The sequence below is a fragment of the Candidatus Methylomirabilota bacterium genome, from assembly GCA_036002485.1.
Classification (GTDB): Bacteria; Methylomirabilota; Methylomirabilia; order Rokubacteriales; family CSP1-6; genus AR37.
The window spans coordinates 1-45,324 of record DASYTI010000122.1 but is presented as its reverse complement, the minus strand read 5'-3'; the positions used below and the strand labels follow the sequence as shown (position 1 = coordinate 45,324).

Sequence of the window (45,324 nt, the reverse complement as noted above, 5' to 3'; positions counted from 1 at the left end):
GCTCGACTACAAGAAATTCCGGAGCGACCAGCAGGCCGGGCGATCGAGCGGCAAGCTCCTCGGCGTCGGCTTCTCGACCTATATCGAGGCCTGCAGCATCGCGCCCTCCAAGGTGGTCGGCTCCCTCGGCGCCCAGGCCGGACTCTGGGAATCCGGAACGGTGCGCGTGCACCCGACGGGTAAGGTAACGGTGTTCACCGGCTCGCACTCGCATGGCCAGGGGCACGAGACGACATTCGCCCAGCTCGTGGGCGACCATCTCGGCATTCCGATGGACGACGTCGAGGTCGTCCACGGCGACACGGGTATCGTGCCCTTCGGCATGGGCACCTATGGCAGCCGCTCGGCCTCGGTGGGGGGCACGGCGCTGGTCATGTCCATGGACAAGATCAAAGAGAAGGGCAAGCTGATCGCCGCCCATCTTCTCGAGGCCAATGCCAAGGACATGGACTATGTCGGGGGCGAGTTCGTGGTGAAAGGCTCGCCCGGCAAGAAGATCCCCTTCGGCCAGGTCGCCCTCACCGCCTACGTGCCTCACAAGTATCCGGACGGGGTCGAGCCGGGCCTGGAGGCGACGAGCTTCTACGATCCGTCCAACTTCTGCTTCCCCTTCGGCGCGCATGCCTGCGTGGTCGAGGTGGATCAGGACACCGGCCACGTGAAGATCCTCCGCTATCTCGCGGTGGACGATGTCGGCAACGTCATCAATCCGATGATCGTCGATGGGATGGTTCACGGAGGCATCGCGCAGGGCGTGGCCCAGGCCCTCTGGGAAGGCGCCGTCTACGACGAGGAGTCCGGACAGCTCGTCACGGGCAGCTTGATGGACTATGCCCTGCCCAGGGCGGACATGCTGACCATGTACGAGACGGGCCGCACGGAGACGCCGACGCCAGTCAATCCGCTCGGGGTCAAGGGGGCAGGGGAGACGGGGACCATCGCGTCGACTCCCGCCGTCATGAATGCCGTCGTCGATGCGCTCTCGGGCCTTGGCGTGGACCATATCGAAGCCATGCCCCTCACGGCCGAGCGGGTCTGGAAGACCATCCAGGCCGCCAAATCGAAGAAGTAAGGGAGACACTCATGTATCCAGCCCAGTTCGAGTACCACAAGGCCGGCTCGGTCAAGGAAGCCCTCGACCTTCTCGCCAAGCACAAGGACGACGCCAAGGTCCTGGCGGGCGGCCACAGCCTCTTGCCCGCCATGAAGCTCCGCCTCGCCCAGCCCAAGCACGTGATCGACATCGGCAAGATCTCGTCGCTGTCCGGCGTCAAGGAGGAGGGCGGGAACCTGGTCATCGGGGCCCTGACCACGCACTACGCCATCGAGTCCTCCGCCGTGCTCAAGAGCAAGTGCCCGCTCATGCCTGAGGTCGCCGGCCATATCGGCGATCCCATGGTGCGGAACATGGGCACGCTCGGAGGCAGTCTGGCCCACGCCGATCCGGCCGCCGACTGGCCGGCCGCCGTCATCGCGCTGGGGGCCGAGATGGTGGCCGAGGGGCCCAAGGGCAAGCGCACGATCAAGATCGATGACTTCTTCAAGGGCCTCCTGACCACCGCGCTCGCAGATGACGAGATTCTCACGGAAATCCGCGTGCCCGCGGCCGCGGCCAACGTCAAGTCGGCCTACGCGAAGTTCCCCCATCCCGCCTCGCGGTTCGCCGTGGTCGGCGTGGCCGCCGTGCTGACCATGGATGGGGGCAAGATCAGCAAGGCCAGCATCGGTCTCACGGGCGCCGGCACGAAGGCGACGCGCGCCAAGGGCGTGGAAGCCGCGATCGCCGGCAAGTCCGCCGACGCGGCCTCGATACAAGCCGCGGCCGAGAAGGCCGCCGACGGCGTGGACGTGCAGGCGGATCTCCAGGGTTCGGTCGAGTACAAGCAGCATCTCTTGCGAGTATTCGCCAAGCGAGCCATGGAGGCGGCAGCCGCCAAGAAGTGAGACGTCCCGGCACTCCCCGGCCCCGCGGGCGCGAGTCCGCGGGGCCTCTTTTTTCGCCTCCACCATTTCAGCCCTCGCCTCACCGTGCTCCTCGCCTCCGGCTCGTCGGCCACGTTTCGGCTCGACCATGACCTCCGCCATCGTGCTCGCGGCCGGCCTCTCGCGCCGCATGGGAAAGTCCAAGCTGCTCCTCCCCTACGGGGACACGACCGTGCTCCGACACGCGACGGAGCGCGTGCTCACGGCAGGCATTCGCGACGTGGTCGTGGTGGTGGGGCCAGAGCACGAGGCGACGGCGCGCGCCCTGGAAGGACTGCCAGTGCGCCTGGTTGTCAATCCGACGCCCGAGGCGGGGCAGGGGTCTTCGGTCGGCGCGGGAGTTCGCGCCCTGGCTCCGGGAACGACGGCCGTTCTCATCGCGCTCGGCGATCAGCCCGCGGTGCCATCGGGGGTCATCCCGGCCCTGCTGGGAGCGATCAAGGCCCTGGGCAAGTCGATCGCCGTGCCACGGTACGCCGACGGTTTGGGCAATCCCGTGCTCTTTGCCGCCCCCGTTTTCCCCGAGCTTCTCGATCTTCCCGGCGACCGGGGCGCTCGCGCCGTCGTCGAAAGAGAGAGGTCCCGTCTGGCCGTCGTGGATTTCCCGACGCCCATGCCGCCCGACATCGACACGCCGGAGGACTACGAGAGGCTCAAGGGCCCCGGCAATCCAGGGTAAACTGAGAGAACCATGAGAGCCGAGATCAAGAAGATCGAGGAGATGATGGAGGCGGCGGAGTACGTCACGGACCCGGCCATCGCCATGTCCGTGCACCTCGCCATGACGCTCAAGAAGCCCCTGCTCATCGAGGGACATGCGGGCGTCGGCAAGACCGAGGTGGCCAAGGTGATGGCCAAGATGCTGGAGACCAACCTCATCCGCCTTCAGTGCTACGAGGGTCTCGACGCCGCCCAGGCGCTGTACGAGTGGAACTACCCGAAGCAGCTCCTGCACATCAAGCTGGAGGAGAGCACCAGCCATTCGCTGACCGAGAAGGAGGCGGCCATCTTCTCGCCGCCCTTTCTCATCAAGCGCCCCCTGCTCCAGGCCATCAGCGAGACGGGAACGCCTCCCGTCCTCCTCATCGACGAGATCGATCGGGCCGACGAGGAGTTCGAGGCCTTCCTGCTCGAGGTCCTCTCCGAGTTCCAGGTCACCATCCCCGAGATCGGCACCATCAAGGCGACGCAGCCCCCCTATGTCATCCTGACTTCGAACCGCATCCGGGAGCTGTCGGATGCCCTCAGGCGCCGCTGCCTTTACCTCTGGATCGACTTTCCCGGCTTCGAGAAGGAAGTGCGCATCGTCACCCGCAAGGTGCCGGGGGTGAACGAGCGTCTGGCCCGGGAGATCTCGCGCTTCATGGAGACGGTGCGGACCATCCGGCTGGCCAAGGTGCCCGGGGTGGCCGAAACGCTCGACTGGGCCCAGGCCCTGACCTCGCTCCACGCCGATCATCTCGACGAGGAGCTGGTGGCCGAGACCCTGGGCTGCGTGGTCAAGGACGCCGAGGACGTCAAGCGGCTCAAGCGCGAGCTCGCCACCGGCGGCATCGCCCGCTTCGTCGCGGCGCAGAGCTGAGAGCGCATGGCCGTGCCCCGAGACCTCATGCGCGCCATGCTCGGCTTCGGCGCCATGCTGCGCGCCTCTGGCCTGCCCGTGACCACGGGTGCTCTCATGGACGCCGTGCGCGCGCTCGAGGTGGTGGATCTGATGGACCGCGCCCAGGTCTACCTCGCCCTCCGGACCGTGCTGGTGAGCCGCATGGAGGAGCAGCCCGCCTTCGATCGCTGCTTCGAGGCCTTCTGGAAATTTCAGGCCGATGACGGGCAGGGGCTCGACGGGCTCGTGGCGGCGGTCCAGCCGCGTGGCAGCGAGGAGGAGCCGCCGACGGGCGGCCTGGAAGGGGCGCAGCAGAAGCAGGCGCAGATCGCCCTCGAGGACTGGGACGAGGGGGAGGCGCAGGAGGGCGAGCCGCTCGAGGTGCCCGGGCAGAGCGATCGCGAGGTGCTGATGGAGCACGACTTCTCGACCTTCCCCGCCGAGCAGCTCGAGGAGGTGGCGCGGCTCACCGTGCAGATCGCCAAGCGTCTGGCGCGCCGGGTGAGCCGCCGGCGCAAGCCCACCCGGCGGGGCGGCGTGGTGGATCTCCGGCGGAGCATGCGGGCCAACCTCACGCGCGGCGAGATCATCGAGCTCCGACGCCGGTCACGGCGCCGTCGCAAGGTGCGCCTCGTGCTGCTCTGCGACGTCTCGGGATCCATGGACCTCTACAGCCGGTTCCTGCTGCAGTTCCTCTACGCGCTCCAGAACGTCTTCGGACGCGTGGAGACGTTCACGTTCGCCACCCGGCTGACGCGCGTGTCGGACCTGCTGCGGGGGCCGTCCTACAAGAGCGCGCTCCGGCGCCTGACCGAGGTACGCGACTGGTCGGGCGGCACCCGGATCGGCGACTCCCTCCGGGAGTTCAACCAGACCTGGGGGCACCTGGTCGACCGGCGCACCATCGTGCTCCTCCTCTCGGATGGCTGGGACACCGGCGAACCCGAGGTCCTGGCTCAGGAGATGCTGTCCCTCAAGCGTCGGGCCGGTCGCCTGATCTGGCTCAACCCGCTCCTGGGCAATCCATCCTACGAGCCGCTGACCCGCGGGATGGCGGCCGCCCTGCCCCTCGTCGACCACTTCGCCGCCGCGCACAACCTGGCGAGCCTGCGCGAGCTTGCCGGCCACTTGACCATACGATGAGGCAAGCATGACCACAGAGCTCTTCGAGAATCTGGATCGGCTGCGCCATGCCGAGGGCAAGGTGGCGGTGGCGACCCTCGTCAATACCCGGGGGACGACGCCGCGCAAGGAAGGCGCCAAGATGCTGGTCGGCGAAGATGGGCGGGTGCTGGGCTCCGTCACCATCGGCGGCTGCGTCGACGCGCAAGTCATCGAGGAGTCCGCCTCCGTCCTCGCGACGCACAAGCCGCGACTCCTCGAGCTCAACCTGGGCGACGAAGACGCCTGGGAGATCGGGCTCACCTGTGGGGGCACCATCGAGGTCTTCGTGGAGCCCGTCGATCTCCACGAGGCGAGCGACGAGACCCTGCGGCACTACGAGCGGCTCCGCAAGCACGCGGAAGCAGGGGGCCGGGGCGCGCTTCTGACACGGCTCGACGCGCCCCAGCATGGGGCCAAGCTGCTTGTCCTCGACACCGGGGCGCGCGAGGGCGGGCTGGGGAGCGCCGCGCTCGACGAGCGGGCGGTGGCCGAGACCCAGGGACCCCTGCGGGCAGGAAAGTCCACCACTCTGACCATTGACGGGACGCGCATCTTTGCGGAGGTCTTCGCGCCGCCATCCATCATGCTCATCGTGGGCGCCGGTCACGTGTCGATGCCCCTCTGCTCTCTCGCTCGCATCGTCGGCTTCAAGACCGTGGTGATCGATGGCCGGCCGCGATTCGCGACCCGCGAGCGCTTTCCCGACGTGGACGAGCTCAAGATCGGCATTCCTTCCGAGCTGGTCCAGAGCGTGCCCCTCGGCCCGACCACCGCGCTGGTCCTGGTGGCTCACGACTACAAGTACGATCTGCCCGTGCTCAAGCATGCGCTCCAGACGCCCGTCGGCTATATCGGCCTCCTGGGCTCGAGCCGGCGGGGCAAGGCCATCCTCGACCTCTTGCGAGAGGATGGCGTGGCGGAGGATCTGCTTACCCGGGTGCGGGTACCCATTGGCCTCGACCTCGGCGCCCAGTCCGCGCCCGAGATCGCGCTGGCCGTGCTGGCCGAGGTGCTCGCCGTTCAGCGTGGCGCCACCTGCCTGCCCATCAGCGAAAAGGTGAGGAAGGGAATTAAGTGAAGGCTGTCGCCGTCGCTCGCGAGGATGCCGTTGTGGCTACCCTGGAAGGGCGCGTCATCTGTGGCGACGTGCGTGGCGCGGACGGGAAAGTCGCGGTCGAGAAGGGGCAGGTACTCGATGCCGAGCTTGCCCGGCGCCTCCTCGAGCTTCCGTGGCGCGTGCTCCATCTCCTCGAGCTCGAGCCGGGCGATATCCACGAGGAGCCGGCGGGCGCGCGGCTCTCGCAGGCGGCCGCCGGCGAGGGCGTCGAGGTGAGGGGATATAGCGGCGGGCAGTGGACGCTCGCGGCGGCGCAGCGCGGGCTGCTGAGAGTGCGCGAGCAGGCTCTCGCGGAGATCAATGCCCAGGAAGGCCTGGCCGTCTACACCCTGTACGATCTTCAGCCCGTCGAGGCGGGTGAGGCGGTGGCCCGCGCGAAGATCGTTCCTCTCGCCATGGCCGAGTCACTGGTCAAGCGGGCCGAGGCTCGGGCCTGGGCGACGGGCGGCGTGGTCACGGTCAAGGCCTTCCGGCCACTGAAGATCGGGGCGCTGACCCGGGCCAATCTGCCGGCGCCGCAGCGGGCGCGCTTCGAGGCCGCGCTGACTGAGAAGGTCAGTTGGTTCGGTTCGAGTCTCCTGCCCATACAGTACTGCCCCGACGATGGTGGCGCCGTGGCCCGGGCCCTCGAGACCCTGGCCGCGGCCGGCGCCCAGCTCCTCGTCGGAGCCGGCGCCGCCTCCCTCGATCCGCTCGACGCGATCTTCGAGGGCCTCAGGATAGCGGGCGGGGTCATGGTGCGCCATGGCACGCCGGCCCATCCGGGAAGCCTCCTGTGGCTCGCCCGATGGAAAGGGCGCCCGGTCCTCGGCATGCCCGCCTGCGGGATGTTCTCCCAGGCGACCTCCTTCGACCTCGTCCTGCCCCGCCTCCTGGCGGACGAAGAGGTCGGCAACGCCGAGCTCGCCGGCATGGGACATGGCGGTCTGCTTTCTCGCGAGAGCGCGTGGCGCTTTCCGCCCTACCGGCAGAGCGCGGCGCGCGGCGAGCTGCCCGAGTAGGTCATGGTCTACAGCGACGTCATTCGTGAGCGCTTCCGGAAGCCGCGCTTCCGAGGCAGCCTGCCCGCGCCTGAAGCGGCTTTCGAGGACGTCAACCCACTCTGTGGCGATCGGATCCGCATCGAGTGCCGGATCACCGACGGTCGACTGGCGGATGCGCGGCACCGCGGCGACAGCTGCGCGATCTGCGCGGCCTCCGCAGACCTTTTGATCGAGCTCGCGCTCGGAAAGTCGGTGGAGGATGCCGCGTCCCTTCAGGCTCCCGCCCTGCTCGAGCGGCTGGAGGCCGACATACGCCCCACCCGCATGAGATGCGTCACCCTGCCCCTGTCGGTGCTGCAGGGCGCCCTCGAGGGCCGGGAGGTGGCGAGATGACCCTCGGCGAGCAGACTCGGGCCGACTTCCCCATCCTGCGGCGTATCGTCCACGGCCAGCCGCTCGTCTACCTCGACTCGGCCGCGTCCAGCCAGAAGCCGAGGCAGGTTCTCGAGGCGATGCAGAACTACTACGAGCGGACGCACGCCAATGTCCATCGCTCCATTCACACCTTGGGCGAGGAGGCCACGGAGGTCTACGAGGCCGCGCGGGATGCCGTCCGGGTATTCGTGGCCGCCCGGTTCCGAGAGGAGATCATCTTCACGCGCGGGACCACCGACGGCATCAATGTCGTGGCGCGCGCGCTGGCCCTCACCCTCAAGCCCGGAGACGAGATCCTGGTCACGGAGATGGAGCACCATTCGAACCTCATCCCGTGGCAGATGATCTGCCGGGAGCGGGGCGCGGTCGTGAAGGCGGTGCCCGTGGTCGGCGAGGGCGTGCTCGACCTGGACGCGTTCGGGCGCCTGCTGTCGCCGCGCACGCGACTCGTGGCCATCGCTCACGTCTCGAATGTGCTCGGCACCATCAACCCCGTCACCGACATGACCCGGTGGGCTCACGAGGCGGGAGCGCTGGTTCTTCTCGACGGCGCGCAGGCGGCCCCTCACCTCTCTCTCGATGTCGTGGGGACGGGGTGCGACTTCTACGTCTTCTCGGCGCACAAGATGCTGGGCCCCACGGGAATCGGCGTCCTCTACGGCCGACGCGAGGTGCTCGAGAGACTGGAGCCAGGGCTGGGCGGCAGCGAGATGATCAAAGAGGTCTGGATCGACCACGCGCAGTGGAATGACCTTCCGTGGCGCTTCGAGCCCGGCACGCCGCCCATCGCCGAAGCCGTCGGTCTCCATGCGGCCGTGGACTACCTCGACAAGCTCGGCATGGCCCGGGTCGAGGCCCACGAGCGCGCGCTCTGCCGGCTCGCCATCGACGCTCTGGAGCGCATCCCCGGCGTCACCCTCTACGGGCCGCGCAATGCCGAACTCAGGGGCGCCGTGGTCGCCTTCAACGTGGAGGGCCTCCACCCCCACGACGGCGCCGCCCTGCTCGACGAGCGCGGGATCGGCGTGCGGGCGGGGCATCACTGCGCGCAGCCGCTCATGAGGCGGCTCGGCATCGTGGGCACCCTGCGGGCCAGCTTCTCGGTCTACAATACCGCCGCCGAGATCGAGCGCCTGAGCGAAGCCGTCCAGTCGCTTCGCGGCGCGCTCTGATCTTCGCCGGGAGGCTTCCATGACCGGGCCCGACAGGCGGTTACGGCGGTGCATGCTCGTCTCGCTCCTGCTCGCCACCCTGGCCCCCACGTGCGCCTGGGCCGCGAGACCGGTGTCGGTGATCGACATCGACGGCGCCATCACACCCATCACGGTCCGCCTGCTCGCCGCGGCCATCGAGCGGGCTCAGGCCGACGGCTCGCAGGCGCTCGTGGTCCAGCTCAATACGCCAGGGGGGCTGGAGCGTTCCATGCGGTCCATGGTCCAGAGCATTCTCAATGCCGAGATTCCCGTGATCGTGTACGTCGCCCCCACGGGCGCTCGCGCGGCATCGGCCGGAGTCTTCCTCACCATGGCCGCGCACGTGGCGGCCATGGCGCCGGCCACGAATATGGGCGCGGCGCATCCCGTGGCCGTGGGCGGGCAAATGGACAAGGACATGCTCAAGAAGGTCGAGAACGACGCGGCGGCCTTCGCGCGGACGCTCGCCACGGAGCGCGGGCGAAATGCCGAATGGATGGAGAAAGCCGTGCGGTCGTCCGTATCCGTCACGGAGCGCGAGGCGCTCAAGCTGAAGGTGATCGACCTGATCGCCAACAGCGTGCCTGACCTGCTCGAGAAGATCGACGGGCGAGTCCTCAAGACGAAGCGGGGATTGGTCACCCTCGAGACGAAGAACGCGCCCGTGAAAGTCATCGAGATCCGGTTCCGGGACCGCTTCCTGGCTCTGATCACGGATCCGAACATCGCCTATATCCTCATGATGGTCGGCATGCTCGGCATCTTCTTCGAGCTGTCGAACCCGGGCGTCGTGCTTCCCGGCGTGATCGGGGGCATCTCCCTGATCCTGGCCTTCTTCGCCTTCCAGAGCCTGCCCATCAACTGGGCCGGGCTCCTGCTCATCCTGTTTGGGGTGGCCCTGCTCATCGCCGAGATCAAGATCGCGAGCCACGGCGTGTTGACCATCGGCGGCGTCATCTCCATGGTCCTCGGCTCCTTCATGCTCTACGAAGCGCCCGAGGCGGGCTTCCGCGTGTCATGGGCGGTGATCCTGCCCACGGTGGGGGCGAGCGCGGGGCTCGCGATCTGGGCCGTCTCCGCCGGGGTGCGCGCGATGCGGCGTCCCCCGACCACGGGGGCCGCGGGGATGATCGGCCAGCGCGCCGTGGTACGAGCCGCGCTTGATCCCGAAGGGCAGGTGCAGCTCGATGGCGAGATCTGGCGCGCCGTGGCCGAGGACGCGCCCGTCCCGGCCGGCGAGACGGTGCGCGTAACCGGCGTAGACGGGCTGACGCTCCGGGTCAGCCGGGCCGCGAACCGCTCCTAGACGCAGGAGGCGCGACATGCTCGGATTCGACTGGACGCTGGGGTTCATCCCCGTTGCCATCATCGCGTTCTTCATCATTCTGAACGCCGTCCGGATCCTGCGCGAGTACGAGCGGGCCGTCATTTTTCGCTTCGGCAGGCAGGCTCGCGCCGTGGTCAACCCCGGCGGCGACGGGACGGGTCCCGGGCTGCTCCTCCTCATCCCGCTCGTGGACAAGATGGTCAAGGTCAGCCTCCGGACCATCACCATGGATGTGCCCCCGCAGGATGTCATCACCAAGGACAACGTGTCGGTCAAGGTCAACGCCGTCATCTTCTTCCGCGTACTGGACGCCAACAAGGCGGTCATCGGCGTGGAGGACTATCTCTACGCGACCTCGCAGATGGCGCAGACGACGCTGCGGAGCGTGCTGGGCCAGCAGGAGCTGGACGATCTCCTGTCCTCGCGAGAGAAGATCAACGAGCAGCTGACCCGGATCATCGATCAACACACGAACCCGTGGGGCGTCAAGGTTACCTCCGTGGAGGTCAAGAACGTCGACCTTCCGCAGGATCTTCAGCGGGCGATGTCCAAGCAGGCCGAGGCCGAGCGCGAGCGTCGGGCCAAGGTCATCAACGCCGAGGGCGAGGCCCAGGCCGCCGCCAAGCTGAGCGAGGCGGCCGAGGTCCTGGCCCGCTTCCCCATCGCCGTGCAGCTGCGCTATCTCCAAACCATGCGTGAAGTAGCTTCGGAGAGGAATACGACGACGTTCTTCCCCTTGCCGCTCGACCTCTTCGCGCCACTTCTCAAGGCCTTCGGAGACAGCCAAGCTCCCAAATCGTGACGGCGGGCAGGGCGGCTACGCCCAGGAGACTTGTCGCGAGAAGGTCCGGCGGGTAGAATGACGAGGCTGTTTCGGGGGGTTAGCTCAGTTGGGAGAGCGCGGCGTTCGCAACGCCGAGGTCGAGGGTTCGAATCCCTTACCCTCCACCATCAGGACGTGTCGGGGCGCCGGATGATGCCGGCGCCCCGTTTTTCATCGAGCGGTGGAGCGGGCGGCCCGACCTGCCTTCGCCGGACACATCTTGTGATACCAGATCGAGCCGAGCTTGACGTGGTTGCCGTTCTTGCGAATCCTAAGCTTGCACTTCGGGCAGGAGCCCATCCCGGTCTCCTTCGGTAAGGGATCTGAATAGCCGTCGATCGACCACGCGATTATACACGACCAAGGGCGACCCATAACCTCGGCCTGCGTCTTCTGCCGGATTGTTGCCCGCCAGACCGAGGCGGACATCGAATACGAGGACGATCTTGTCCTGGCCTTCAAGGATCTCTACCCCAAGGCACCCGTGCATCTGCTCATCATCCCGAAACGACACGTGGAGTCGATCGCGAGGCTCGAGCCCGGCGACGAGGCGGTGATGGGTCGCTGTGTCCACGTCGCCAAGCTCCTGGCCGAGCGAGCGGGATATGGCGAGCGAGGTTACCGCCTCACGTGCAATACGGGACCCGAGGGCGGGCAAATTGTTCACCACCTTCACTTCCATCTCACCGCGGGCCGTCGTGGTTGATCGCTCTGGCCCCTCGCGAGCCAAAAAGAAGAGGCCCCGGAGGTGGGATCTCCGGGGCCTCGGTGGATCGACGTCTAGTCTTCTATTACTTCAGGATCGCCAGCGCCGCCTTGGCCTTGTCCGAAGCCAGCGTCATGTTGCCAACCTTGCAAGCGGCTTCCGCTTCCTTCACGAGCGAAGCAGCCTTCGTCATGTCAGCCCGAGGAGCCTGGGCCGTAGCGGTGGCGCCAGTGCTAGTCCGAGGAGCCTGGAGATCCTGGTTGCCGCGGGGCGCCTGCACGTTCTGGTTGCCACGAGGAGCCTGGAGGTCCTGGTTACCGCGAGGAGCTTCAATGTCCTGGCGCGCACCAGCCAAAGAGCGGGGCGCCTGAACATCCTGGTTACCACGCGGAGCCTGGAGGTTCTGGTTGCCGCGAGGAGCCTGCTGGGCTTCGTTCTGCCGTGCGCCAGCCAGCGACCGCGGGGCCTGGATCTCGTCGGGCTTGACCGACGCCGTCTTCTTGCTCAGCATGTCCTTCGCCTGCGTGACTTCCGCGGGGCAACTGCTGGACTGAGCCGAGCTCAGAGCGGGCGAGAGCGACAGCGCCACCGCCACGCTGAGAACCGCTGCAAGCAACTTCTTCATTGTCTTCGTCCTTTCCATATAGGTTGTAGGCCCTACTGCCGCTCGCCCCATCGACTCCCCACTGAGCCTGGGGCATCCCTAAGAATCCAGTCGTTATTACTCGATTCTGCCATTCGCGGGGGGTAGAGTGCAGAAGCGGTGCCACATGGTCTCCAGCTCGGTAAATGCCAATGAATCACCTACTTGCATAGCTAACAGCAGGTACCCTTACACGGTGGGAGGCGGCGTTCTGCCCGAGGAGATCCCCGCTCCGCTCTTGGCAAAGTGCCCCCAAAAGACGCACTGAGGACTCCCCCCTGGCCCCCGGGTGACCGAGTTGAGCGGTCCGTCCGGGTCTGCTAGGCTCACGCCTGTATGAAGCGTCGATCAATGGAGTTATTCGCGGTCTGGACAGTCGCCGCGGTTCTCCTGGTCAGCTGTACCACATCCCGCACGTCCATATCCGCAAGCCCACCGCTGACGCCGCCATCACGGGAAGTGCTGCCCAATGGGCTTCGCCTCATCATCCAGGAACACCGCACCGCCGAAGTCGTGTCCGTCCAGCTCTGGGTGGGCGTCGGGGGCCGCGATGAGGCACCCTCTGAGCGAGGCTTCTCGCACTTTGCCGAGCATATGCTCTTCAAGGGAACGGAGAGATTGGGACCGGGATTCGTGGACAGCGAGGTGGAACGCGTGGGAGGGCGTACGAATGCCGCGACCTCGCTCGACTATACGTACTACTACATGCTGCTGCCCTCGCGCCGCGCAGAGCGCGCCATCGAGGTCATGGCCGATATGGCGTTCAACTCCACCTTCGATTCGACGGAGCTCGCTCGAGAGCGCGAAGTCGTGTTTGAAGAGGTGCGGCTCGGTGAAGACAACCCGCGATCATTTCTCGTGCGGCGACTCTACGAACTGGTTTTCACGGCGCATCCCTACGGGTTCCCGGTTCTCGGCGATCCTGCCGCGCTCCGGGCCGCATCGCGCGAGACACTGCGTGGCTACTACAAGCGCCACTATGTCCCGGCCAACATGACGCTGGTCGTGGTGGGCGCGGTGGATCCAGCCTCGGTTCGGGCCGCTGCCGTGCGGGCATTCGGAGACGCGGCCGGCGGATCGTTCCGCCGGGTGCCCCTCCCGCCTCAGCCGGCCCTTGGTGAGAATAGACGCCAGAGTCTCGAGCGGTCCGAGCGTCAGGCATCTCTGGGGTTGGGGTGGCGCGCACCGAAGCTGAGAGACCAGGACATGTACGCCGTGGATCTCCTGGCCCACATACTGGGCGGGTCGCTGACGTCGCGGCTCACGCAGTCGCTGCGCGAACGCACGCGGCTGGTGTCCACGATCAGCGCGGGCTACGGGACACTAGAGGGTGGCGGGGCGGTCACGGTCACCGCTCAGCTGGAGGCGAAGGATCTCGAAAAGGCGGAAGCGGCGATCCTCGCCGAGATCCGCCGGATCCAAGAGGACGGTGTGACGACGGCCGAGGTCGAACGGGCAGTGACGGCGGCCGAGGCTCAGCGCGTGTTCGGGCGGGAGACGGCCGAAGGATTGGCACTGGCCTACGGCCGCGCCGAGACAGTGTGGAGCCTGGAGGAGGATCGAGGGTATGTCGAGCGGCTGAATCGAGTCACGCGGAAGCAGATCCAGGAGGCAGCCCGGCGATACCTCGTACCCTCTTACGCCCGGCTTGCCCTCGTGCCGAAAAGGGCGGGATCGTGACACGCACCGCACTCGCGGCGATCATGGCCGCCGCTCTCGGAGCCTCCTCCGTCGCGACCCCCGCGGAAGCAACCTGGATTCGCCAGCGTCTCGACAGCGGGCTCGTCGTCCTCGTGCAGGAGAATCCGGCGACGCCGGCGGTGGCCGTCTCTGTGCTGGTCAGGGTCGGCAGCCGCTGGGAACGTGAAGACAATGCTGGCATCACGAACCTGCTGCAGCAGGTGCTCGTCAAGGGCACCACCAGCCGGACGGCGTTCGATGTCGCGGAGGCCGCCGAAGCCATGGGCGGCAGCCTCAGCGCGTCGGGAGACACCGACTACGCCGAGATCAGGGGAACGGCGTTGGCGCGGCACTGGAAGTCGCTCCTCGCCCTGATGGCGGACGTGGCGCTCCATCCCGCATTGCCCCCGGCGGAGATCGACAATGAGCGGCGGGTCATCGCCAGCGGGATCAAGAACCGACTCGACCAGCCGTTTCCCCTCACCTACGACACGCTGATGGACCGCCTTTTTCGGAGCCACCCATATGGCGCCCCGTCGCTCGGACGGGGGGCCGCCGTCGAGCGGCTCGACCGGCAGACTCTCGTGGAGCACTACGATCGCTACTATCGCGCTGGCCGCATCATCGTCGCGATCAGCGGGCAGGTGCCCGCCCGCCAAGCGGTGGATGAGGTTGCTCGGCTCTTCGCGAACGCGCCGCGGGAGCGAGAGACGGGAGATGCGCCTCTGGGCGCCCCGTCGGCCTCCCCCGACCGCTTGGTCATCAATCGGCCAGCCGCCCAGGCGCAGATCATGCTCGGCTTTCTGGCCCCGCCCATCGGCCACCCCGACTACGCCGCGGTCAAGGTTCTGCAGGTGGCGCTCGGCGGTGGCATGGCCGGTCGCCTCTTCAGCGAGCTCCGTGACAAGCAAGGTCTGGCCTACTCGACGGGCGCGCTCTATCCAGCCCGCGTCGAGCCGGGATTCTTCCTCGCCTTCATCGGCACCGCGCCGGCCAGCGCGGGAAAGGCCGAGGACGGCATGCGGGCACAGGTCGAGCGGATCCGCGGCGAGCGGGTGTCGGAAGGTGAGCTGGATCGGGCCAAAGCCTACCTCCTCGGACAGTTCGCCCTCGACCGACGAACCAATGCCCGCCTCGCCTGGTACGCGGCGTTCTATGAAGCGGCCGGAGTCGGCCACGACTTCGCGGACCGTTACGTTCGCGCGATCGAAGCCGTCTCGGCCGATGATGTGCTGCGCGTGGCCAAGACCTACCTGGCATCGCCCACGGTGGTGAGGCTCGAGCCTGTGCCGCGCTGATCGCGACCCACGCCCCGCCGCTCGGAAGGACCGGCCGGCCGATGTTTCCGCTCAAAGACGATGTCCCGACCAATTCGACGCCTTTCGTTACCGTCGGTTTGATCGCCGTCAATGTGCTCATTTTCCTCTACCAGGCATCGCTCCAGGGCATGGCCTCCGCGGAGGGCTCACGTGCCGCGCAAGCCTTTGTCCTCGAGTTCGGGCTGGTACCCTGCCGGCTCACGGGCCATTGCCTGCCCCCCGCGGGGGTTCCTCAGCCGGTCGTGTCCATGTTCACCTCGATGTTCCTCCACGGAGGCCTGTTCCACGTCGCCGGCAATATGCTCTACCTGTGGATCTTCGGTAACAATGTCGAGGACACCCTGGGGCATGCCCGGTTCGTCCTCTTCTACCTCGCATCGGGCGTAGGCGCTGCGCTCGTGCAGACGGCCGTCGGACCAGAGTCGACCGTGCCGATGATCGGGGCCAGCGGGGCAGTATCCGGCGTGCTGGGCGCCTATCTCCTCCTCTTTCCGCGGGCCAATGTCCTGACCCTCATCGTCTTCGGCTTCTTCATTCGCCTCATCCGGATCCCTGCCGTCGTCGTGCTCGGCTTGTGGTTCGCCGTACAGTTCCTGAATGGCCTGGTGACGTGGAGTGCGAGCAGCAGGTCAGGGGAGGCAGCGGGCGTGGCGTGGTTTGCCCATATCGGAGGCTTTGTGGTGGGCATGGCGCTTCTCTATGCGCTCCAGCCGCGACGCCCCGCGAGCGGCGGGGCCCGTCGATCCTGGTAAGTTCTGTCTCGGCGGGGATTTCCGCTATACTTTCCGTATGCTCGGTGATCCTTCTGAAGGGCCCCAGGCCGCCCCGGAGACTATCCCCGGGCAACCCACCCCCGCGGAGAGCACCGAATGAAGGCCGTCATCATGGCGGGGGGCTTTGGCACCCGTCTTCGACCGCTCACCGCGCACGTGCCCAAGCCGCTCGTGCCCGTGGGCAATGTGCCCATCATGGAGCACACGGTCCGCCTGCTCAAACGCCACGGATTCTCCGATCTGGTTGTCCTCCTGTATTTCATGCCCGAGACCATCACGTCTCATTTCGGCGATGGGAGCCGCTGGGGCGTGAACATGACGTACATCACGCCCGCCGCCGATCTCGGCACCGCCGGAGCTGTCCGCTTCGCGGCCGAGGGGACTCGCGAGCCCGTCCTGGTCATGTCAGCCGATGTCCTGACCGACTTCGACCTCGAGGCGGCCGTCGCCTTCCATAAAGCGAAGGGCGCCGAGGCGACCATGGTGCTGACGCGGGTGGAGATGCCGCTCGCCTACGGCATCGTCATCACGGACGAAGACGGCCGCATCTTGCGGTTTCTCGAGAAGCCAGCCTGGGGCGAAGTCTTCAGCGACACCATCAATACCGGCATCTACCTGCTCGAGCCCTCGGTCTTCGGAGCCATCCCGCCCAACCGGCCGTACGACTTCGGCAAGGAGCTGTTCCCGGCTCTCCTCGCTTCCGGCCGCTCTCTCTGGGGTCACGTGGCGCGAGGGTACTGGCGCGACGTAGGCGATCTGACCGAGTACCGGGCCGCGCATATCGACCTGCTTCAGGGCGCCGTCGGGGTGGACATTCCCGGGGAGCGGCACGAAGGCGCGGGACACACGGTCTGGCTCGGCGAGGGGGCGCGCGTGGACTATTCCGCCCGACTGACGGGCTCGGTCATCGTCGGACGAGGCGCGCAGATCGACCCTGGCGCGCGGGTGGGCAACTCGGTCATCGGCGCGGATTGCCAGGTCCATGCCGGGGCGGACATCCAGGGCAGCGTCCTGTGGGACGGAGTGGAGATCGGGGCCGGCGCGGTGATCAAGGAGGCGGTCATCGGGCGCAAGACGATCGTGCGCGCCAACGCCTTCCTGGCCGAAGGTGTGGTCATCGCGGACTCCTGCCGTATCGGGGAGGGCAGCGTGGTCAAGGCCAATGTCAAGGTCTGGCCCTACAAGGAAGTCGAGGACGGCGCCACCCTGGCCATGAGCCTGGTGTGGGGCGAGCGGTGGAGCCGGTCGCTCTTCGGGCGGTACGGGGTCTCGGGCCTGGCGAACATCGAGCTGTCCCCGGAATTCGCGGCCAAGCTCGGAGCCGCCTTCGGAGCGACGGTCGGACGCCACCGGGTCATGATCACGAGCCGCGACCACCACAAAGCCTCCCGGATGATCAACCGCGCGCTCATGTCCGGTCTCCTCTCGGTGGGCGTGGAGGTCCAGGATCTGGGGGTAGCCCCCATCCCCGTGGTGCGCTACCAGGTGGGGGCGCTGGGGCTGGCGGGCGGCACCCATGTCCGCAAGTCCCCGTACGATCCCCAGCTCGCCGACGTGAAGTTCTTTGACGCGCGCGGCCTCGAGATCGCGCCCGATCGAGAGAAAGCCATCGAGCGGCTCTTCTTCATGGAGGACTTCGAGCGGGCGCCCATGGACGAGATCGGCACGCTGTCCTTCCCTCACGCGGGGACCGACCGCTACCGGGACGGCCTGCTCGAATCCGTCGACCGCGAGGTCGTGCGCAAGGCGGGGCTCAAGATGGTGCTCGACTACGCCTTCGGCGCGGCCTCCTCGATCTTCCCCGCCGTGTTGGGTGCCCTCGGCGTCGAGGTCATCGCCCTCAATGCCTACCTCGACGAGACGCGCATCTCGAAGACCGCGGAGGAGTTTGGGCGGTCGCTCCAGCAGCTCTCCAACATCGTCCGGACGCTGGGGGCAGACCTGGGCGTTCTCCTCGACACGGGCGGCGAGAAGGTGTTCCTCGTGGACGAGAAGGGCGAGATCCTCCCCGGCGACCTCGCCCTCGCCCTCGTCTCCCTCCTCGTCATGCGCACGCGTCCTCCCGGTCGGATCGTCGTCCCCATCACCGCCTCGCGGGCCGTGGAACGGATGGCCGAGGAGCACGGCTTCGTGGTCACGCGCTCGCGCGGGACCTCGCGCGCCCTCACCGAAGCCGCCCTCGCTCCAGACGTGGCCCTGGTGGGTGAGGAGATGGGCGGCCTGATCTTTCCCAGCTTCCACCCCGCCTTCGATGGCATGTCCGCGGTGGTCCGGGTCCTCGAAATGATGGCCCGCCTGGACGTGCGCCTCCATCAGCTGACCCGCGCGGTACCGGAGAGCCACATGGTACGGATCGAGGTTCCGTGCCCGGACGAGCGCAAGGGGGCCGTGATGCGCCGGCTCATCGAGGCGACCAAGCACGGCAAGGTGGAGCTGATCGAAGGCGTCCGTGTGCAGATGGGCGAGGACTGGGTGGCGGCAATCCCCGATGCGGACCGGGCCACCTTTCATGTCGTCGCGGAAGCCTCGGACCGAGAACGCGCGCAGCGCCTGGCCGACGAATATCGCGAACGCATCACAGGTTGGAGAAAGGAGCCTGCGTGAAGAAATCGCTCGCGAAGAAGCCGAACCCTGGATCCGCGCGCCCCGCCCCGGGCCGCACGCCCGTGGGCGGGCAGGCGAAGGTCAAGGAGCGGATCGACGTGGCGCTCGTGAGCCGGGGGCTTGCCCCGACGCGCGAGAAGGCAGCCCGGCTCCTCCTCGCGGGCGCGGTGCTCGTCGACGGCCGGCGCGTGGACAAACCCGGCGTCCTCGTGGCCCCCGGCGCGGAGCTGAAGGTGACGGCACGCCAGAAATTCGTCAGCCGCGGGGGGGACAAGCTCGCCCATGCCCTGGCCGCTTTCAGGGTCGAGCCCAAGGGCCGGGTCTGCGTGGACGTCGGGGCCTCCACGGGCGGGTTCACGCACTGCCTCCTGGAAAATGGCGCCGCGCGCGTCTACGCCGTGGACGTGGGGCAGGGTCAGCTGGACGCTTCCCTCCGGGCCGACGGGCGGGTCGTGGTCATGGAGAAGACCAATGCGCGCCAGCTGACCCCCGAGGCTTTCCCGGACCCTCCGAGTCTGGCCACCATCGACATCTCGTTCATCTCGCTTGAGAAGGTGCTCTCGCCCGTGTTTACCGTGCTCACCCCCGACGGCGAGGCCATCGCCCTGGTGAAGCCGCAGTTCGAGATCGGCAAGGGGCTCGTGGGTAAGGGCGGCGTGGTGCGGGATGCCGCCCATCACAAGACGGTGGTCTCGCGGGTGGCGCGTTACTGTGTGCTCCACGGATGGCACGCGCGGGGTGTCGCGGTCTCGCCCCTCAAAGGGCCAAAGGGCAATCGCGAGTTCTTTCTCCACCTGACGCGCACGGGGCGCACCGCCGCCGATCTCGATGAGCTCATCACTCGTGCCGTGGAGACTCCCGAGCCGGAATGAAGCGCATCGGCATCGTCGCCAAGCCCGATCGGCCAGATGCAGCCGCGGTGGTCGCCCGCCTCCTCGCCTGGTGTGCCGAGCGGGGCCTGCAGCCCGTCCTCGAGAAGGAGACAGCCGGGCTCTGTCCGGACGCGCAGGCGGCCACGGCGCGCAAGCCCGATCTGCCGGGACAGGTCGATCTCCTTCTCGTGCTGGGCGGCGACGGCACGCTCCTGTCCATGGCCCGCCTCGTGGGGGACCTGGGCGTGCCCATCTTGGGCGTGAACCTCGGCGGCCTGGGCTTCCTGACCGCCCTGACCAAGGACGAGCTTTTCCCGGCCCTCGAGGCCTTCCTGGCCGGCGACCTCGTGATCGAGGAGCGCGTCATGCTCGCCGCGCAGGTGTGGCGCCAGGGCGAGCGCCTCTCGGAATACGCGGCCCTCAACGACGTCGTCATCACCAAGTCGGCCATGAGCCGGATCATCAACCTCGCCGTGTCGGTAGATGGCCAGTTCGCCACGGCCTATCGCGCCGACGGGCTCATCATCTCCACGCCCACCGGCTCCACGGCCTACTGCCTCTCGGCCGGCGGGCCCATCGTGTTTCCGACCATGCCCGCCGTGGTGCTGACGCCGATCTGCTCTCACACCCTGACCAATCGCCCCATCGTGCTGCCCGCGGATCAGCGGATCGAGGTCACCCTCCAGTCGGACCAGGACGTGATGTTGACACTGGACGGCCAGGTCGGCTTCGCCCTCAAGGAGGCCGACGTGGTGGCCATCAGCCAGGCCACCGCGCGCATCCGTCTCCTTCGCTTCCCCCAGAAGCATTTCTTCTCGGTGCTCCGTACCAAGCTCAAATGGGGAGAGCGCTGAACGTAGCGTCGGAACCATCTGGCGTGTCCGGTGGGATACAGTTTGAGTCCGGCTGTCCTCGCGGCGTAGCATAGCGGCCGGCATGCTGCGCGAGCTCACCATCCGCAACCTCGCCGTCCTCGAGGAGGCGAGGGTCTCCTTCGCCGCCGGGCTGAACGTGCTCACCGGGGAGACGGGAGCCGGCAAGTCCATCGTCATCGACGCACTCCTCCTCGTCCGCGGCGCCCGCGTCCAGGCCGACCTCATCCGCACCGGCGCCGAGACGGCCTCCGTGGAAGCGGTCTTCGAGGTGCCCCCCTCCGGACCGGTGGCCGCCATTCTCGACGAGGCCGGGCACGGGGCCACGGATGGGCAGCTCGTCATCAAGCGGGAGCTTTCACCATCGGGACGGCATCGGGTCTTCGTGAACGACTCGGCGGCCACCGCCGGACTGCTCGAGCGGCTGGGCGATCTCCTGGTCGAGATCCACGGGCAGCACGAGCATCAGCGGCTGATGGAGCCCGCCCGCCAGCTCGACCTGCTCGACCGCTTCGCCAGCTGCGAGGAGGCAAGGCTCCGGCTGGGCGCGCTCTGGCGGCGCTGGGACACCGCGCGATCCGAGCTCGCCCGCATCCGGGACGAAGCGCGCGAAGGCGTCCGGAAGGAGGAGCTCTACCGCTGGGAACTGTCGGAGATCGACGCCGTCCAGCTCCGGGACGGGGAAGAGGACGAGCTGCGCGGCGAGCGCCGGCGACTGCAGAACGCCGAGCGGATCTATGGCGGCCTGCAGGAAGTCATGGGTCTCCTGCAAGAGGACGCCCAGGCCGCCGGGACCCGTCTCGGGCGCGCCGCCTCTCTGCTGCGCGAGCTCTCGCGCTTCGATCCCGATGTGGCCGCGCCCATCGAGGCTCTGGAAGGCGCCCAGGCCTATGTCGAGGACGCCGTGGCCCGGGCCCGCGCCCTCCGCGACCGCGCGGTCATGGATCCGGACCGCCTCCGCCTGATCGACGAGCGCCTGGACGCCGTCGGCGCCATCAAGCGGAAGTACGGCGAGACCGCCGCCGCCGTCAGCGCGTACCGCGACGAGATCGCGCGCGCCCTCGATCGAATCGAGCGGCACGACGCCATCGTCGAGGAGATGCAGGGCGAGGTCGAGCGGGCAAGGGAGGCGGCGGAGCGTGAGGGGCGCGAGCTCTCGGAGGCGAGGGCGGAGGCGGCCCCGCGGCTCGAGCGGATGATCCAGCGTGAGCTGCGGACGCTCGGCATGGACCACGCCCGATTTCGCGTGGCCCTTCGCTGCGAGGTGGCGGGCGCCGAAGATCTCGCCAGCGGCCCCGAGGGATGGCGGCTCGGGGGGCGGGGGGCGGAGAGCGCCGAGTTCCTCCTCTCCGCCAATCCGGGGGAAGCGCTCAAGCCTCTGGCCAAGGTCGTGTCGGGAGGCGAGCTCTCGCGCACCATGCTCGCCATCAAGACCATCCTGGCCGCGACCGAGGAGGTGCCGAGCATGGTGTTCGACGAGGTGGATGCAGGCATCGGCGGCCGCGTGGCGGACGCCGTCGGCCACAAGCTCCGGCAGACGGCGGCCGGCCGGCAGGTCCTCTGCGTCACGCACCTGGCCCCCATCGCCGCGTATGCGGAACACCACTTGCTCGTGGACAAGCGCGTGGTGAAGGGTGCCACCAAAACCACGGTGACGGCCCTCGACGCCGCCGGCCAGGTCGAGGAAATCGCCCGCATGCTGGGCGGTGAGCACATCACGGACGCCTCGCGGCGTCACGCGCGGGAGCTGCTCAAAGCCGCGCGCTCGGGCGAGTAGTGTAAGATACAACGCATGCTTTCCGTTCTCTTCCGCGCGATCTTCGGGACCAAGCACCAGCGCGACGTCAAGCGCATGCGGCCGGCCGTGGAAGCCATCAATGCCCTCGGCCCCGAGCTCGAGGGCGTGCCCGACGCCGTGCTCCTCGCGAAGACGGAAGAGTTCCGCAAGCGCCTGGCCGACGGCGAGGAGCTGGACGATCTGCTCGTCGAGGCCTTCGCGGTGTGCCGCGAGGCCGCCCGGCGCACGGTGCGCATGCGCCACTTCGACGTGCAGCTCATGGGGGGGATGATCCTGCATCGCGGCACCATCGCCGAGATGGCCACGGGCGAGGGCAAGACGTTGGTGGCGACCCTGCCTGCCTACCTCAACGCCCTGCCCGGCCTCGGCACCCACATCGTCACCGTCAACGACTACCTGGCCCGGCGCGACGCGCAGTGGATGGGCCCGATCTATCACGCCCTCGGGCTTTCCGTGGGCGTCATCCAGCACGAGATGTCGTATCTCTACGACCCCTCGCACGCCTCGCCGGACATCCGCCTGCAGGCGCTCCGGCCGTGCACCCGCCGCGAAGCCTATCAGTCCGACATCACCTACGGCACCAACAACGAGTTCGGGTTCGACTATCTCCGGGACAACATGCGCTTCAGCCTGGAGGACATGGTGCAGCGCGAGCACTTCTACGCGATCGTGGACGAGGTCGACTCGATCCTGATCGACGAGGCGCGCACCCCGCTCATCATCTCGGGCCCCGCCGAGGGCTCGACGGACCGGTACTACAAGATCGACCGCATCATCCCCAAGCTCACCCGGGCCGCCACCATCGTCGAGGGCAAGCTGTCGGAGATCGAAGCCCAGGCCCCCGGGGACTACATCGTGGACGAGAAGTCCCGGGCGGTATCGCTGACCGAGCAGGGCATCTCGCATTGCGAGCGCCTCCTCAACATCGACAACCTGTACGACCCGTCCCAGATGGACCAGCTCCACCACATCAGTCAGGGCCTCAAGGCTCACGCGCTCTTCAAGAAGGACGTGGACTACGTGGTCAAGGACGGGCAGGTCATCATCGTGGACGAGTTCACGGGCCGGCTCATGCCCGGGCGGCGCTGGTCCGATGGCCTCCACCAGGCCGTGGAGGCAAAAGAAGGCGTCCGGATCGAATCGGAAAATCAGACGCTTGCCACCATCACGCTCCAGAACTACTTCAGAATGTACGACAAGCTCGCCGGCATGACGGGCACGGCCGCCACCGAGGCCGAAGAGTTCGCGAAGATCTACAAGCTCGACGTCACCGTCATCCCCACGAACCAGCCCTTGTCCCGGGTCAACTACCCGGACGTCGTCTACAAGAGCGAGCGGGAAAAGTTCGAGGCGGTGAGCGCGGAGATCGTCGCCGCCCACGAAAAGGGTCAGCCGGTCCTCGTGGGGACGGTGTCCATCGAGAAGTCGGAGCATCTGTCCCGGCTCCTCAAGAAACGGGGCATCCCCCACCAGGTCCTGAACGCCAAGTACCACGAGCGCGAGGCGGAGATCGTGGCCCAGGCCGGGCGCGAGAAGACCGTGACCATCGCGACCAATATGGCGGGGCGAGGCACCGACATCCTGCTCGGGGGCAATCCGGACTTCCTCTCGAAAGAGCTCTTGAGGAAGAAAGGGCTCGATCCCGCCCTCGCCCCCGCCGAGGCGCGCCAGACGGCCTGGGAGGAGGCGCGGAGGCTTACCGACCCCGAGCACGAGCGCGTGGTGGCGCTGGGCGGCCTCCACATCATCGGGACGGAGCGCCACGAGTCGCGGCGCATCGACAACCAGCTCCGCGGGCGGTCGGGACGCCAGGGCGATCCCGGCTCCTCGCGCTTCTACCTGTCCCTCGAGGACGACCTCCTCCGCATCTTCGGCTCCGAGCGCATCCAGCGAATCATGGAGCGTCTGGGCATGGAGGAGGGCGAGCCCATCGAGCACAAGCTCGTCACGCGCGCCATCACCACGGCTCAGAAGCGCGTGGAGACGCGCAACTTCGAGATACGCAAGCACCTGCTCGAATACGACGACGTCATGAACAAGCAGCGGGAGATCGTGTACGGGCTCCGCCGGGAGACGCTCGAGGGCGAGAGCCAGGAGGAGCAGATCCTCGAGTGGGCGAGCGAAATCACGGGCGCCATAGTGGGACGCTTTGCTCCGCGGGAGGCACACGTCGAGGACTGGGACCTGGCCGGACTCAACGAGGCCCTCTACCGCCAGTTCGACCTGCGGCTCCCCGCCGAGGAGACCGACGCCGCCGTCGAGGTCGGTTCGGCGGAGGCCCTCGAGGCCAAGGTGCAGGAGGCCGTGGAAGGCGTGTACCGGGAGCGGGAACGGCAGGTCGGCCCCGAGCTCTTCCACCGCCTCGAGCGCTGGATCATGCTCGGGCTGCGCTGGGAGGACGGGGAGTTCCGCGGCATCGATCAACTCTGGAAGGACCACCTTCTGAACATGGATCACCTGAAGGAAGGCATCGGTCTCCGCGGGTACGGGCAACGCGACCCGCTGACCGAGTACAAGAAGGAAGCCTTCGACATGTTCCAGGAGATGATGGAGCGTCTCAAGGAGATCGTCCTGGAGCAGCTCTTCAAGGTGCGCATCGGCCCCGCGGAGCTAGGGGCGCCCGACCGCACGGAGACCGTCGCCCCCGAGCCGCGGTGGCGCGAGATTCACGGCGATGCTGGCGCAGGCAACTCATCCCCCAAGGTCATGGCCTCATCCAAGGTCGGACGAAATGACCCGTGTCCGTGCGGCTCAGGAAAAAAGTACAAGAAATGCTGTCTTCTGAAGGGCGCCTGAGCTAGCGTCCAGCCCAGCATTTGGTGTCCGGTGGCCGCCCGGGCCCCCACGTGTAGGGTTTTTTCTTTGGCGGTCCCCGGCACCCCGTGGTATCAGTAAGTGCGCCTCGGCGGCGCAAACCATGCGACTCCAGCACATCCTCATCCAGGGCTTCAAGTCCTTCGCTGAGAAAACCGACGTCGAGGTCTTTCCGGGAGTGACGTGCATCGTGGGACCGAATGGATGCGGCAAGTCGAATGTCGCCGACGCCATTCGCTGGGCCCTGGGGGAGCAGAGCCCCAAGACCCTCCGCGGGCACAAGATGGAAGATGTCATCTTCCATGGCTCGGCCTCGAGGAAGGCCGTGGGACTGGCCGAGGTCAGCCTCGTCTTCGACAATGACGGCAGCCTCGCCGGAGACCTCAATGTCCCCTGGAGCGAGATCGGCGTGGCGCGCCGCCTCTACCGCACGGGCGAGAGCGAGTACCTGCTCAACAAGAGCGTGTGCCGCCTCCGCGACGTGCAGGATCTCTTCGCGGGGACGGGAGTCAATCCCAAGGCCTACGCCCTCATGGATCAGGATCGGCTGAACCACGTGCTCACGGCCAAGCCGTGGGAGCGCCGCATCTTCATCGAGGAAGCGGCCGGAGTGGCCCGCTACAAGCAGCAGCGCTCGGAGACGCAAGGCAAGCTCGACGCGACCCGGCAGAACCTCCTTCGCGTGCGCGACGTGATGGACGAGGTGAAGCGGCAGGTCGGCTCCCTCGAGCGCCAGGCCAAGAAGGCTCAGCAGTACAAGGCCCTCCACCAGGAGCGGCAGGCCCTCGATCTGGCCATGATGGCGGCCGACTACGCGGGGCTGACGGCGGGCCACGAGGCCCTCGAGCAGGAAATGGGGCGGCTGCGCCGGGAGGAGGAAGCCCAGCGCGTGGCCATCGCGCAGATCGAGGCGCGCGAGGCGACCCTGCGCGCGACCATCCAGGAGAGCGACTACCGGCTGGCGGATCTACGCCAGTCCGCGCAGAAGTTCCAGGGTGAGCTCGAGCGCCTCCTCGAGCGTCGCGAGCAGATGGGCGCGCAGATCCGCGAGCTCGGCGAGGAGGAGACGCGTCTTGCCGAGGAGGCGCGGTCGCTCGGCGAGCGGCGGGCGGCCGTCGGAATGGAGCGGGAGGAGACCATTCGGGGGCTCGCGGAGTCGCGAGAGCGCTTCGGCGAGCGAGAGCAGCAGGTGCGAGCGCTCGAGACGGATCTCGTCGCGTGCCGGGCCGAGCTGGGCCGCCGCCGCGAGGCCCTGGAAGGGCTGCGGCTCGAGCAGATCCGAACGGCGGGGGAGCGGGCCGAGCTGACCCGCTCGGCCGGCGAGTTCCGCGAGCGCCTGGCCCAGGTCGAGCGGCGGCGGGAAAGGCTCCACGTCGAGACGACGGCGGCGCGGGCCGAGGCCGAGAGCCTGGCCGCGGCACGCCGCCGGCTCGAGTCGACCTTCGAGCAGGCGGGGGCCCAGCTCTCGCTCCTCACGGGAGAGCGGGAGCAGGTGGACCACGAGCTTCAGGGACAGGAGAGCCTCAGGGCGCAGGCGCAGGAGGCCCTGGCCCTCCTGCGCGTGAGCCTCGCGGCAAAGGAATCCGCCCTCGAGGCGCTCCTTCGCCTCGAGCGTGAGCGCGAGGGCTACGGATCGGGGGTCCGCTCTCTCTTCGCGGGACATGGAGGGCCTGCCGTGGCCGGCGTGGTCGGCACGGTGGCCGATCTCCTGGACGTGCCGCCGGGTCTCGAGGCGGCGGTGGAAGCCGTGCTGGGAGATCGTCTCCAGTGGGTGATCGTAGAGCGCTTCGAGCAGGGCCGCGCCGCCCTGTCCTACCTCGAGCGCGAGGGCGCGGGGGCGGCCACGCTCCTCGCCCTGGACACGCTGACCAGCGGCGCCGGGACGCCCCCGCTCGACGATCCGGAGATCACGTGGGCGGACCGGTTGATCGGGGGCCCGCGTCCCGAGCTCGTGCGACATCTCCTCGGACGCGTCGGCGTGGTCAGGCATCTCGACGCCGCCGAAGCGCTCTGGCGACGCAATGGGGTGATGGCGACCTACGTGACGCGCGCGGGAGAGGTGCTGTCGCCGGCGGGGGCGCTGACGGGCGGTCGACGCGACGGCGAGCGGCACGTCAACGAGCAATCTCTTCTCGGGCGAAAGCGCGCCATCCGGCAACTCGCGGACGAGGTAGGCACCCTCGGTCGCGACGTCGAGGCGGGCCAGCATCGACTGCAGGCACTGGAGGTCGCCGTGGACTCCCTGCGGGCGCGACAGGGCATGCTGCAGGTATCGGTGCACGCTCAAGAGGCGGCCCGCCTGAGCGGCGGCAAGGACCTCGAGGCGACGCGGCGGGAGTCCGAGCGAGTGCTCCGCCATCTCGAAACGCTCGAGGCGGAAGGACGGCAGGTCAGCGCCGAGAGTGCCGAGACGGTGAGCGAGCTCACCAGCCTCGAGGGCAGACTCGCCGATATCGGCGCCCGCGAAAGCTCGCTCGAGCGGGAGATGGCCACGCTCCGTGAGCGCCTCCGGGAGGACCAAGCGGCGGAGGGCGCGCTCCTCGCCCAGGCCTCGGCGGGCCGGGTCGAGCTCGCGACAGTGCTCGAGCGGGTGGAGTCTCTGGGACGTGATATCGATCGGCTGGGCACCCTCGAAAGGGAGTTCGACACGCGGATCGAGGAATCCGGAGCTCGCCGGGGGCAGACCATCGAGCGTGGCCAGGAGCTCAGACGGGAGCAGGGCCGCACGGACGAGAGGGCGCGGGAGGTCGGGGCCGAGCGCGACAAGATGGAACGTGACGTCGCCCTCCGCGCCGAGGAGCACAACCGCCGGCTCGAGGAGCGGCAAACGACGGAGACCGAGCTCCGCGAAGCTCAGCGCCAGCTCGACGCCCTCGTCGGGCGAATCCACGAGATCGACATCCGGGAGACGGAGGGGCGGGTGCGCCGCGAGGAGCTTCTTCAGGAAGCGGGCCGGCGGCATGCCGTGTCCGGGGCCACAGGGCTTCTGGCCGCCCACGATGCGACTCGGGATCTGGAGGCCGCGCGGACCCGGCATCTGGAGCTCGGCGACAAGCTGGAGGGCATGGGCCCCGTCAACCTGGTCGCCGACGACGAATACCGGGAGCTGACCGAGCGGCTCGAGTTTCTGCGGAGCCAGCACGACGACCTCGTGCAGTCCATGAAAGATCTCGAAAAGGCTCTCCGCGGCATGACCCGCACGGCCCAGGAGCGCTTCCAGGAGGCCTTCGAGCAGGTCAACCGACACTTCGGGGAGATCTTCTCTCGGCTCTTCGAAGGCGGCCGGGCCGAACTCCGCATGGTACCGCCGGAGGACGGGGAGGAGGACCCGCTCGAGCTGGGCGTGGAACTCATGGCGCAGCCGCGCGGCAAGCGCCTGCAGGCGGTCACCCTCATGTCAGGGGGAGAGCGCGCGCTGACGGGCCTGGCCCTGCTCTTCGCGATCTTCTACTACCGGCCCAGTCCTTTCTGCGTGCTCGACGAGGTTGACGCGCCGCTCGACGACGCGAATATCCATCGCTTCATCCGGGTGCTGCGGGAGCTCTGCACCCAGACCCAGTTCATCGTCATCACCCACAATCGCAAGACCATGGAGGCGGCCGACGTTCTCTACGGCGTCACCATGCAGGAGCCGGGTCTGTCCCGACTCGTTTCCGTCAAGCTGACCGAAGCGTAACTATCTCTCCGAATTGACTGTTCGCCACGGGGGGGCGTAGACTCCGCGTGAGAAACCATGAGCTCTCTAGGGGTGTATCTGCGCGGGCTGCGCGAGGCCAAAGGGGTGTCGCTGGACGACATCTCGCGCTCCACGCGCGTGGGACGACGCCACCTGGAAGCGCTGGAGAGCGACCAGCTGGAGGATCTGCCCGCCCGGGTCTTCGTCAAGGGGTTCATCCGCGCGTACTGCGAAACCCTCGAGGCGCCACCCGACCACGCGTACGATCTTTTTCGCCAGACGGCCGGGGAGCCGACTCGGCCCGAGCGCCCCGCGGCGCGGCCGTCTTTCGGTTCGCGGCCGCGTCGGGGTGGACCGCTGCTCGTGAGCGCCATCCTCGTCCTGGCGCTGGGCGGCAGCCTCTTCGCCCTGCACCTCGGACTCAAGGGCCCCGCCCGCGAGAAGGTTCAGGCTTCGAGCGTCACCCCTCGGCCCCCTGAGCCTGCCGCGGCGGCACCTGCGACGCCCGAGCCAGCCGCTCTGACCCCTGCGACCCCTACAACCCCGGTGGCCAAGCCCGTGGCATCCCAGCGGCTCGTGATGCGCGCCATCGAGCCGACCTGGGTCCGCGTCCAGATCGACGATGGCCAGGTCGCCGAGGAGCTCTTGCCGACGGGAGCCGTACGCGAGTGGACGGCCGCCCGCCGATTCGTGCTCACCGTGGGCAATGCGGGAGGGATCGAGGTCGATTTCAACGGCCGCCGCATTCCGCCGCTCGGCGCGCGCGGCGCCGTGATCCAACGGCTCGTGCTTCCCCCGGATAGCCCCGAGGCTTCGTGATGGCCTTCCTGAGCGGGTTTGCCGATCGCTTCCGCCAGGGGCTGGAGCGTTCCCGCCAGGCCATGAGTCAGGGGCTTGACAGCCTGCTCGCCCTGGGCCGTCAGGTCGACGAGTCCATGCTCGACGAGCTAGAGGAGCTTCTGCTCGCCGCGGACCTCGGAGCCGAGACGAGTCAGGAGTTCGTCTCCCTGGTGCGATCCTCGGCCAAGCGGACGGGCTCGCTCTCCGCATCCGATCTTCGGACCCTCTTGAGCCAGTTCCTCGAGGAGACGCTCGCGGGGGCGGCGGCCCCGCTCGAGCTCGACGCCAAGCCGAGCGTGGTGCTCATGCTGGGAGTCAACGGCTCCGGCAAGACCACGAGCACGGGCAAGCTCGCCGCCGCCCTCACGGAATCAGGGAAGGGCGTGCTGCTGGCCGCGGCCGACACTTTCCGGGCCGCAGCCGTCGAGCAGCTCGAGGAGTGGGGACGACGTTCGGGCGCCGAGGTCATCCGCCAGGCCACCGGCGCGGATCCCGCCGCGGTGGTCTTCGACGCCGTGAAGGCGGCCATGGCGCGCCGGATGGACGTTCTCCTCGTCGACACGGCGGGGCGCCTCCACACCAAGAGCAATCTCATGGACGAGCTCGCCAAGCTCAAGCGTGTGATCGCGCGGCAGCTCCCGGGCGCGCCCCACGAATCCCTCATGGTCATCGAGGCGCCCACCGGCCAGAACGGACTCCAGCAGGCCCGGCTCTTTCACGAAGCGATAGGGCTCACGGGACTCGTGCTCACCAAGCTCGACGGGACGGCCAAGGGCGGCATCGTCGTGCGGATCTGGAAAGAACTGGGCGTCCCCATCAAGCTGATCGGGGTGGGCGAGCGCATCGAGGATCTCCAGCCCTTCGACCCGAAGAGCTTCGCGGCGGGCCTCGCCGGCGAATGATGGGCGCCGTGAGCTCGAGCATGACGGACCTTCGTTCCACCGACATTCGTCCCCATGACGTCCGGTGGATGGGGCGCGCCCTCGAGCTGGCGGAGCGGGGCCGGGGCATGACCTCGCCGAATCCCGCCGTGGGCGCCGTCATCGTGGGCAACGGGCGGGCGCTCGGCGAGGGCTTCCACGCGCGCGCGGGTGCGCCTCACGCCGAGGTCGAGGCCCTCGCCGCGGCGGGAGCCCTCGCCCGTGGCTCGGATCTCTATGTCACGCTCGAGCCGTGCAATCATGCCGGCCGGACGGCGCCCTGTGTGGAGGCCATCGCGCGGGCAGGGGTGCGTCGCGTCGTGGCGGCCGTGGGAGACGGCAACCCGAAGGTTGCGGGGGGCGGGGCCCGTGCCCTGGCCGCGGCGGGAGTTGACGTCACCCTGGGCTGTCGCGAGCGGGAGGCGATCGCCCTGAACCGAGCTTTCTTCACCGTGGCCCGCCTCGGGAGGCCGCACGTGACGCTCAAGTGGGCGGCCACTCTCGATGGCAAGACCGCCGACCACGAGCGCCGCTCGCGCTGGATCTCGGGCGAGCGGGCGCGAACCGAAGGGCACCGGCTGAGAAGCTGGAGCGATGCCGTCGTGGTCGGGGTCGGCACGGCCCTCGCCGATGATCCGGCCCTGGACGTGCGCCTGGCCACGCCGTGGCCCCGCGAGCCGCTCCGGGTGGTGGTGGACAGCCGGGCCCGGCTGCCCCTTCACGCGAGAGTTCTCACCGCGGGCAGCCCCTCCCGCGCCGTCGTCGCCGTGACCGATCTCGCCGACCCCGAGCGCGTGGCGGCGCTCGAGGCTCGGGGGGTCACCGTGCTCCGGTGCAAAGAAGGGGACGGCCGCGTGGAGCCCGCCGATCTGCTCGCCCGCCTCGGCGCCCTCGACGTGACGGGCCTCCTGCTCGAAGGCGGTGGAGAGCTGGCCGCCTCGTTCTTCCGGGCGGGACTGGTCGACCGCGTCGTCGCATTCGTCGCTCCCATGCTCCTGGGCGGACGCGATGCGCCAGGACCCCTTGCCGGCAGCGGGCTTCGGCTGCCGGAGGCGCTTGGGATGGTTCGCCTCGAGGCGCGCTCGGTCGGCGACGACTGGATGCTCGAAGGCGACGTGGCCGTGGCGCGGGAGGCGTAGATGTTCACCGGCATCGTCGAGGAGTGCGGACGCGTCCTCGAGCGCGACGGCTCGCGGCTCATGGTCGAGGCCAAAGCCACGCTCGGCGGCACGGAGGTCGGCTCGAGCGTGGCCGTCAATGGTGTGTGCCTGACCGCGGTCGAGATCGCCTCCGGACACCTCGCCTTCGATCTGGGTCCCGAGACCCTGGCGCGGACCGCCCTCGCCGATCTCGGCCCGGGCGACTCCGTCAATCTCGAGCGGCCGATGCGGCTCGACGGCTTCCTGGGTGGACACTTCGTGCTCGGTCATGTTGACGGGGTCGGCTCGGTGATCGCGCTCGATCGGGCGGGGGAGACGGCGCGACTCAAGATCGAATGGCCAGGTCAGGACTTGGCACCTCTGCTCATTCCGCAGGGCTCGGTGGCCGTGGACGGGGTCAGCCTGACCGTGGCGGGACTTGAGGCCAGGGCTTTCGCGACCATGCTCATCCCGCATACACTGGAGCGCACGACTCTGGGAGCCCTCAAGCCGGGACGGAGGGTCAACCTCGAGATGGACGTGATCGGGAAATACGTGCTACGGATACTGAGCTTGAGAGGGGAGCCACGGTGACCACGGAGAGCCGACGAGAGTTCGCGAGCATCGAGGCCGCGGTGGAGGACATCCGCGCGGGGCAGATCATCATGGTCGTGGACGATGAGGATCGCGAGAACGAGGGCGACTTCCTCATGGCCGCCGACCGGGCCACGCCCGAGGCCGTCAACTTCATGATCATGCACGGCCGCGGGCTCATGTGCATGCCCATGCTGGCCGAGCGGCTCGAAGAGCTGCAGATCCCCATGATGGTGAGCGAGAACACGGCGCCCCTCGGCACGGCCTTCACGGTCAGCGTGGACGCCCGGCGGGGGGTCACCACCGGCATCTCCGCCTATGACCGGGCGGTGACCATCCGCACCCTGGTGAGCCCGACCGCGCGGCCCGATGACCTGGCTCGGCCGGGGCACATCTTTCCCCTGCGCGCGATGCCGGGGGGCGTCCTGAGGAGGGCCGGCCACACGGAAGCCGCCATAGATCTGGCCAGACTCGCCGGCTGTTATCCGGCCGGCGTCATCTGCGAGATCCTCAACGACGAGGGAGGCATGGCGCGAGTGCCGGACCTCCTCGCCCTGGGGCGACGGCACGGCCTCAAATGCATCACCATCAAGGACCTCATCGAATACCGGATCCATCAGGAGAAGCTGGTCCGGCGTGCCGCCACCACGCAGCTGCCCACGGAGTACGGCGAGTTCACCTGCATCGCCTACGAGACCACGGTGGACGACCGGCTGCCCCTCGCCCTCGTCATGGGCGATGTGCGGGGTGAGGAGCCCGTCCTCGTCCGCGTCCACTCCGAGTGCCTGCCCGGCGACGTCTTCGGCTGCCGGCGCTGCGATTGCGGCTCTCAGCTCCACAAGGCGCTGGCCATCATCGAGCGCGAGGGCCGCGGCATCCTCCTCTACATGCGCCAGGAAGGGCGCGGGATCGGACTCTTGAACAAGCTTCGCGCCTATGAGCTCCAGGACCAGGGCAAGGACACGGTGGAGGCGAACACCGTCCTGGGCTTCCAGGCGGATTTGCGGCACTACGGGATCGGCGCGCAGATCCTCGTCGATCTCGGAGCGAAGCGCCTGAGGATCCTGACCAACAATCCCAAGAAGATCGTCGGCATCGAAGGCTATGGCCTCCAGGTGGTCGAGCGCGTGCCTATCGAGATTCCTCCCACGGAGAGCAACCGGCGATATCTCCTGACCAAGCGCGACAAGATGGGCCATCTCTTCTCCTCGTTCCCGGACTGACATGGCCGGCCGAGCGCCCAGGACTGCGTCGCGGCCGCGCTCGACGCCGGCGGGACGCTTCGCCGTGGTGGCGGCGCGCTTCAATGAGGCCCTCTCGAAGAAGCTCGCCGACGGCGCGGTGGCTGCCCTCGGCGAGGGGGGCGTGAGACCCGAGCGCGTCGACGTCCATTGGGTGCCCGGCTCGTTCGAGCTGCCCCTCGCCGCCATGACGCTGGCCCGCACGCGCCGCTACGCGGCCATCGTCTGTGTGGGCGTGGTGATCCGCGGGGAGACGCCCCACTTCAAGTACGTGGCCGGCGCGGCCGCGCAGGGGCTGTCGCGCGTGGCTCTCGAAACCGGCGTCCCCGTCACCTTCGGCGTCATCACCTCGTTGACGGAGGAGCAGGCCTGGGAGCGCGCGGGGGGACGCGTCGGCCACCGCGGGGAAGAGGCGGCGCGGGCCGCCCTCGAGATGGCCGGGTGGATGCGGGAGGCACGGTCGCCACGCCGGGAGGGGCGCCGCTGATGGGCAAGCGCCGGAAAGCACGCGAGCTCGCGCTCCAGCTCCTGTACCAGCTCGATTTGCAGGGGGAGTCCTCGCCCGAGCCTCACCTCGACGAGTTCTGGATGCGACATCCGGTGGACGCGGAGGTGCGAGACTTCACGGAGTCCCTGATCCGGGGCACCAAGTTCCACGAGACGAAGATCGACGAGATGATCTCCGAGTACGCCCAGAACTGGGAGATCGAGCGCATGGCCGTGGTCGACCGCAATATCCTCCGCCAGGGCATCTTCGAGCTCTTGTGGGCCGAGGAAGTGCCGCCCAAGGTGGCCATCAACGAGGCGCTCGAGGTCGCGAAGAAGTTCAGCACGCAAGAATCGTCCCGCTTCATCAACGGTGTCCTGGACCGCATACACAAAGAGCTGCGCCCGTCCGACTGAGGCCTGCGTGCGCTACGCGGTGCTCTCGGACGTGCACGCCAATCTCGAGGCCCTGTCCGCCGTTCTCGCCGACGCCGCCCAGGAAGGGGCGACCGGTCTCCTCTGCCTGGGCGACACGGTGGGCTATGGGGCGGATCCCGTCGCGTGCGTGGAGCTCCTGGGCGAGCGGGCCGTGCGGATGGTCGCGGGAAATCACGAGCACGGCGCCCTGGGCCTGATGGACCTCGACTGGTTCAATCCCGCGGCCAGGGCCGCGGCGCTCTGGACCCGTGATCAGCTGGGGCCGGATCATTCGGGGTATCTGGCCGCCCTCCCGCTCACCGCCGGGCTCGGAGAAGCGACCTGCGTCCACGCCAGTCCGAGCCGCCCGGAAGAGTGGGACTATCTGATCTCGGCTGAGGATGGCTGGAGCGCGTTCCCCGACTTCTCGACTCGCCTCTGCTTCGTCGGTCACTCGCACCGGCCGGGGGTCTGGTCACTCGGTTCGAGCGGCCCCGATTTCCAGGATCTCGGTGGTCCCGAAGGGGCCGACCGAAGCATCGGGTTCCACGACGGACGGCGCTACATCGTCAACGTGGGGAGCGTGGGTCAGCCGCGGGACAGGGATCGGCGGGCCGCCTACATGCTGTGGGACGAGGAAGCGCGCAGCGTGACGCTCCGGCGGGTGGCGTACGACCATCGCGCGGCCGCCGCCAAGATCCTCGCCGCCTCTCTGCCACGCGTGCTCGCGGATCGTCTCGCCAATGGGGTTTAGGCCGGGCTGGCCGGGAGCTCATGCTCGCCGGCGGCTCGGTCTTCTCGTCTCGGGCGCGGCAGGGGCGCTGGCCTTTCCCACGGGCGACTGGTCGCTCTTTGCCTGGGTATGGCTGGTGCCCGTCCTCGTGTCGGCATCGGAGCGGTCTCCGCGCGGCGCGCTCGGCGACGGATGGCTGGCGGGACTGAGCTTCTTCCTCGTTCTTCTCCGCTGGCTCGATCACACCTTCCAGGGCTATAGCGCCATCCCCTGGCCGCTAACCTGGCTTCCTATCGCGGCGCTGGCCGCCTACTGCGGGCTCTACGTCGGGGCGATGGCCGCCGTGGTGTCGTGGCTGGGAAGCCGGCTCGGTCGTGGCTGGGGGCTGGCCGCGGCGCCCGGACTATGGGTGGCCGGCGAGTGGATTCGCGGCTGGCTCATGGGCGGCTTCCCCTGGGGACTGCTCGGCTACTCTCAGCACCGGGCGCTCGCCGTCATCCAGATCGCCGAGATCGGCGGCGTCTACGCGGTCTCCCTGCTGATCGTCGCGGTCAATGCCGCCCTGGCGTCTTGGTGCGTGCTGGGCTTTCGTCGATCCGCGCCCGGCATTACCACGGCGGCTGTCCTCGCGGCGGGATCGCTCGCGTTCGGCTGGTGGGTTCTTGCTCACGAATACGGCCCGGCCGCCCGCCCCCCCGTCCAGTCCATCGAGGTCGCCGTGATCCAGCCCGCGATCGCGCAGTCCCTCAAGTGGGATCCCGCCCATCAGGCCGAGGCTCTCGACCGCTACGAGCGGCTCACCCGGGAGGCGGCGCGCTCCAAGCCCGCCGTCATCCTCTGGCCTGAGACGGCAGCGCCCATCTTCCTGCGCGGCGATCCCGTCCTCCTCTTGCGGCTCACCGCGCTGTCAGCGGAGCTTGGAGCGCCCATCCTGGTCGGCTCCATCGACAGGCTGCCGGGGCCTCGCGCTCAATTCCTGAACAGCGCTTTTCTGCTGGGAGAACAGGGGATTAGGGCCAAGTATGATAAGATTCACCTCGTGCCATTCGGCGAGTACGTTCCCCTCGCCGGTCTGATCGGCTTCGTCAGGAGCTGGGCCGAGTTCATCTCGGACTTCGCGGCCGGGAACAGCCAGACCGTATTCGAGCTGCCCGGGGCCCCATTCGGCACCGTGATCTGTTACGAGGTCATCTTCCCCGAGCTGTTCAGGGACTTCGTGGTCGGGGGTGCGAGCTTCATGGCGAATATCACCAACGATGCATGGTTCGGGCGCACGAGCGGGCCCTGGCAACATCTGGGCACGCTGCCCCTGCGCGCGGTCGAGAATCGCGTGGCCATCGCGCGAGCGGCGAACACGGGAATCTCGGGATTCGTGAGCCCATCGGGTATGGTGGGGCCGATCATGCCTCTCTTCGAGCGCGGCTACCTTTCGGCGCGCGTGGCCCAGCGCGCCCGGACCACGCTCTACACGCGCTGGGGCGACTGGCTGCCCTACCTCTGTCTCGCCCTCTCCGGGATCGCGGCGGGGACGGCTTTCCGCCGGCGAGCGGCCTAGGAGATGGTCCAAGTGATTCCCACGCCCTCGCGGACAAGAATGCTCCGCTTCGAGCGCCAGCTTCGCCGGCGCAGCCTGGTTGGGGGGAGGCTTCGGAAGGGGGGCGAAGCCCCCCTCCGAGTGACAACCTAGCCATGCTCGGCGACCTCAAGCGAGATCTGGCCGACGTCGAGAAGCGCCTCCAGGACCTCCGGGGGCATCTTTGACCTTCCCGCCAAGGAGGCGCGGCTGGCCCTGATCGACCAGGAGATGTCGGCGCCCGCCTTCTGGGACGACAGCCGCAAGGCCCAGGCCCTCGTCCAGGAGCGCGCCGAGCTCGCCCGCACCGTCGGTCGTTTCAGGGAGCTTGCCCAGCAGGCCGAAGACCTTCGTGTCCTCTGGGAGATGGCCACCGAAGCGGGCGATGAGAGCGAGGCTTCGGATATCGAAAAGGGGCTCGCCTCGCTCGCGCGCGACCTCGAGACCTTTGCTTTCAAGATCGTGCTCTCCGGGCCCCAGGACAAGAAGAACGCCATCCTCTCGATACATCCCGGGGCGGGCGGCACGGAGTCGCAAGACTGGGCCCAGATCCTCATGCGCATGTACCTGCGCTGGGCGGAGCGGGCCGGCTTCAAGGCCGAGGTCCTCGACCTCCTGCCGGGGGAAGAGGCAGGCATCAAGTCTGTCACCATCGAGATCACGGGCGAATATGCCTACGGGTATCTCAAGAGCGAGATCGGCGTGCACCGGCTGATCCGCATCTCACCCTTCGACGCCTCCAAGCGTCGCCACACCTCCTTCGCCTCGGTATCGGTGATCCCGGAGGTCGAGGACGTGGAGGTGGTGGTCAAGGACGAGGAGATTCGCGTCGACGTGTATCGCTCCTCGGGGCCGGGCGGGCAGGGCGTCAACACGGCGGACTCGGCGGTGCGGATCACGCACCTGCCCACGGGAATCGTGGTGGCCTGCCAGAACGAGCGCTCCCAGCTGCGGAACCGCGACACCGCCATGCGCATCCTCAAGTCGCGCCTCTACCAGGTTTACGAGAAGAAGCAGCGCGAGGAGCTGGCGGAGCTGAGCGGAGAGAAGAAGGAGATCGCCTTCGGCAGCCAGATCCGGACGTACACGTTCCATCCCTACCAGATCATCAAGGATCACCGGACGGGCGTCGAGGTGGGCAATGTCGAGGCGGTCATGGACGGCGGGATAGATCCCTTCATCGAGGCGTACCTTCGGCAGCCGAGATCGGCATGAGATGAGCGCCCCGCCACCTCCGGCTACCCCGCCACCGTCGCCGCCGCCGCCGCATGGACAGCCCGGCGATCCCAATCCGCTCGTCCGGCGCCGGCTCGAGAAGCTCGAGGCGCTCCGCGAGAGCGGGGTCAATCCGTTCGGCCAGCGCTTCCCGGTCACCCACGGGGGCGGGGAGCTCGCGCGCCGCTACCCGGACGCCTCGGACGAGGCGCTCAAGGCGGCCGGACCCGTCACCGTGGCGGGACGGGTGGTCGCCCTGCGGCATCACGGCAAGACCTGCTTCGCCCACCTGCAGGACCAGAGCGGGCAGATCCAGCTCTACGCGCGGGCCGACGCCCTCGGCGAGCGGTATGCGGCATTCACCGAGCTCGACGTGGGCGACTTCATCGGCGTCACGGGAGATCTCTTCCGGACGCGGACGGGGGAGCTGACGGTGGCCGTGCGCGTCTTCGAGTTCCTCGCCAAGTCGCTCCGGCCGCTGCCCGAAAAGTGGCACGGGCTCAAGGACGTCGAGACGCGCTATCGGCGGCGCTATGTCGATCTCGTGATGAATCCGCAGGTGCGCGAGACCTTCGTGGTGAAGAGCCGGCTCATCCGTGAGCTGCGCGCCTTCCTCGACGCGCGCGGCTTTCTCGAGGTCGAGACGCCCATGATGCAGCCCATTCCCGGTGGGGCGTCGGCCAGGCCCTTCGTCACGCACCACAACGCCCTGGACATGCCACTCTACCTTCGCGTCGCCCCCGAGCTCTATCTCAAGCGTCTGGTCGTGGGCGGCCTCGACCGCGTCTACGAGATCAACCGCAACTTTCGCAACGAGGGCATCTCGACCCAGCACAACCCCGAGTTCACCATGCTCGAGTTCTACCAGGCCTATGCCGACTACGAGGACCTGATGGCCCTGACCGAGGAGATGCTTGCCCACCTCGGCACGCAGCTCCTCGGCCGCACCGCGCTCCAGTACCAGGGCGAGGCCATCGACCTCGCCGGGCCCTGGCGCCGAGTGCCGTTCTTCGACGCGATCTCGAAGGCTCTCGGTCTCGCGGTGGGGCCGGACACCGACGCGGAGGCGCTCGGGAAGGCGGCGGGGGCCGCCGGCGTGCCCGCCCCGAAGCCGGGCACGGGCGTGACTGGCCTCTGGAAGGACGTCTTCGACACCCTGGTGGAGCCGGGCTTGATCCAGCCGACCTTCATCACCGACTTCCCGATCGAGCTCTCTCCCCTGTCCAAGCGCAAGCCGGATGATCCGCGCCTGGTCGACCGCTTCGAGCTCTACATCTGCCGGCGGGAGATCGCCAACGCCTATTCCGAGCTCAACGATCCCATCGACCAGCGGCGGCGATTCGAAGAGCAGGCGCGCGAGCGCGAGCGCGGCGACGAAGAGGCGCACTGGATGGACGAGGACTTCGTGCGGGCTCTGGAATACGGCATGCCGCCCACGGCCGGAGAGGGGATAGGCATCGACCGGCTGGCCATGCTCTTCACCGACTCTCCGTCGATCCGGGACGTCATCCTCTTTCCGCACCTCCGCCCCGAGCGTCGCGCGGCGGGCGAGCCCGCGTCTGCGGACGAGGAATCCGAAGCCTGATGGCCGGACGCGGCCTGCCCGTCGAACTCTTCCTCTCGCTGCGCTACCTGCGCGCGCGCGGCCAGCGGGCCAACCTCTCTCTCTTCGTGTGGATCGGCGTGGGCGGCGTCTTCCTCGGCGTCAGCGCCCTGATCGTCGTCCTGGCCGTGATGACCGGATTCCAGGACGGCATCAAGGAGAAGATCATCGCGGCCAACCCGCACATCCTCGTGGTGGACCCGAGCGGCCGCGGGATCGAGGACGGCCCGGGGGTGGCCGCGCGCGTCCAGCCGGTGGCCGGCGTGCGCTCGGCCACGCCGTTCGTGCTGCAGCAGGCGCTCTTCACCGGTCAGCGCGGCGGCGCCACCGGCGGTCTTCTCCGCGGCGTCGACCTCGCCGCGCCCGCCGTGCGCAAGCAGCTCCAGGCCGATATCGGCGCGGGCAGCCTCGAGCCGCTCCTCCGGACCTCGGGCGAGCCCGCTCTCCTGCTCGGGCGCGAGCTCGCGCGCACGCTCGGGCTCGCGCCGGGGGATCACGTCACCGTCATCTCCCCGCAGGGGGCGATGACCGCCGTCGGCCTCGTGCCCAAGATGCGGCGCTTCGAGGTGGCCGGCTACGTCGAGATCGGGCTCTACGAGTACGACGCCTCCATGGCCTACACCTCGCTGGCCGCGGCCCAGGAGTTCGCCGGGCTGGGCGAGCGCGTCTCCGGTGTCGAGATCAAGCTGAACGACCCCTTCGATGCCAAGGCCGTGGGGCGGCGCGTGGCGGCGGCGGCGGGGCCCGGGCTCTGGATCCGCGACTGGATGGGGATGAACCGCAATCTGTTCGCCGCCCTCCAGCTCGAGAAGCTCGCGCTCTTCGTCATCGTCACCATCATCGTCCTCGTGGCGGGCTTCGCCATCATCGGGCACCTGGTGCTCCTCGTGGCCGAGAAGCGAAAGGAAATCGGCATCCTCAAGGCCATGGGCGCCTCGGCAGGCAGCATAGGCACCGTCTTTCTTGTCACGGGCATGCTGATCGGCGGCGTCGGCACCCTCGGGGGCAGCCTCTTCGGGCTCCTCCTGATCTGGGTCCAGAACACCTACAAGATCATCCGCCTGGCCGGTGACGTCTACCAGATCGACCATCTGCCCATGAAGCTGACGTGGCTCGACTTCACGCTGGTGACCTCCGCCACGCTGCTGATCTCCTTTCTCGCCACGCTGTCGCCCGCGCGCCGCGCCGCTCGGCTCGACCCCGTCGAGGTCCTCCGGTATGAGTGAGCCCCTCCTCGCCGTACGAGAGCTCGAGAAGGAGTATCGGGTGGGGCCGGAGATCGTCCGGGTCCTGCGCGGCGTCAGCCTTGCCGTCAATCAAGGGGAGAGCGTGGCCCTCATCGGCGCCTCCGGGGTGGGGAAGTCGACCCTGCTCCATCTCCTGGGCGGGCTGGACCGGCCCACGGGAGGTCAGGTCCTGTTCTCCGGTGAGGACATGTACGCCCGCTCCGAGAGCTCGCTGGCGAGGCTCCGCCGCACGGAGATCGCCTTCATCTTCCAGTTCTACAACCTGCTCGGCGAGATGACGGCGCTCGAGAACGCCATGCTGCCCGCTCGGCTCCAGCGCCTGTCGGCCACCGAGGCCCGGGAGCGGGGAGCGGGCGCCTTGCACGAGGTCGGGCTGGGTGATCGCCTCGGCCACCGACCGGGAGAGCTCTCGGGTGGCGAGCAGCAGCGCGTGGCCATAGCCCGAGCCCTGGTCGCTCAGCCGAAGGTGATACTGGCCGATGAGCCCACCGGCAATCTCGATCCAAAGACGAGCGAGGTGATCTGGGACCTTTTCATGCGGCTTCAGGCCGAGCGTCGACTCGCCATCGTCGTCGCCACCCACAATCACGACCTGGCCCGGAGGGCGGACCGCGGCTACCGTCTGTTGGAGGGACGCGCCGTCGCCTGGCCCTGATCTCTGAATGCTTTTTCATGGCGGCGAGTCCAACGTTTCAGGTATTTCGGTATAATCGGGACCTTCCAAGCAAGAAAAGGCTAGGCTGACCGAGGACTTGGGAGGTATACTCACAGCAGGTTCGGGGCCACGTTTCGGGCAGTCCAAACCCTAGGGAGCGAGGGCGCCAAGTGTTCGAGAGATTTACCGAGAGGGCGCGGCGGGTCATCATCCTGGCGAGAGAGGAGGCGGGCCGGTTCCGCCACGACTTCGTCGGGACCGAGCATATCCTGTTGGGGCTGATCCGGGACGGCGAAGGCATAGCCACCGCCGTCCTCCAGCGACTCGGGCTCCGCCTGGAAACGGTCAAGGCGGAAGTCGAGCGGGCCCTGGCCGGCTTCCCCAAGACCCTGACCTTCGGTGAAGTGCCGTTCACCCCCCAGGCCAAGCGCGTCCTCGAGCTGTCCATCGAGGAAGCGCGCCAGCTCGGCCACAACTACATCGGGACCGAGCACCTCCTGCTGGGTCTCATGAAAGAGGGCCAGTCCATAGCCGCCAAGATCCTCGAGTCTCTCGGGGCGCGTCTCGACGAGGTGCGGCAGGAGACCCTGGCCCTCCTGGGTGACCAGTACTACCCGCGGCCGAAGAAGCGCTCCCAGACCCCCGTCCTCGACGAGTTCGCGCGCGACCTGACCCAGCTGGCCCGGGAGGGCAAGCTCGACCCGGTCATCGGGCGCGAGATGGAGATCGAGCGGGTGATCCAGATCCTGGCCCGCCGGACCAAGAACAATCCTGTCCTCATCGGCGAGCCGGGCGTGGGCAAGACGGCCATCGTCGAAGGGCTCGCCCAGCGCATCGTCGGGCACGAAGTACCGGACGTGCTCGCCCAGAAGCGCTTGCTCCAGCTCGACCTGGGAGCCCTGGTGGCCGGGACCAAGTATCGCGGCCAGTTCGAAGAGCGCCTCAAGGCCGTCATGAAGGAGATCCGCCCGTCGGAGAACGTCGTGCTCTTCCTCGACGAGCTCCATACGCTGATCGGGGCGGGGGCGGCCGAAGGCGCCATCGATGCCTCGAACATGCTGAAGCCGGCCCTCTCCCGCGGCGAGATCCAGACCATCGGCGCCACCACCCTCGACGAGTATCGCAAGTACATCGAGAAGGATGGCGCCCTCGAGCGACGCTTCCAGCCCGTCATCGTGCGGGCCCCTTCCGTGCCCGAATCGATCGAGATCATCAAGGGGCTCCGTCACAAGTACGAGGCGCATCATCGGGTGAAGATTACCGACGAGGCGATCGACGCGGCGGTCAAGCTCGCCGATCGCTATATCACAGATCGCCAGCTGCCCGACAAGGCCATCGACGTCATTGACGAGGCGTCCTCGCGGACGCGGCTCATGGCCCTCACGCCGCCCCCGGAGATCAAGGAGATCGGCAAGGAAGTCGAGCGCGTCGTCCGTGAGAAGGACATGTACCTCGAGGCGCAGGAGTTCGAGAAGGCCGCCTCCCTCCGGGAGAAGGAAAAGCTCCTGCGCGGTCGCGACGAGGAAATGAAGCGGGAGTGGGACAAGCGCAAGGGCAAGGGTCCGCAGACGGTCAGCGAGGAGGACATCGAGTACATCGTGTCCCGCTGGACGGGGATCCCCCTGTCCAAGCTCGAGGAGAAGGAATCGGCGAAGCTCGCCCGGATGGAAGAGGCCCTCCACGGGCGCATCGTGGGACAGAAGGACGCGGTGATGGCCGTGGCGCGGGCCATCCGGCGCTCGCGGGCCGGGCTCAAGGACAGCCGCCGTCCCGTGGGCTCGTTCATCTTCCTCGGGCCCACCGGAGTGGGGAAGACCGAGCTCGCCCGGGCCCTCGCGGAGTATCTCTTCGGGGACGAGAACGCCCTCATCCGGGTGGACATGTCCGAGTACATGGAAAAGTTCTCGGTGTCGCGCCTCCTCGGCGCCCCTCCCGGCTATGTGGGGTACGAAGAGGGTGGGTTCCTGACCGAAAAAGTGCGCCGGCGGCCCTACTCCGTCGTCCTCTTCGACGAGATTGAGAAGGCCCATCCCGATGTCTTCAACATGCTCCTACAGGTGCTCGACGACGGCCGCCTCACGGACTCCGTGGGCCACGTGGTCGACTTCAAGAACACCATCCTCATCATGACCTCGAATCTGGGCACGAGCTTCATCGGCAAGCGCACGGCCCCGGGCTTCCTGGCCGAGGGCGAGGGCGAGACGCACGACAAGATGAAGGAAAAGGTCCTCGACGAGCTCAAGCGCGCCTTCCGGCCGGAGTTCATCAACCGGGTCGACGACATCATCGTGTTCCACGCGCTGTCGAGGGAACACATCACGGCCATCGTCCGCCTCATGCTGACCCGCATCAATGCCCAGATCTCCGACAAGGGCATCCAGCTCGAGCCCACGGAGGCCGCCCTGGACCTCCTCGTGAAGAAGGGCTATGACCCCACCTACGGGGCGCGCCAGCTGCGGCGGACCATTCAGAAAGAGGTCGAGGATCCGCTCGCGGAGGCCATCGTGCGCGGACAGTTCGCCGACGGCGCGCGGATCGAGGTGGACGTAAACGGAGACGGCTTCATCTTCCGGGAGATACAGATCGCCGAGCCGCGGCTCGCGCTGGCCGAGCACTAGACGGACCGACACTCGACTGGGCCGACCGGGACCATGACCGCGCGGGGGAGATTTCTTCTCTCCATTTTTTTTGTCCTCACTTTGGCGGGAATCGATGTCAACGTGGCTCGTCCGGCCGCCGCCCAGGCCCCTCCCCCGGCCGGGGAGCAGCAGATTCTCATCAAGGATCTCGCCATTCAGGGCAACCGGCGCGTCCAGGAAGCGGTCATCCTGGGGCGGGTACAATCCAAGGTGGGCACGCCCTTCCTGCCCGCGCGCTCGGCGGACGACATCCGGTCGATCTTCGCCCTCGGTTTCTTCGACGACGTCCAGCTCAAGGTCGAGGACTTCGAGGGGGGCGTGAAGCTGACCTTCGTGGTCACCGAGCGTCCCTTCGTCCGGGATCTCTCCTTCGCGGGCAACAAGCGTCTCGACGCGGCCAACCTCCAGGAGAAGATCGACCTGAAGCTGGGGAGCGTCTACAACCCCGTGGAGGTGACGCGGGCGGCCGAGAAGCTCAAGGAAGTGTACGAGGAGGAGGGGTACTTCGAGGTCGGCATCTCGCCGGATGTGACCAAGCTGCCGGACGGCGACGTGGCGGTGACCTTCCGCATCGTCGAGGGGCGCAAGATGACCATCGAGAAGGTCGTCATCGAAGGCGCCCAGGGCGTCAAGCCGGACAAGATCAAGGAGATCATGCTCACGCAGGAGCGGCAGTTCTTCATCTTGCGCGGGACGGTGCAGCGGCAGAAGCTCGAGGAGGACGTGGACCGGATCGTCGCCTTCTACAACGACAACGGCTACATTCAGGCCCGGGTGGAGTCGACCGACACCCAGGTGGACCGCCAGAACGCCCGGGTCACCATCAAGATCGTTGTGGTCGAAGGTCCGCAGTTCAAGGTGGGCGGGGTGGACATCACCGGCAACAACGTGCTGCCCATCGAGGAGATCCGTCGTCGCGTGCTCCTCAAGCCCGACGACATCTACTCGCGCAGCAAGCTGCGCGAAAGCGTCAAGGCCATCAGCGACGTGTACGGCACCATCGGGCGCGCCTCCGCCGACGTCGATCCCCAGATCGCCCTCGACGTGCCGAACCGGAAGGTCAACATCACGTTCCAGATCGTCGAGGGTCCCGAAGTCTTCGTGGAGCGCATCAACATCTCGGGCAACACCCGCAGCCAGGAGAAGATCCTGCGCCGCGAGATCCCCATGCACGAGGGCGACCTCTTCACCACCCAGAAGCTCGAGCGGGCGAAGCAGAAGCTGCGCAACCTGAACTACTTCGAGAAGGTCGAGACCAAGACCACCCCGGGCTCCTCCAAGGACAAGATCGTCGTCAACATCGAGGTGACCGAGAAGCCGACGGGCCTCTTCTCGATCGGCGGTGGCTACAGCTCTCAGGACGGCGCCCTCGGTACTCTCGACCTTTCGCAGAACAACTTCCTGGGCCGGGGGTGGCAGGTGTTCCTCCGCCTGCGCGGCGGCGCCTCCACCCAGCAGGGCACCATCGGCTTCACCGAGCCCTGGCTCTTCGACCGGCCGCTGGCAGCGGGCTTCGATCTGTACAACAATCGCCGCGTGTTCAATGACTACACCGTCAATGCCCTGGGTGGCGATGTCCGGGTAGGCCATCCGCTCGGCGACTATGGGCGATGGAACCTGATCTACAAGCTGGAGCA

37 protein-coding genes and 1 tRNA gene are annotated in these 45,324 nt (G+C 68.0%); 37 read left to right on the top strand and 1 reads right to left on the bottom strand.

Going from position 1 to position 45,324, the window contains the following annotated elements:
* From VGT00_12790 to VGT00_12730, 13 genes are all read left to right on the top strand, one after another.
* The coding region (locus VGT00_12790) for a molybdopterin cofactor-binding domain-containing protein (protein ID HEV8532289.1) at positions 1-1,072 on the top strand (1,072 nt) is incomplete at its 5' end.
* Between the two features lie 11 nt (positions 1,073-1,083).
* A complete protein-coding gene (locus VGT00_12785) occupies positions 1,084-1,944 on the top strand; it encodes a xanthine dehydrogenase family protein subunit M (GenBank protein ID HEV8532288.1) in 861 nt (286 codons plus the stop codon).
* Between the two features lie 127 nt (positions 1,945-2,071).
* Positions 2,072-2,662, top strand: a complete 591-nt coding sequence (locus VGT00_12780; protein ID HEV8532287.1) for a nucleotidyltransferase family protein — start codon at positions 2,072-2,074, stop codon at positions 2,660-2,662.
* 12 nt (positions 2,663-2,674) lie between these two features.
* The gene (locus VGT00_12775) at positions 2,675-3,565 is read left to right on the top strand and encodes a MoxR family ATPase (GenBank protein ID HEV8532286.1); all 891 of its coding nucleotides are present in this window, start codon (positions 2,675-2,677) and stop codon (positions 3,563-3,565) included.
* 6 nt (positions 3,566-3,571) lie between these two features.
* Positions 3,572-4,729 carry a VWA domain-containing protein gene (locus tag VGT00_12770; GenBank protein ID HEV8532285.1) on the top strand — a complete coding sequence of 386 codons (1,158 nt, stop codon included), beginning with the start codon at positions 3,572-3,574 and terminating at the stop codon, positions 4,727-4,729.
* Positions 4,730-4,736: 7 nt separating this feature from the next.
* A complete protein-coding gene (locus tag VGT00_12765) occupies positions 4,737-5,828 on the top strand; it encodes an XdhC/CoxI family protein (protein ID HEV8532284.1) in 1,092 nt (363 codons plus the stop codon).
* A complete protein-coding gene (locus tag VGT00_12760; protein ID HEV8532283.1) occupies positions 5,825-6,868 on the top strand; it encodes a hypothetical protein in 1,044 nt (347 codons plus the stop codon). Before VGT00_12765 ends, VGT00_12760 begins: the two co-directional genes overlap by 4 nt.
* 3 nt (positions 6,869-6,871) lie before the next feature.
* A complete protein-coding gene (locus tag VGT00_12755) occupies positions 6,872-7,243 on the top strand; it encodes an iron-sulfur cluster assembly scaffold protein (GenBank protein ID HEV8532282.1) in 372 nt (123 codons plus the stop codon).
* Positions 7,240-8,457, top strand: a complete 1,218-nt coding sequence (locus VGT00_12750) for a cysteine desulfurase (GenBank protein HEV8532281.1) — start codon at positions 7,240-7,242, stop codon at positions 8,455-8,457. Before VGT00_12755 ends, VGT00_12750 begins: the two co-directional genes overlap by 4 nt.
* Before the next feature lie 19 nt (positions 8,458-8,476).
* Complete coding sequence (locus VGT00_12745) at positions 8,477-9,784, top strand: nodulation protein NfeD (GenBank protein HEV8532280.1); 1,308 nt, start codon at positions 8,477-8,479, stop codon at positions 9,782-9,784.
* Positions 9,785-9,800: 16 nt separating this feature from the next.
* Positions 9,801-10,607: a slipin family protein gene (locus VGT00_12740; protein HEV8532279.1), complete on the top strand. Its 807-nt coding sequence runs from the start codon at positions 9,801-9,803 to the stop codon at positions 10,605-10,607.
* A gap of 73 nt (positions 10,608-10,680) precedes the next feature.
* A tRNA-Ala gene (locus VGT00_12735) sits at positions 10,681-10,756 on the top strand.
* A 209-nt stretch (positions 10,757-10,965) separates the two neighbouring features.
* Positions 10,966-11,334, top strand: a complete 369-nt coding sequence (locus VGT00_12730) for a histidine triad nucleotide-binding protein (protein HEV8532278.1) — start codon at positions 10,966-10,968, stop codon at positions 11,332-11,334.
* 85 nt (positions 11,335-11,419) lie between these two features.
* Here the strand turns inward: VGT00_12730 and VGT00_12725 are convergent, their stop codons facing one another.
* Positions 11,420-11,959 (bottom strand): hypothetical protein, encoded by a 540-nt coding sequence (locus tag VGT00_12725; protein ID HEV8532277.1) that lies wholly within the window; start codon positions 11,957-11,959, stop codon positions 11,420-11,422.
* Between the two features lie 354 nt (positions 11,960-12,313).
* On the opposite strand from VGT00_12725, the gene VGT00_12720 reads away from it, so the two are divergent.
* From VGT00_12720 to bamA, 24 genes are all read left to right on the top strand, one after another.
* On the top strand, positions 12,314-13,657 hold the full coding sequence (locus VGT00_12720; GenBank protein ID HEV8532276.1) for a pitrilysin family protein: 1,344 nt from the start codon (positions 12,314-12,316) through the stop codon (positions 13,655-13,657).
* A complete protein-coding gene (locus VGT00_12715) occupies positions 13,654-14,955 on the top strand; it encodes a pitrilysin family protein (protein ID HEV8532275.1) in 1,302 nt (433 codons plus the stop codon). Before VGT00_12720 ends, VGT00_12715 begins: the two co-directional genes overlap by 4 nt.
* A 41-nt stretch (positions 14,956-14,996) precedes the next feature.
* Entirely contained in the window at positions 14,997-15,728 is a 732-nt protein-coding gene (locus tag VGT00_12710) for a rhomboid family intramembrane serine protease (GenBank protein ID HEV8532274.1), read from the top strand.
* Positions 15,729-15,845: 117 nt separating this feature from the next.
* A complete protein-coding gene (locus VGT00_12705; protein ID HEV8532273.1) occupies positions 15,846-18,353 on the top strand; it encodes a mannose-1-phosphate guanyltransferase in 2,508 nt (835 codons plus the stop codon).
* Positions 18,350-19,225: a TlyA family RNA methyltransferase gene (locus tag VGT00_12700; protein HEV8532272.1), complete on the top strand. Its 876-nt coding sequence runs from the start codon at positions 18,350-18,352 to the stop codon at positions 19,223-19,225. The genes VGT00_12705 and VGT00_12700 overlap by 4 nt, the downstream gene beginning before the upstream one ends.
* Complete coding sequence (locus VGT00_12695) at positions 19,222-20,079, top strand: NAD(+)/NADH kinase (protein HEV8532271.1); 858 nt, start codon at positions 19,222-19,224, stop codon at positions 20,077-20,079. Before VGT00_12700 ends, VGT00_12695 begins: the two co-directional genes overlap by 4 nt.
* An 82-nt stretch (positions 20,080-20,161) precedes the next feature.
* A complete protein-coding gene (gene recN / locus VGT00_12690) occupies positions 20,162-21,874 on the top strand; it encodes a DNA repair protein RecN (GenBank protein HEV8532270.1) in 1,713 nt (570 codons plus the stop codon).
* A gap of 15 nt (positions 21,875-21,889) precedes the next feature.
* Positions 21,890-24,691 (top strand): preprotein translocase subunit SecA, encoded by a 2,802-nt coding sequence (gene secA / locus VGT00_12685; GenBank protein ID HEV8532269.1) that lies wholly within the window; start codon positions 21,890-21,892, stop codon positions 24,689-24,691.
* Between the two features lie 121 nt (positions 24,692-24,812).
* Entirely contained in the window at positions 24,813-28,385 is a 3,573-nt protein-coding gene (smc, locus tag VGT00_12680) for a chromosome segregation protein SMC (protein HEV8532268.1), read from the top strand.
* 57 nt (positions 28,386-28,442) lie between these two features.
* Positions 28,443-29,204 carry a helix-turn-helix domain-containing protein gene (locus tag VGT00_12675; protein HEV8532267.1) on the top strand — a complete coding sequence of 254 codons (762 nt, stop codon included), beginning with the start codon at positions 28,443-28,445 and terminating at the stop codon, positions 29,202-29,204.
* Positions 29,204-30,127, top strand: coding sequence for a signal recognition particle-docking protein FtsY (ftsY, locus tag VGT00_12670; protein HEV8532266.1), 924 nt, complete (start codon positions 29,204-29,206; stop codon positions 30,125-30,127). Before VGT00_12675 ends, ftsY begins: the two co-directional genes overlap by 1 nt.
* Before the next feature lie 20 nt (positions 30,128-30,147).
* Positions 30,148-31,284, top strand: coding sequence for a bifunctional diaminohydroxyphosphoribosylaminopyrimidine deaminase/5-amino-6-(5-phosphoribosylamino)uracil reductase RibD (ribD, locus tag VGT00_12665; GenBank protein ID HEV8532265.1), 1,137 nt, complete (start codon positions 30,148-30,150; stop codon positions 31,282-31,284).
* On the top strand, positions 31,285-31,878 hold the full coding sequence (locus VGT00_12660) for a riboflavin synthase (protein ID HEV8532264.1): 594 nt from the start codon (positions 31,285-31,287) through the stop codon (positions 31,876-31,878).
* Positions 31,875-33,101, top strand: coding sequence for a bifunctional 3,4-dihydroxy-2-butanone-4-phosphate synthase/GTP cyclohydrolase II (locus VGT00_12655; protein ID HEV8532263.1), 1,227 nt, complete (start codon positions 31,875-31,877; stop codon positions 33,099-33,101). Before VGT00_12660 ends, VGT00_12655 begins: the two co-directional genes overlap by 4 nt.
* Before the next feature lies 1 nt (position 33,102).
* Complete coding sequence (gene ribH / locus VGT00_12650; protein ID HEV8532262.1) at positions 33,103-33,606, top strand: 6,7-dimethyl-8-ribityllumazine synthase; 504 nt, start codon at positions 33,103-33,105, stop codon at positions 33,604-33,606.
* Positions 33,606-34,022, top strand: coding sequence for a transcription antitermination factor NusB (gene nusB, locus VGT00_12645; GenBank protein ID HEV8532261.1), 417 nt, complete (start codon positions 33,606-33,608; stop codon positions 34,020-34,022). The genes ribH and nusB overlap by 1 nt, the downstream gene beginning before the upstream one ends.
* A gap of 7 nt (positions 34,023-34,029) precedes the next feature.
* Entirely contained in the window at positions 34,030-34,776 is a 747-nt protein-coding gene (locus VGT00_12640) for a metallophosphoesterase family protein (GenBank protein ID HEV8532260.1), read from the top strand.
* A complete protein-coding gene (gene lnt, locus VGT00_12635) occupies positions 34,766-36,310 on the top strand; it encodes an apolipoprotein N-acyltransferase (GenBank protein ID HEV8532259.1) in 1,545 nt (514 codons plus the stop codon). Before VGT00_12640 ends, lnt begins: the two co-directional genes overlap by 11 nt.
* A 134-nt stretch (positions 36,311-36,444) precedes the next feature.
* Positions 36,445-37,543, top strand: a protein-coding gene (gene prfB / locus VGT00_12630) for a peptide chain release factor 2 (protein HEV8532258.1) whose coding sequence is annotated in 2 segments (ribosomal slippage) — positions 36,445-36,501 and positions 36,503-37,543 — 1,098 coding nt in all. Because the reading frame shifts where the segments join, the coding sequence is not laid out codon by codon here.
* Position 37,544: 1 nt separating this feature from the next.
* Positions 37,545-39,128 carry a lysine--tRNA ligase gene (gene lysS / locus VGT00_12625; protein HEV8532257.1) on the top strand — a complete coding sequence of 528 codons (1,584 nt, stop codon included), beginning with the start codon at positions 37,545-37,547 and terminating at the stop codon, positions 39,126-39,128.
* The gene (locus tag VGT00_12620) at positions 39,128-40,372 is read left to right on the top strand and encodes an FtsX-like permease family protein (GenBank protein HEV8532256.1); all 1,245 of its coding nucleotides are present in this window, start codon (positions 39,128-39,130) and stop codon (positions 40,370-40,372) included. Before lysS ends, VGT00_12620 begins: the two co-directional genes overlap by 1 nt.
* Positions 40,365-41,048 carry an ABC transporter ATP-binding protein gene (locus VGT00_12615; protein HEV8532255.1) on the top strand — a complete coding sequence of 228 codons (684 nt, stop codon included), beginning with the start codon at positions 40,365-40,367 and terminating at the stop codon, positions 41,046-41,048. Before VGT00_12620 ends, VGT00_12615 begins: the two co-directional genes overlap by 8 nt.
* A 170-nt stretch (positions 41,049-41,218) precedes the next feature.
* Positions 41,219-43,666 (top strand): ATP-dependent Clp protease ATP-binding subunit, encoded by a 2,448-nt coding sequence (locus tag VGT00_12610; GenBank protein HEV8532254.1) that lies wholly within the window; start codon positions 41,219-41,221, stop codon positions 43,664-43,666.
* A 102-nt stretch (positions 43,667-43,768) separates the two neighbouring features.
* A partial coding sequence (gene bamA, locus VGT00_12605) for an outer membrane protein assembly factor BamA (protein HEV8532253.1) occupies positions 43,769-45,324 on the top strand: 1,556 nt, incomplete at its 3' end.

Excerpts from the sequence above, each read along its gene's own strand:
- VGT00_12785 (HEV8532288.1), top strand. The coding sequence starts at position 1,084 with ATGTATCCAGCCCAGTTCGAGTACCACAAGGCCGGCTCGGTCAAGGAA.
- VGT00_12780 (HEV8532287.1), top strand. The coding sequence starts at position 2,072 with ATGACCTCCGCCATCGTGCTCGCGGCCGGCCTCTCGCGCCGCATGGGA.
- VGT00_12775 (HEV8532286.1), top strand. The coding sequence starts at position 2,675 with ATGAGAGCCGAGATCAAGAAGATCGAGGAGATGATGGAGGCGGCGGAG.
- VGT00_12770 (HEV8532285.1), top strand. The coding sequence starts at position 3,572 with ATGGCCGTGCCCCGAGACCTCATGCGCGCCATGCTCGGCTTCGGCGCC.
- VGT00_12765 (HEV8532284.1), top strand. The coding sequence starts at position 4,737 with ATGACCACAGAGCTCTTCGAGAATCTGGATCGGCTGCGCCATGCCGAG.
- VGT00_12755 (HEV8532282.1), top strand. The coding sequence starts at position 6,872 with ATGGTCTACAGCGACGTCATTCGTGAGCGCTTCCGGAAGCCGCGCTTC.
- VGT00_12750 (HEV8532281.1), top strand. The coding sequence starts at position 7,240 with ATGACCCTCGGCGAGCAGACTCGGGCCGACTTCCCCATCCTGCGGCGT.
- VGT00_12745 (HEV8532280.1), top strand. The coding sequence starts at position 8,477 with ATGACCGGGCCCGACAGGCGGTTACGGCGGTGCATGCTCGTCTCGCTC.
- VGT00_12740 (HEV8532279.1), top strand. The coding sequence starts at position 9,801 with ATGCTCGGATTCGACTGGACGCTGGGGTTCATCCCCGTTGCCATCATC.
- VGT00_12725 (HEV8532277.1), bottom strand. The coding sequence starts at position 11,959 with ATGAAGAAGTTGCTTGCAGCGGTTCTCAGCGTGGCGGTGGCGCTGTCG.
- VGT00_12720 (HEV8532276.1), top strand. The coding sequence starts at position 12,314 with ATGAAGCGTCGATCAATGGAGTTATTCGCGGTCTGGACAGTCGCCGCG.
- VGT00_12710 (HEV8532274.1), top strand. The coding sequence starts at position 14,997 with ATGTTTCCGCTCAAAGACGATGTCCCGACCAATTCGACGCCTTTCGTT.
- VGT00_12705 (HEV8532273.1), top strand. The coding sequence starts at position 15,846 with ATGAAGGCCGTCATCATGGCGGGGGGCTTTGGCACCCGTCTTCGACCG.
- VGT00_12695 (HEV8532271.1), top strand. The coding sequence starts at position 19,222 with ATGAAGCGCATCGGCATCGTCGCCAAGCCCGATCGGCCAGATGCAGCC.
- recN (HEV8532270.1), top strand. The coding sequence starts at position 20,162 with ATGCTGCGCGAGCTCACCATCCGCAACCTCGCCGTCCTCGAGGAGGCG.
- secA (HEV8532269.1), top strand. The coding sequence starts at position 21,890 with ATGCTTTCCGTTCTCTTCCGCGCGATCTTCGGGACCAAGCACCAGCGC.
- smc (HEV8532268.1), top strand. The coding sequence starts at position 24,813 with ATGCGACTCCAGCACATCCTCATCCAGGGCTTCAAGTCCTTCGCTGAG.
- VGT00_12675 (HEV8532267.1), top strand. The coding sequence starts at position 28,443 with ATGAGCTCTCTAGGGGTGTATCTGCGCGGGCTGCGCGAGGCCAAAGGG.
- ftsY (HEV8532266.1), top strand. The coding sequence starts at position 29,204 with ATGGCCTTCCTGAGCGGGTTTGCCGATCGCTTCCGCCAGGGGCTGGAG.
- ribD (HEV8532265.1), top strand. The coding sequence starts at position 30,148 with ATGACGGACCTTCGTTCCACCGACATTCGTCCCCATGACGTCCGGTGG.
- VGT00_12660 (HEV8532264.1), top strand. The coding sequence starts at position 31,285 with ATGTTCACCGGCATCGTCGAGGAGTGCGGACGCGTCCTCGAGCGCGAC.
- ribH (HEV8532262.1), top strand. The coding sequence starts at position 33,103 with ATGGCCGGCCGAGCGCCCAGGACTGCGTCGCGGCCGCGCTCGACGCCG.
- nusB (HEV8532261.1), top strand. The coding sequence starts at position 33,606 with ATGGGCAAGCGCCGGAAAGCACGCGAGCTCGCGCTCCAGCTCCTGTAC.
- lnt (HEV8532259.1), top strand. The coding sequence starts at position 34,766 with ATGGGGTTTAGGCCGGGCTGGCCGGGAGCTCATGCTCGCCGGCGGCTC.
- lysS (HEV8532257.1), top strand. The coding sequence starts at position 37,545 with ATGAGCGCCCCGCCACCTCCGGCTACCCCGCCACCGTCGCCGCCGCCG.
- VGT00_12620 (HEV8532256.1), top strand. The coding sequence starts at position 39,128 with ATGGCCGGACGCGGCCTGCCCGTCGAACTCTTCCTCTCGCTGCGCTAC.
- VGT00_12615 (HEV8532255.1), top strand. The coding sequence starts at position 40,365 with ATGAGTGAGCCCCTCCTCGCCGTACGAGAGCTCGAGAAGGAGTATCGG.